Consider the following 57,671-nt stretch of genomic DNA (forward strand, 5'->3'; position numbering starts at 1 on the left):
ATTCGCCTTTTTCAACATCTTCGTCTGATGGGAAAATCACGTTGTTCTCTGTGTATTCCGCAGACAATTTTTCCTTCGCACGCTTGCTTGGTGCTGGGTAACCCAGCTCTTCGACCATTGCCGCTTGGTTTTCAGGGCGGTATAGGAAGTCGATGAACTTATGTGCAAGGTCAACCTTCTCAGCGCCTTTCGGGATGATAAAGTTATCCATCCACAGGATTGAGCCTTCGTCTGGGTAAACAAATTCGATGTTTTCCATCTCGGCTTGCGCCAGGTAGGCGTTACCGTTCCACTGTTGACCGATACCGACTTCGCCCGTCACAAATGGTACGTGCGGTGCATCTGAGTTGTAAACCACGACATTTGGACGCAGATCTTTCAGCATTTCATAAGCTTCTTTGATCTCTGCTTCGTTGGTGGTGTTGATGCTGTAGCCTTTGGCTTTCAGAGCCATCCCGAAAACATCCCGCACGTCGTCGAGCAACATGATTTGGCCTGCGAACTCGTCGTTCCAAAGATCAGCCCATTTGGTCACATTGCTGCCATCAACGATGTCACCGTTGTAACTGATAGCCGTCACGCCCCAGATGTAGGGCAGGGAGTAGTCGTTGTTTTTGTCGAATGGTTGACCCATCAGACCAGGAATAATGTCCTTAACATGTGGGATTTTCGATTTATCGATTTTCGCCAACATGCCTTCGTCGCTCATGCGCTGGATAAAGTATGTCGATGCAAATGCAAGGTCATAGCCTTTTCCATCAAGCAACTTCAGCTTGGTATACATGGATTCATTGTTTTCAAACGTTGAATAGTTAACTGAAACATCGTACTCCTTCTCAAACGCCTTAATCACACCCATTGGCATGTACTCGGCCCAGTTGTAGATATTCAGTACTTCATTGTTTGCAGAAACGTTGAAAGAAACTGTTGCGGTAAGTGCGATGCTTGCCGCTTTCACCCCTTTAAGATATTGGTTCATTTGGTTTTATCCTTAAGTGGCATACCCAAACTACCTTAAGGCACAGGCAGACTTCCTTCCTCTCGCCTACGTGTCTTACTTATAGCGTGATGGGGAGTAGAACCATTTACTCGCCTTCCACCATGCCCCTCGCAAAACCTGTCTTTTCGCTGAAAAAGCGCCTTGAGGTAGTTTGGGTAAATACCAAGCTGAAAAATGAACGCGCATCATCAAAACATTTGTCCCCTCTGTCAATGAGAATCCCCTTGAAAAGGTAACAATTTGTGCGCCGCGCACAGCATCAACGAACCCAGTAATTTTTGAGCTTAGTGAGGGGGCAAGAATCCCTTGCTTGCAATGTGGCTTAGTGCGAATATTCGCCATCTTTTTAATTAACCCTTTTATCAGGATTTAGTCGCGAAATGGCGAAAGAACACGGGTATATCGATAGCTACTATCAAGCAACGGCAAATGTTTTGCCTGAACAACCAGAGTTAACCAGCGATATTCAAGCGGACATTTGTATTATCGGCGCGGGTTTAACGGGTACGAACGCAGCGATTGAACTTCGTAAGAAGGGCATGAGCGTGGTGGTACTGGAAGGCCAACGCATCGCATTTGGTGGCTCAGGTCGTAATGGTGGTCAGGCGCTGGTGGGTTACTGTCTGGGTCTTCGCGAAGTTGACGAAGAGTACGGCCCAGAATGGGGCAAGCAGCTTTGGGATTTGTCCGTTGAATCTATCGATATCATTCGTGAACGCATCAGCGAGTTCAACATCGATTGTGACTTCCAGGAAGGTTACATCGAACTGGCGTTGAATAAAGGTCAGGAGAAAGAACTGAAGTCCTGGCATGAGCTGAAGCATGGCCGTTATAACTATCCGGTTGCCGAGTGGTGGGACACTGACAAGATTGAGCAGGTAGCGAACACCCGTCGTTATTTGGGCGGCTTATTCGACCCAAACAGTGGTCACGTTCACACCCTGAACTACACACTGGGTTTGGCGCAAGCTGCTATTTCAGTTGGCGCGGAAATCTATGAAAACAGCCCAGTGATCAAACTGGAAAAAGGCGCAGGGTTTAACACGGTAAAAACCGCAAAGGGCAGCGTGAAAGCAAAACAGGTTCTGCTTGCTTGTAACGCATACCTTGATGGCCTGCATCGCAAGGCGCAATCAAAAGTGCTGCCTGTGGCTTCTTACATTGCTGTGACTGAGCAGCTTGGCGATCGCCAGCCAATCACTAACAAGATGGCGATGTCTGATCTGAATAACTGTCTGGATTATTTCCGCCCGACTGCTGACGGACGCATTCTGTTCGGTGGTGTGAACCATCCGTTCAATGGCGAGTATTCAGACAGTCAGGAGCGTCTGCGTCAGCGCATGCTGAAAGTGTTCCCACAGTTGGGTGATGTGAAGATGGATTATCACTGGGGTGGCTTGTTTGCGGTGACCCGCAGCTATATGCCGGAAATCTCGCATTTAGGCAACGATATCTATACAGCCCATGGCTACACTGGTCATGGCGTTGGTTTGACCAATATCGCAGGCCGCGTTGTTGCTGAAGCAATGGCAGGGCAGGCAGGACGTTTCGATGTGTTCTCACGTATCGATCATGGCTGGATCCCAACGCCGAAAGTGCTGCGTAAACCTGCGCTCGCGATGGCGATCTGGAAAGCCAAAATGGAAGACGCTCTGGCGAACTAATGGCACATCCATCTCACGATTAGATTTTTAAATCCTTCTCATAAAATCTGTGATTTGAAGCAGCACTAGCACAAGGGGTAGATTCGCTACCCCTTGTATTTAGAGGTGCTGACAATGAACACAGATAAGTTATTAGACGCACTTCATACCCAAGGTTGGTACGTGTGGGATGATTTCCTGAATGCAGAAGAAGTAGAACAACTTCGTGATGCCATTCCTGAAAGCATGAAACCTGCTGGCATCGGACGACACCGGCAGCACCATACCAACAAACAAATCCGTAGTGACAAGATTTCCTGGCTGGAACGCGGAAAGCATCCTGCCTCGGACGATTTTCTCTCTCGAATGGAAGCGATAAAGAACGACGTCAACCGCCACTTCTTTTTGGGTTTGTTCGAGTATGAAGCGCACTTCGCGCGTTACGACATCGGCGATTTCTATCAAAAACACCTCGATACTTTCGAAGGTCGTTCCAACCGCCGTTTAACCACGGTGATGTACCTCAATGATGAGTGGGCGGACGAAGATGGTGGCGAGATTGTGATTTATGATATCAACGATAATCATCTCAACACCCTCTGGCCAAAAGCGGGACGTTTGCTGGTGTTCCTGTCGGAAGAGTTTCCCCATGAGGTACTTCAGACTAACCGAGAGCGTTACAGCATTGCTGGCTGGTTCCGTGTGAACGGCATGCGTGGCAACCGCGTCGATCCATCTCGATAGAAACTGTATCGTTGTACCGTTTTATCTCCCTCGATTGTTGGGAGGTAAAACGGTATCTTCATCTCACACAAGCAATAGTGGAGGTGAGATGTTTCAGGGCGATCTTTTTCAGCAAACAGGATGGATAGACATTCCAGACGGGAAACTGTTCTGGGAGCCTGAGTTTATTCCCAACAATATCGCTTCTGATATTTTTCACCATCTCTCCCAATCTCTTCCTTGGGATCAGCTTCCCATCAAAATGTTTGGCCGTGAAGTGCTGCAACCTCGAATGCAGGCATGGTTTGGCGACGCTTATTCATACTCAGGGCTCCACCTAAAGGCCGCACGTATGCCTGAATCATTGCTTTCATTGAAGTCCCAATGTGAGCAAACGTCTGGTGTGACATACAATTCTGTGCTCGCGAATCTTTATCGTGATGGACAGGATTACATGGGGTGGCATCAGGACAATGAAATAGAGTTAGGTCCTGAACCTAGCATTGCATCACTCAGTTTTGGTGAGACTCGACGCTTTGTTCTTCGACACCTTCAAACAGGAGAAAAACGGGAATTTGAATTGGGTTCTGGTTCTCTGCTGATTATGGCGGGCAAAACCCAAACTTATTGGCAGCACGCAGTGCCGAAAACCGCAAAACTGAGGGGGCCGAGAATCAACCTCACCTTCCGGAATATTAACTTCTTAGCGAAATCCTGACCAAAAAAGGCTCGATATGGTCGATTTATATCGACTTTGCCGTGAATTTGAGCGAACGAACTTTTTTTTCAAAATTAGTGTTGACTAGATCACGTGAATCCGTAGAATGCGCTCCGTACCGCAGAGGAAGGCAACTTACTGAAGCGGAACAAACGAAGGCGCGTTGGCAGAGTGGCTATGCAGCGGATTGCAAATCCGTGGACCTCGGTTCGACTCCGGGACGCGCCTCCATGATGCGACACTAGCTCAGCTGGTAGAGCGCAACCTTGCCAAGGTTGAGGTCACGAGTTCGAACCTCGTGTGTCGCTCCAATCTCTTTTTGGGGATTGAGAAATGGGAATCGCTGTCATTGTGCGAGAACAATGAGATACGGACGCGGGATGGAGCAGCCTGGTAGCTCGTCGGGCTCATAACCCGAAGGTCGTCGGTTCAAATCCGGCTCCCGCAACCAATTATTCGGACAGTTTGGGTGTTTTTGTTTTGACATAACCCTCAGGCCGTCGACGGAAGCGCCGCCCGGATAAAATCCGGCTCCGCAACCACATTCAGTTTATTCGGCTTAGCCGGGTAACATGCGACACTAGCTCAGCTGGTAGAGCGCAACCTTGCCAAGGTTGAGGTCACGAGTTCGAACCTCGTGTGTCGCTCCAAATTTTGACTTTCGATTCATCGGAAGTGTGATACGCAAGGAACCTTGCCAAGGTTGAGGTCACGCCTAAGCCTTGAAGATCGGGAACCTCGTGTGTCGCTCCACTATCTCTTAGAAGAGGTGGGAAGTTGTCATCGTACTTGAACGGTGAAATACGGACGCGGGATGGAGCAGCCTGGTAGCTCGTCGGGCTCATAACCCGAAGGTCGTCAGTTCAAATCTGGCTCCCGCAACCACATTCAGTTTATTCGGCTTAGCCGGATAACATGCGACACTAGCTCAGCTGGTAGAGCGCAACCTTGCCAAGGTTGAGGTCACGAGTTCGAACCTCGTGTGTCGCTCCACTTTCTCTTAGAAGAGGTGGGAAGTTGTCATCGTACTTGAACGGTGAAACACGGACGCGGGATGGAGCAGCCTGGTAGCTCGTCGGGCTCATAACCCGAAGGTCGTCGGTTCAAATCCGGCTCCCGCAACCACATTCGAAAGCCCAGACTTAGGTCTGGGCTTTTTTATTTTCTTTTTCCATTAATTATCTTCAAAGCTCGTTTCTTCATTCCTTCTGAAATCCCCCCCCCTCCCTCTGATGATGAAAATTCAATATTTATGAATTTAAATTCATTTCATGTTGAGCTTAATTATTGGTCATCAGGATATTTTTTAACCACTTATTGAACATTAAAATTATATTTTCCTAGTAACATCAGGCGTTGAAACTATTAATGTAAAACTTATTTATACCTCCTTTACCTGCATTTTAAGTGCATAAAATATGACTTCCTTGTCGTTTCTCAAATTGTAAAAAATCATGACATAGCAGATCTATCTGCTAACTAGGTTGTCTTTTTTGGTCCATATAACCATGTTTAAATTTTCATGCAATATAAGAAGCGATCTATACAAATCATATAAAACAGTTGGTTGCTGCTTATTGTGTATTTAGATGTGAATTTTGAAATATATTGAAACATCGATTATGACAGATTTGTTAAATATGAGATATGTGTCTAATGAAGTGTAAAGAAATGGTGATCATAAAAAGCATTATGATGTACTACTTTGACAGTACAAAAGCGTGCATTAATTCCATATATGTAATATCTAATTAGATATACAGACATTATTAAAATCAGATGCCAGGCGATCTATTTGTACTTGAAATAACAAATTCGAAACTCAGGATGTAGTTCAAGGAAGATACTTATGCAAAAGACGCAGCTTGGATGCGGGGGCATCTTTTTGTTGGCGGCCAGTATGTCGGCAACAGCATATGCGGATACTGAAGATCCTTCCGCCTTGGGAGGCAAAGCCAGCATTTTTTATAGCCAGAATGGCTACAACAAAGATGACTACCGCTCGGTCCGTTCACTTAACTGGAGTGCGACGGCAAATTATAAAATTAGCGAGAATTACTCAGGCTACTTGACCACAGGTGGTTATCGCGCGTACGAAGATAAAACAGGAGATTTTTTTACTGACAGTGTGCTTGGCGTGTCCCGATCTTCTCTCTTTTCGTTCGGAGAAACGGGCAAAGTCGGCGCATCCCTACAATTTACTATTCCAACTTCGGAAACATCCAAAAAAGAAGACCTTAACACCGCAGCAAGGCTGGGCTTGTCAGTCTCGGGTAAAACTGCGGGATTCGACCTTTCTATCGCACCGCGATATCGCAAAAACTTTCATGAATACAAGACAACGGTTAATGGAAAAGTGCTGACAGAGCATGTGGTTTCTGTCGTTTCCAGCGTTGGCTATGGCTTAGGCGACGCCTACTTATCAGGCTCAATTATTGGTGGCACTTCGTGGACTTATTCAAGCGTTCGTCGTGACTGGACATACGTTGGCCAGTTGAGCGCCAGCTACAAGTTCACTGACTCGTTATCAGGGGCATTGTCTGCATCTAACTCGGGCGTTTACTTCGATGCAGAGCAAGGCACGCTCGGCAACATTGACCTATTCGACGAGAAATCGGCGACTTACACCGCCACTTTAACTTATTCATTCTAAAAGGACTTTGGTATGAAGCTAAACAGACTTTTATTGTCTGCGTCCATCGCTGCCGTGTTGGCTGGCTGTGGGGCAGATGACCAAGAATATCAAACACTGGAAACCCGCTCTGATAAAGAAAGAGCCGTTTCTGAATTCAAAGAAGGCCGCTGGTTATACGTACCGACTACGGGCGCTGCGCCGCGTTTCGCCCTCAGTCAGTTCCCCTTTTTGCAGGGCGTACCAAAACTAGTGGAGCTTTGTTTTTCAGAAACCGGTCTTGAGTTGCGAGAGTACGATAAGAACTACCCAGACAGAGCTCTGAGTAAAGACGTAAATGGTTTTTGTAACGTTGCTGGTGAAAACGCTAATGACGACAACACTAACTTCCCTGCGGTAGTCAAGATTCCAGGTGACTTTGCGGCTTATCGTTGTAAGGAAGATACTTATGGCGACTGTACAAACAAAGAAGAAAAAATCAAAGATGGTGATTTCAACGTAAAAAACAGCACACATTTTACGCCTGAGTTTGTAGACACTAAAACCATCGATCTCAACTATGTGGAACTTTTCGGTATTGAAGACGGTTTAACAGAAGTTGGCGAGCCTGAGCTTATCCATTGGGAATTTGATCCGCAAAATGGCGTGATTAACTTTGAGCTCGAACGCACGTTCAGTGTAAACCTCGACGCTTTGAATGGCCATATTAGCTTTGATACCAAGGCAGGCTTTGATGACATCCTCCGTGATGGTGGTTTTAAATCTCGTTTCTTCTACTCGCTGGTACATGAAGACTTGGTTAAATCAAACGACTATACGCCAGTCCTTTACCCGGTGAATGATGAGAACGAAATCGGTTTCTTTACTTCGTCTACAAGGGTTATTGATCCGGTAACGAACAAATACTATCGAGATGTCGTTTATCTGAACCGATTTAATCCGAGCTTGCCAAGTATTGACTACTATCTGTCAGATAACTTCTTCGAGCCAGAGAACAAAATCTTCCTTGATGCGACGATTGAAACTGTCGAGAAGATGAACAAAACACTGAGTCTTGATAAGACTGGTGTCCCGCCGATTCGTCTTGTTAACCCTGCTTCAGGAGAGGGTGTACACCCTGGCGACCTGCGTTACAACGTCATCAATCTAGTTGATGAGCCTTTAGATAACGGACTGCTAGGTTATGGACCATCGGTTGCCCACCCTTTAACTGGTGAGATTGTCAAAGCCCATGTTAATCAATACTCGGGTGTCGCGCGAACTGGTGTGAAGATCTACTGGGATAATATGGCGCGTGTTTACAATCGCGGAGAGTTGTCACCTGGCTTTGCTTATATGGATGCAAATGGCCAAATCCAATCGCCTTCCCCAGAAGTCACGGAAAAAGTATCTAATCAAAGATTGCGTGCTACGTTTGCTGCACTTGAAAAATTTGATGTGCCGGCTTATGAGCCTTCATTCAGTGAAGAGTTTGCGCTTAGCCAAGTTGCAGAATCTGTTCCCGGCGAATTGGCTGGTCAATTTGATGACAAATTCGAGAATATCCAACTTCAGGAAGAGCGTCGCTTAGATTTTTGGGCTCGCAATAGCATGTACCCGGTAGAGGCTTCTTGGGTATCTTCGACTACAAAAGCTGAAATCGACCGTCTTCCTCTGGTTGACGATAGCTATTTTGTTGTTGATGAAGCGACAGGAACTAAGCGCCTAAAATACTGGCATGAGTTGCCAGAAGACGTGAAACCAAAGGTTGCTGACGCTATCACTGTAACAACCTACGCTAACACATTTGTACACGAAATCGGTCATAACTTAGGTCTACGCCATAACTTCAAAGCATCTAATGACAAGGCAAACTTCTTCACCGAGGCCCAGTCACGAGCTTTAGGAATGAACGCAGTACCTGCATACAGTTCCACGATGGACTATGCGCCAAGTATGCTTGATGAGACTCCGACTTGGGGTCTGTATGACTTAGCTGCATTTAAATTCGGTTATGGACGTCAAGTAGATGTAATTGCTCCAGAGGCTTTTGGCGCTTTGGATACTGAAACTGGTGCATTGGTAAATCAGGGACTGTTGGCGTGTACACAAAAAGGGCTTTCAGATGAAAGCAATCCTAGTGCGGGCTTTGTTTACACCTGTGACTTGGACCGATTGGATGCACAAGTTAATGTAGATTACTTCAAAAATGACTTTGGTAGCGCGCGTTATGGCGTTATTGAATACTTGGGTTCTTTGGGTGAAAGCACTGGTGTCGAGGTCTCAAGAAAAGACTATGCATTCTGTACAGACGGCAATGTTTCTCTGAATAGTGATTGTAACCGCTTTGATGAAGGAACAACGCGCGAGGAAATCGCAACCTATTACTGGCAGAACTACCTAGATAGCTTTGACCGCAGAAATACTGCCGTTTACCGAGATGGCCGTTTGTATAACTCTGACTATCCTTCTTACATTGTTCGTCGCTATAGCGAAATGAACGAAGTACGCGAGATGTTAGAGCATGCTGAGATGATAGATGGAATATTCCGCAATTATGGTTTTGCTGAAGCTTCTGACAAACCATTGGATTTCATCGCGCGTCTCACTCAGCAAAGCTGTACTTCTGGTAGCGCAAGTAACGCTTGGTACTGTGATTATGGCTTGGCAACAGAGCGTGCTGCTCAGTTTATGCTGGATGTGATGGCAACACCTGAACATCAGTGTTTAATCACAACAGACGGCCAGCAGAGAGTTGCATCTCTTGGTGCTGTAATTAACCTTGGCTCATTTATGTTGCCGTCAAACTATCAGGTAGGTTTTGCATCGTGTTTTGACGCCGAAATCGAACCATTGCTTGAAGATCAGTTTGGCCGATTTGGAGCTGTGCAGGTTATTGCTGAGACTGAAAATGGCCGTTTCCTAAATTCAACGCGTTCAGTGAACCCGGATGTTCCATACTCCAATGCCGTTTCCGCACTGGGTATGTGGCCAGACAAATTGATTGCTACACACGTACTTGCGAGACGTTATACTCTTCGTTGGACTGATGATGGTGAGCACTCTTCATTGATGGATTGGCCTGGAGTAAAAGCAGAGTTTGACAACATAGTTAACAATATGCTGTCTGGCGCTCCTCTAACTACACCTGTGAAGTTGGTTGATGCAAATGGCAATGATGTTACAAGTATTGCTACTGTAGACGTAAACCTGCATAAAACTCAGTTGATCGAATCACTGCCACCGAGCTGGAGTTGGACTCTTGATTTCTTTGGCGTGGATACGGGTAAACGTCAATCGCTGGCTGGCTTGATTTTAAACCGCGCGGCACAGTCCTCTTTTACTTCGGATTTGGATCTGAAAGAAAAGGCAGTAGCGCAGCGTGCTAGTTATTCAATCAATTCTGCTAGTCTGGAAGACATTGTTCCGGGTGATCCACTGAATTTCTCCATCGCTAACAGTCGTTACTTCGTGACCAAAGCTAACTCTTTAGCTTACGAGTACGCGTCTCAATTGGTTGGTAGCGACGGTTATACGACTAAGTCGACACTGGATAACTACGCGAAAGCTGATTTGAATGCTACTTATGATCAAATCACAACTGCTTACGGAGGTATGTTGGGAATTATTGCTGCATACCGCACGCCAGTAACGTTCGCTGATTCGGCATTCATCAACGATGCAGTGGCAGCTTTGCCTGCAGATTGGAGTGCAGCAAAACTGGGCGACCTAAATACCATTCTGAATGCATATCTTGATGCAGCAATTGCGGGTGGTGATGTTGTGTATGACAGTGCAAATGCGACAATGTCATTCAAGGGTGGTTCAACCCATAGTGTCGCAAAAGTAACAGACGCTATTGGTAAAACCTATGAGCTGCTGGCATTTGGCTATAGAGATACACTTTTGAGTGCAGTTGATGCTTACTCTGCGAGTTATGCGTCTGCGACTGCTGAGCAGAAGGTGCTTTGGGATCTCGATTACGCCCTACTAGGCGCCTATGTAACAGGTAACTATGATGCGGTTGCTGGTGAGTACTACAAAGTGCTTTCTCAAATGCCAGTTCTTGCAGAAAGTAACTAGTTGAGTTGATTTAATCTATAAGAGCCGACGATTGTCGGCTCTTTTTTTGGTTAAATTGTCTATTAAACGTTAACATGACTTTTACTATTAACTGTTTGATAGACTAGGTATGGCAAACACCAATGTAACCACCCTCGATCGCACAGATATCGAAATCCTCCGCATTCTCCAATCCAATGGCCGCTTGCCAGTTGTTGAGCTCGCCAAACGGGTAAACCTCACCACCACACCTTGCTCTGAAAGGGTAAAACGCCTCGAAAGGGAAGGGTACATCTCTGGGTATCATGCGGATATTTCCGCAGAGAAACTTGGTTTAGACGTGGTTGTGTTTATCCATATGCGCCTCGACCAAACCAACCTGTCTATCTTTGATAAGTTCGCTAAATCCGCGATGTTGATTCCGGAAATTGAAGAGTGCTACTCACTTTCTGGCGATTTCGACGCCATGGTGAAAGTGAGGGTGAAAAACATAAAGGCATATCAGAAGTTTATGTCGACCCGCATCATTCAACTTCCAGGTGTTATCCAAACTAGAAGTGAAATTGTGATTGCAGAATATAAGCGGAGCGCAGGAATCAACCCAGATCTCATTGCGATGTCTTAAGAGCGAAACGTTAAGACAAAGTAAAGGGCATTTTTTGTGCTGCATAGGTATATTACCTATGGGTTCTATCATTGATAGTTAATTTATTACCCCAGTCGACATATTTTCTTCGTTTTCAGGTAACTTTCCTTTGTGACCATGGCTAAACTAATCCCTATAACAACAATGTTAATAAAATGTTGAGGTGTTTAGATGGTCGCACCCATTCCGAGAGATACGATCAACTCTCAGGCCACTGTCCACGCAGCAAACGCTGTGGTGATGGTGCCACCTATTGATTTCAAATTTAACGTGGAAACTAGCGCAGACAACGAGTTCCAGAAATCCCTGACTCTTTCTGATGCAGAAATCCGTACCAAAGCCCTAAATGAGTTCTATGGAATGGTAGAGCTATTGCGGTCACACGGAGTGAATGTGACAGTAATGGACTATTCCTCAGAGCAAGGCGAAACACCGGACGCCGTATTCCCCAACAATTGGTTTTCTACCTCTATTACTGGTGATATTTACCTCTTCCCAATGGCATGTGAAAACCGCCGTCGTGAAGTTCGATCGGATACCTTAGTCAAGGCATTGCGAGAGTCCGGATTCAAAGCTCCAAAAGTACATAGCCTTGGTGATTTAAATGCACCAAAAGCCTTTTTGGAAAGCACCGGAGTTATGATCATGGATCATGTTAACTCCACCGTTTACGCAGCTCTATCAGTGCGCTGTGATCGTGATTTACTCCAGCAGTATGTAAATCGCGCGGGATTCAAAGAGGTCATTTATTTCGATACCCGAATGTCTTCTGGCTCGCCCGTCTATCACACCAATGTGATGATGGCAGTGGGTGAAGGGTTTGCGGTGATCTGCGACGAGATAATTGAAGAATTTGAGCGTCGCAGGGTACTGAACTCGTTGCAAAAGACAAAAGATGTCATTTCGATCAGCGAGGAGCAAATGGGCCAATTCTGCGGCAACATTCTTCAACTGCAGAACGAAAAAGGCGAGCGACTGATAGCGATGTCCCTCTCGGCATACAACGCTTTTACCTTAGAGCAAAAGCGTGTGCTACGTCAGCATGGCAAGTTAGTTCCGATAGATGTTTCAACCATTGAAACCATTGGTGGGGGCAGCGTGAGATGCATGCTGGGAGAGAACTTTCTGCCACGATGATTCAAATAGCTCAAAAGAAAGCCGCTGAATAGCGGCTTTTTTCTTTTCTGACAAAGCACTGCATTCAACAGGTTGCCTCAGTAAGTTGCAGATTCGGGCATTCGTCTTATTCTTAAGGTATGTGCAACATCGATTAGAAGAAAGCCATCAGAGGGTGCGCCCTCATTTATGGGAGTGAAACGAATGCCAGAAAGACGATATCGTCTTATCACACGAAGTGACTTCGACGGACTAGTGTGTGCGGTGCTGTTAAAGCACATCGACCTGATCGATGAAATCAAGTTTGTGCATCCGAAAGACATGCAGGACGGGGTCGTTGAGATCACTGAGTATGACATTACGACCAACTTACCCTACAACGCCAAAGCCCACCTTTGTATTGATCACCATGCTTCCGAAATGATTCGTAATCAGGAGCTAAGTGCCAACCATATCATCGACCCTGATGCGCCATCCGCAGCCCGTGTCGTGTGGAAGCACTTTGGCGGTGAGAACACCTTCCCAGAGTCATGGGACGAAATGATGGAAGAGGTCGACAAAGGCGACTCGGCGCAATACACCAAAGATGAAGTGCTTTATCCGGAAGGGTGGGGGTTGCTTAACTTTATCATGGATTCGAGAACTGGCCTTGGCCGCTTTCGGGACTTTCGTATCTCAAACTACGAATTGATGATGGACTTGATCGATTACTGCAAAGACAAACCCATCGCAGAAATAATGGCTCTTCCTGACGTCAAAGAGCGCGTGGATCTTTATTTTAGTCATCGTGAAAAGTTTCAAGAGCAAATCAGACGCTGTACCTCTGTGTGTGGGAACTTAGTCGTTTTGGATCTTCGCCATGAAGACACAATCTGGGCGGGTAACCGCTTTGAAATTTATGCCCTGTACCCGCAATGCAACATCTCTGTACACGTTCTATGGGGCTTTCAGAAGCAGAACACAGTGTTTGCCTGCGGAAAGTCCATCTTTGATAAATCATCGCAGACCAACATTGGTGAATTGATGTTGAAGTACGGTGGCGGTGGTCACGAAAATGCTGGTACTTGTCAGGTTCCAAACGAGATGGCCGCACAGATAGAAGACGAACTTATCGTTCAAATCAACAAAGATGGGTAAGAGCGGAACGGATAAATATATAAGCCCCTCAATTGAGGGGCTTTCTTTTAACTGTCTCTAGGCTCCTTGGGTGACAGGGGGAGCCTGTCAAAAGAAACGCCTTTCCAACCGTTATGGATGAAGTTTCGAATATTCAGGTGATCCTTACCACTTGGGTGGCCGAGAACATCATCCCTATAGTATCTGCCAAAACATGCCAGTACCGCGCGTTCATCAAGACCGTGCAACTTTCCAAACGCAAAAATCTTGCATGAACCCGTGTTTTGACCAGCTTTGTTGACTAAGTCGCCATTCATAAATTCAGCCGGCGAGTAGTGGTAAAAACGATCAATGACTGAAATGGTGTCTTCAAATTCAACGAGCTCGGGGGTGTTCGAAAGTTTAAGTAAGAAGTTACTGAGTTGCATGATAATCCTAACTGCTGATTGCTTAACAAACTGGCTTCAATCACGAACCTGAAATGAGGTAGGTATCAGATAATTCGCGCAAAAACCTCGCTAAAGCATTTCCATAACAAACTGTTTTAACAGGATGATACGGTAAAGTGAAGTATCAATTACGTTTCCTTATTATGCGTGAAAACTTATGAGGATTTGTCTTTAAAATAAGGCAAATATCGAGGCGTTTCGTGAGTGTTTCTTAAGATTGCGCTTGCTACCGCACAGAATAGGAGCAGATCGATTTCAAAAGCATCAATCGAACTTTGTGAGTGAAGAAAGGTGTTTACAGCGTTCCGAACTGCCAGTAGTATTCGCCGCACTTACGGAGAGATGGCTGAGTGGTTGAAAGCACCGGTCTTGAAAACCGGCATACGTTAATAGCGTATCTAGGGTTCAAATCCCTATCTCTCCGCCAAATTAGATTAAGCCCGCTAGAAATAGCGGGCTTTTTCGTACTTGGAATAAACCTGTGGAGATAGGGATGCAGAACCCTAGACTCTAGGTTCAGCCGAGCGAAGCGAGACAACGTTGCCCGGCGAAGCCGAGCAGGCAACGGCCCGAAGGGCAAGGGAGCTTGCGACCGAGTAAATCCCGCTATTCTTTGCTTCTGGCTCCGCCAAATTTGATTAAGCCCGCTCACTGAGCGGGCTTTTTTGCATCTATTGGGGGACGTTTCAGTGCATCAATCAGAAACGGTCAGAACTAATTTGCCGACATATCCCTTTTGCAGGAAAGATTCTTGGGCTTTGTTGATGTCTTTGAGCGGGTATGTGCCGGCGACCAATGGCTTGATAGCGCCTGATTCAATGAGTTTTACCAGGTTCCCAAACACTTCTGGTTCCAAAACAGTGCAGCCGTAAAAGCTAAGATCTTTGAGATACAAAGTTCTCACGTCAAGTTCGACGAGAGGTCCACCAATAGCCCCTGAAACCGCGTACCTGCCACCTGGGCGCAATACCGTTAGAAAATCGGGCCATGCTGTCCCGGCAACAAGGTCGATGACTACATCTATGCTGTTCTCACCCAATACTGCTACCAGATTCTGCTCCCTAAAAATGACTTCATCGGCACCAAGTTCACGTAACTGTGCTTCTTTGGAAGAACTGGTAATTGCGATGACTTTGGCTCCCCGGGCTTTAACCAGCTGAACGGCAGCAGAACCAACACCTCCAGAGGCACCCGATATGAGCACAGTGTCGTTTTCTGAAACGCGGGATCGGGTCAGCATGTTTTCTGCTGTGGAGTAGGAACAAGGGAATGAGGCAAGTTCAGCGTGCGACAAATTGCTTTGAATACCGTAGGCATGGCGTGCAGAAATCACGGTGTATTCGGCAAAACCGCCGTCGCATTCAGAGCCGAGAAACCAAGGTTGGGTGAGCGCTTCGCTATTGCCTTCTTGGATGCAGGGCTCCAACAATACGCGCTCGCCGATTCTGTCAGGAGAAACGTTTTCGCCTACGGCGACGATAGTGCCACATACATCAATGCCTTGAATGCGGGGGAACTGGAGAGCGTTGCCAGACCAGCTAGCATCTTCGCTGTCATTGTCGCCCTTGGAGTACCAGCCTACTCGGGTGTTGATATCAGTGTTGTTCACGCCTGCCGCATGTACTTTGATTAATACATCATTGGCTGATGGTGCTGGAAGCTTGACGTCTTCACGGTACTGAAGCATTTCAGGTCCGCCGTGATCCATCAAATGAACGGCTGCCATGGAAGTGGGTAGGTTCGACATTACAGTTTCTCCTGAAGCAAAGTATTGGCGGTTTTTTCTGCGTCTAGAATCGCTTGGCTTCCAATGACAGGCCAAGCGTTTGACACACCTTCGTGTAGCAAGAACAGAGGGGTAGCGAGAGATTGAATGCTGGATGCTTCTGCCAGTAACTGTCGTACATCCTCTTTGTGATCTTTCACTGCATTGCGGATCAGCGCATTATCCGGGAACGCAGAAAGTGCGTTGAGCGACATACAGCCGTGTGGGGCGTAATCGCGCATCCAAATCTCGAGTTTTTGAAATATATGGGAAACAGACCCAATCGCATCAGACGGCATATCTTCACGTAGGAAAGCGAGATAACGTCGATGGCGGTAATTCAGTGCGCCAACGATCATCGCCTCTTTAGAGGGATAGTACCTGTAGAGTGTGCGAAGACTGACACCGCTCGCTATTTTTAGCTGTGCCACGCTTGGTTCAGCAAAACCTTGCTGACTGAAAGCCTGTTCAAGTTTTTCTGCAATTTGATCTTCGAGCATATTTGGCCAAGTAGAATGACTGTTCTACCTCTATGGTAGAGCGAACGTTCTACTCATGTCAATGGTGAGTATCTAGTGCTTTTCCCATTGGAGTTAAATCAAGGGGAGAGCGTATATCGCTGGTAGAACAGGTTGAAACTTACAGGCTAAAGGGTTCGAACATATTCCTTGGGAGACAGACCAAATACTTCCTTAAAGCGATGGGAAAATCGCGCTTCAGATTGATAGCCACATGCCAGCGCTACGTTGAGCTGTGAACGGGATTTCTGCATCAGTGATAAGGCGTAGACCATTCGGACATTGGTAAGAATAGAGCGAAAGGAGGTGTCTTCCGCGGCGAGTTTCCTTTTTAACGTCGCGGGACTCATGGAAAAGTTTGCGGCAATGGCTTCAATGCTATGTGCCTCGCCGGGATTGAGGCTGAGGTAGCTGGCGAGCTTTTCTTTTAGTGAGGTTTCTGCGCCGGGATAGAGCAGGTGCAGTGCCTTGGCCTCTTTCAGCTCTGCATAGAACGCCATCAGGAACTGCTTCTGAGTGGTTTCTGACAGCGCCTTTCCTGCCATTTCATAGAGGGTTTCAAAGCAATAGGCGAGCTGCGGTGTCACTGTGAGCCGCGGTTCTTCAGTGACTGATACTTGCTGCGCTTCGTTTAGCCATTCACGTGGAGGCGGCTCCAGGAAAGTCAGTGTTCTTGAAAAGAAATCGGTTTGTGAAGGCTCATTAACGAAAGTGAGTGAATGGCTGGCTGGAACCACCAACCAATCTTGGGGCGAGTATTGACGAGAGCTGTCGTGCCACCAGAGCTGTTTGAGGCCACGGTTTACCCAGACAATCGTCGGAGCGTACACGAGCACGTTACGTAGTGGCTGTTTTGTAATGCCACGAAACTGGCCTGTTTGCACTAGCGCTCTCGTCATCTTGTTCTTACTCGCTCACATAGGTTGCAGTCAGTGTTGCTTTATCAAGTGCATTTGCATTCAACATGTAGCCAATCAAAGCATTGGATGGGTTTTCTGGCAGAGCCAACTTCTCAGAGGGCAAAGCCCAAACGGTAAATTGATAGCGATGCATACCATGACCTTTTGGCGGACAAGCGCCACCAAATCCAATTGCACCGTAATCGTTCTCCATCTCTCGTACTTGCTTCAAATGCCCCGAAGCTCCTTGTTTCACGCTGTTGGTGGAAGAGGGAATATCCAAAGCCACCCAATGCCACCATCCGCTGCCTGTGGGTGCATCCGGGTCATATGCAGTAATCGCAAAACTCTTGGTGCTTTTCGGTGCATCTTTCCAGCTAAGTTGCGGTGAGAGGTTTTCTCCAGTGCAACCAAAACCTTGAAACGCAAAGGTGTCAGCCATTCGCGAGCCTTCCTGAATATCATTGCTCGTTAAGGTGAATGCCTGGCTGTTAAATGCGGCCGCAGCAAGAACTGGAATTAAGACGGTGAATTTCATTTTGGCTCTCCTTTTCATTAAGTGAGAGCCAGAATATCCGCCGATGATAAGAGTAAGTTTACATAAAAGCTCAAAGTCAAACTAGAAACACGTGAATTTGAGCTTTTGAGTTTAATAACTGAGTGTGAACCTGATTGAGTCCAGTCACGATGGCACGAAGGGCTTTGCGAGAGAAAAGGTTCTGCACATCAATCTGCTTTCCTTTCTTCATTGTACTTTGCCGTACTCAAACCAATATCTAGTTTGAATAGGCATAGCTGAATAGTGGGGCTGTTGAGTCAATGCAGATATATCTGTGGCCTATAGGTGTTCACAATAGAAGTCAAACAAAAGGGGTGTTTGCAGAGACCTCAATGGTGGAGTCTCACAAAATAACTTTAAAGAATGTTCTGTATCTTATTTTGCATCTATGTGACAACAGTATGTTTTCTTTATATTTTCAATGAGCCTAACATTTCACATATATGCAAATAGCGGTGTGTCGCATTTGCGAGATCAAAGAGTTACTAAACGTTTTAAGTTCTCAGACACTTTGTTCGATTTTATCAACATTCGTTCGAAAACAATCAAACAATTTTAGTTGAGGACAAGTATGAAACTGCAAAGGACGCTTTTAGCAACTGCAATTGCTATATCACTAGCCGCTTGTGGCAGTGACTCTTCATCATCTTCTGACAGTGGTTCTACTACAGAGCCGACGACAACCAGTCTAAGTGGTAAAGCTGCAGACGGATATCTACAAGATGCTCTGGTATGTTTAGATATCAATTTGAACAAAGCATGTGATAGCGACGAACCATCCGCGACTACAGATGAAAATGGTGCTTTCTCACTAGAAGCTACTAAAACTCAAATAGACTCGGCTCCACTTCTCGTAGAAGTGATTGCGGGCCAGACAATTGACTCAGATAACCCGGGTGTAGCGCTCAACAAAGGCTATACGCTGACCGCTCCTGCAGCATCAGATTTTATCAGTCCAATTACCACTCTAATTCAAAATGAAATTGAAAAAGGTGCGACGTTAGAAGAGTCCGTTGTCCTCGTGAAAGCTCAATTAGGGACCGATGCAGACATTACTTCAGATTATATTGAAGGTAAGAGTTCAGATACCCAACAAGCTGAGTTTGAGCGACTCCATAAAGTTGCACAGGTTACTGCTCGAGTTATTGCCACTAAGCTGGATGAGTTGAAAAACGATGCCACAAATAATGGTGTATCAAACGCTGATCTGATCAATGTAATCAACGAAGAAGTGAGTAAAGTTGTTTCTGATATTGTCAATGATGTTTCCAATGTAGTGGGTGATTTTGACCCTGATGCAGTAGCGAATACATCCAAAGATAAAGTGGATCTGTCAGGTAGCAACATCAAAGATAAAGTTGATGACAATAACGCTGACCGTAACAAGATTTCGGCAAGCATCAAACAGCTAGTTGAAACGGAAGGTCTCGCTTGGTTTGCAGGTAACTCTCCTGAAGGTGGCACACCAACTCTCGAATATGGAGAAATCGAAGTTGATGGCCAGGGAAATGTTGTTGAAACCATGTATAAGTCTAACGATGATTTGAGCGCATTTGTGGCTCAAGTCGCTGAACAGACAACCTTGTTGATGTTGACATCTGCGGGCTGGCAGCTTGCTGATGGCACAATTGTTGATATCACATCCGTGTCTGATGGCGTTGATAAACTGGTGACACAATCTGCTGATTTATCAGAAATTGTGGCAACTAAGAAAGTTGATGTATCTGGGTTTCTCGTTAAAAACGTGATGAGTAAAACTGCGGATAACGGTGTTTGGTCAAACTTTATTGCCGAAGATACAAAATTCCCAGACGGGACATTCGCCTACGAACTGTCAGTCACTCCGGCTGTAGCAGGTTACTTTACTGTTTATCCAGGGACCTGGTGTGGAGAAAACACAGTAGGTGGTATGTGTAATTCACTTTCCCTGGAAAACGGAAATGGTCCATCTACACCGCTCGAAACTCTCGACTCATTAGTTAAGCAAGCACCTGATGGTACAGCGACAAATACGACTCTTATGGGTGGTTTGGCTATTGGTGAATATGGTGGTGGACTCGTTACAGAGGTCTTAGCCGACGGCACAGTAAATTATTACACTTGGGACTATGCGATGGCATTTTCCGATGTGATAGGGACTGGTACTTGGAAAGACACCACAATACTTGGAAAAGTTGTTAGAGAAATAACTGCACCTACTGAAGTGTTGAATCATCCAGACCTTACTTGGAGTAACTTCGACAGAGCTAAAGGCAATGCCTACCTGACAGAAGTTGATGGCTATGTACGTCTCGCTGCCTCGACATCTACTGAAGCATCAAAAGAGTATGTTTTGGGTAAAGAGTCGGTACAAATGGTAATTGAAAGCATTAACTATCAAGCTCCAGCGCCCGCTCCGGTTGAAAACTAAAATAAGTTATGCGTTTGTAAATGGGAAGCGCCTCATCTCGGGGCGCTTTTTTTAGACTTCGTTGCTCGTCTTCTTTTTAAAAAGTGCTTTCATAGTTGGTAGACGAGGTCAGCACCCTCCTAGTTCAGGCCTAGTACTCTCAAGATCTTTCTGGCAAAACATCCGAAACGCTGAATGCACAAGCAAATGTGAAAACGCATAGCGTGGTGAGGTTGTTAAAGTGATTGAGAACTAAATCTGCGTACCCAGTACATTTCTTCATAAAAGCAGTTTCTTTTTCATCTCAATCACGAGATGAACTTGGAATCGAATTCCTCATATCCTTGAGCACAAGTATGTGTTGGCGCAGCTGATTACAAATTGGCTTTGAATTAGTTACTTGGAGCAAAAAACAATGAACAAACCAAGGATTGGCGAACCAGCTCCGTGGTTTGAGTGTCAATCACCTAAGAATCCCAGGTTTCGGTTTCACACCATCGCAGGCCGTTATATCGTCCTGAGTTTTCTAGGCTCAGTGAGAATGGAAGAAACGCGAAAAACGGTGGATGCTTTCTTTACGTTTGAAGACACGTTTTCTGCGCTTTCCTACGGATTTCTCGGTGTGACGAGCGACCCCCGCGATGGTTCAGAAGCGCTTTTTGAAGACCATACATTTGCGATGTATCTCCTGCAGGATTTCGATATGTCTGTGGCTGCCAAGTTTGGTGCGCTTGATGAAGCGGGTAGAGTTAAGGCGCAAACTTTCATCTTGGATGAACGTTTGCGTGTTGTCGCTAATATTGCCATCACTTCCAAGAGCTATGGTGAAACCCACTTATCCAAAGTGCTCGAAGTCCTGTCGTCGCTACCACCCATTAAGAAGGGTAGAGTCTCAGATGTTCCAGCGCCTGTACTAATTGTTCCACGCGTATTTGAGCCTGAATTTTGTCAGACGCTTATCAAATATTATGAGGAAAGAGGCGGCAAGCAATCCGGATTTATGCAGGAGCGGGAAGGCAAAACCGTGGAGGTGCATAACCGCGCTCACAAGCATAGAAGCGATGAAACCATTCAGGATGCAGACCTCCGAGCCGCATGCCTGATGAGAATCCGATACCGCTTGCTCCCTGAAATTAAGAAGGCCTTCCAGTTTGATGTCACCCGCATCGAGCGCTACTTGGTGGCTTGTTACGACGGACAAAGCGCAGGGCATTTCAGACCTCATCGCGATAACACGACAAAAGGCACAGCACACCGAAAGTTTGCGGTTTCTATCAACCTGAATACGGGCGAATACGAAGGCGGAGAACTTTGCTTCCCAGAATTCGGTCAGCAAAAGTATGTGGCTCCTGCCGGCGGCGCCTGTGTTTTTTCATGCTCGCTTTTACATGAAGCGAAACCTGTGATTTCTGGCTCCCGATATGCCTTCCTGCCGTTTTTGTATGACGACATCTCGGCAGATATACGCCGCGAAAATCTGCAGTTTTTAGAAAACTCCGAGCCTCAGCAGTAAGCGGAAAAAGATAAAGGGTGGCTTTTCACAGCCACCCCTTCTTCTTGAAGTAAACCAAAGGCGCAACCCCGGAAGCGATCATCAAAGCGATCGCGAAAGGGAAGCCGTATTTCCACTCCAGTTCCGGCATAAAGTGAAAGTTCATCCCGTAGATGCTGGCGACCACTGTCGGGGGCAGGAAAACAACGGCGGCAATCGAGAAGATCTTGATGATCTGGTTTTGCTCGATGTTGATAAAACCCTGTGTTGAGTCCATCAGGAAGTTGATCTTGTCGAACAGAAACGTTGTGTGAGACATCAAAGCATCGATATCTCTGCCGATTTCGTGAAGGGTTTCGCGGTGCTCATTACGGCTTTGTAAATGACGTAGCAGGAAAGAAATCGCGCGCTGGTTATCCATCAAACACAAACGTACCTTTCCGTTACTGTCTTCCAACTTTGCTAGCTGCTCGATGCTTTCTTCCAAGTCAGAATCGTCGTCTTCGAGCACAGCATGGCTGACTTTTTCTAACTCGCGATGTAGGTCTTCCAGCGTATCTGCATGGTTTTCGACTTTCTGCTCAAGCAAAGTCACCAGCAGAGTTTCCACGTCTTTGCAGCGTACCTGACGGCGACGGGCGCGCAGCCTTAACAAACGGAAATCGGCAACATCGCCATCTCGTATTGTAATCAATCTTTCACTTTGCAAGATGCAGGCGACCGTAACAGTCGTATGTCTTCCTTCGCTTTTGGAGAGGAACAGGGAGTGAACATGCAAACCGCTTTTATCCGTGAAGTAACGGGCGGAGGTTTCAATCTCTTCCACATCGTCGGACTCAGGTAAATCAATTCGCAGTAGAGAACTGACTAATTCGCGTTCAGTGTCGGTGGGGTCGTGTGCGTCTATCCACTTTGCCTGCCCGACTAACTGTTTGAGATCAGCACCTTCGCCTATCGGTATTTCAGTTATCGCGCCAGATTCAATGGTAAACAAACGCAGCATAGTGACCCCTTAGCAATGCAGTGAACAGGAGAGAGAATAGCGGTGCTGTGTTTTAATTTTGTGTTCAGAACCCGCTGAGATTCAAGGTGGACTGTGGCTATTGGCGCTTACGTCACAGGAGGAAGACAGTTTAAATTGGCTTTTGTCTAGTTCTTGCTGTGTGGAGCAAAGCTGACTGAAGAGCCAGCCTTGCTTATTGGTGAGAGTTTATTGAACGGGTTTAACTTCGATAGTAGCGCCAGCTGCTTCCAGCGCTTTCTCTAGCGCTTCAGCTTCGGCCTTTGGCAGCTTTTCCCTCAGCACAGCAGGGAGGTTTTCTACTACGGATTTAGATTCAATCAGACTCAGGCCCGTTGCGTCCTTCACTGCCTGAATGATGTCGACTTTCTTTCCATCAGCGGCTGTCAGTACCACATTGAATTTTTGCTCTGCGATAAGCTGGTTTTTCTGCATGAGTTGCTTGTCGATGCCTTTGAGCTTCATTTCATCAATGGCGAAGTTGACGGCGTTCAACAGACCCTGTTCACGTTTAGGAATGAGATAGCCAAACTGACTGCGCGTGAAGGGTTCTTCACAACGTGCCGCTTCCAGTTTGTCGTTTGTGACTTCGTAGAAAAGCCCTTCAGGGGTTTCAGTCACCATGACATCCACGTCACCTGCAACGACGGCTTTTGGCACATCCAGATTGTTTTCAAACTTGGTAAAACTCGCATTAGGTAAGTTCTTATCAGCAAACTTCTCGTTAGTGCCGCCAATGTTCACGCCGACGCGAACAGAAGACAGGTTCACTTTTTCCAGCGAGTCATATTTTCCGGCATTGCCTTTCGCGACGAGGAAACACTTACCAAAAACCATGTAACCTTGAGTTTGTTCAGCGTTCAGCTGGCGTTGCATCCGGCGGGTAATACCGCCCATGGCAATGTCGTACTTGTCTTCTTTCAAGCCATCAAGTAGGCCTTTCCAGGTTGTCGATACAAACTCTACTTTTACGCCGAGTTGGTCTCCCAAATATTGTGCGACATCGATGTCATAGCCTGAGTAGTTTTGGCCATCATGGAAAGAGAAAGGTTTGTAATCGCCGGTGGTGCCTACGCGAATGACGCCAGCTTCGAGGATATCGTCCAGTTGATCTGCGACTGCAAAGCTGGAAAGGGTCAGAGCCACTGACGCGATGATGTGTGATGCTTTCATAGTGATACGTCTTTTTTGGTTATTGGACGTTCTAATCTAGCAATCCCTTCAAAACGATAGGGTCTAACTATTGAGGATGTAACGCTTTTGCTTTTTGAAATAACCAGCCCATAAACAAAGTGTCAAGAATTCAAAAGCAAAGCGTACAGCAGTAGAAATGAGCTTGAGCATCGCCATGCTCGCGCTCTGGGCTTAAAAAAGGCGGGCGGCTTTGTACTTATTGAGAGCTATTGATTGGCTTTTAGTGTTAACAACGTGGTTTAAAAATGGAACGCTGGTTAGTTGTTTTATTTGATACCTTGAATGTGAGTATTAGGAAAAGGACTTCATAAATGAAAAGTACCATTGGTTTAGTGATGATGTTGGTTGCGATGGGAGCGTTCTTTATCAGTGCCTTTTTGGCGGATTCTGTGCTGATGGGTATCTCTATTATTTTGTTTTTGTTCGGTCTGATTTTCCATTTTGTCTACAACAGATCTGCAGAGGTCGATGACTGTGATACATCAATACATATTGAAGTTCTCACTGAAAGAGCTGAATTGCATGTTGAAGATGAGTGGAAGAAACGTGACAAGATGAAAGGCTCTGATGCCTTCTCTGCGCCGGATGATTCGCATCACTAGCTTGCTATTCCTATACTCGATCAACCTTTCTTAACCGGCTGCGGCAAATTGATCGGCAACGCGGTGGTGTGCTTCACTTCATCCAGCACAAACAGGGTTTGTGCCTCTCTCACTTCCGGAAAGCTTCTCAGTGTTTTTAACACAAAATGCGAGAGCTCTTTGTTGGTTCTGGCAACAACTTTCATCAGATGGTCGTAGGGGCCGGAAAGGGAATAGCACTCCAGGATCAGCGGGTGATCTTTCACTGCTGATTTAAACAAATCAAACGCCGCCTCGCTTTTCTGGTCGATGCTGACCTGAACAAAAGCCGTCACACCAAATCCTGCTTCTTCGGCATCAAGCATTGCGCCATAGCTTTTAATCACACCAGAATCTTCGAGGCTTTTTGTGCGTCGTAGGCAAGTTGATTCTGACATGTCAGTGGCTTTGGCGAGTTCCACAATCGTCATGCGCCCGTTGTCTTGAAGCTGTGAGAGTATCTTTTTGTCTTGATTGGAGAGCATGACGATTTCCTTCACTATGATGTTGTTAATTGAATGATAACACCATAAAACATCGTCTCAAGGATGACTTTGACGGCATTCTCCACCTGTTATTGGGTAAGATTTAATGAGCCTCTAGCGCGTATTAGGAGAATACAATGTCGAACGAAAAGTTCTTTCACGTTGGCGAATTGAGCAGTGAACAGCCCGCGACCACGCAATACCAACAATCCACATTCTCGAAAGCCCGTCATCCGGAACCGTATCGCTTTGAAGTGAACTTAAGCGCTGAGGCAGGAGACATGCAGAAAAAGACGGGGGTGGTTTCCGTCAATATTCCGGGATTCAGTCCGGTAAAGCTCTATTGCGATGAACAGCCGCCTGTCGGTAATGACACGGCGCCACCACCGCTGGCATTCTTTTCAGCGGGTATCGGCTTTTGTTTGATGACTCACCTGACGGACATTCTCACTGCCCGCAAAATTCAGGTAGCTTCTTTAAAGCTTGAACAACGCATTGTGTTCAGAACTAACCTCGGTCATATGCGTGAGCATGGTTATATGACTGATGGTGGATGCGACATTGTCGAAACGCACGTGATTATCGACAGTCCTGAGCCGGAAGAGAGAATTAAAGATCTGCTGGATGAAGCTGAAAATGGCTGCATGGCGCATTTTGCCTTGAGAAATCCTATCCCTTGGTCGACCCGACTGGTCTATAACGGTAAAGAGGCAATCAGCCGTTCGGGCGAGTAGATATTGAAGCCGACATGTTTGAAGCTGTAGCTGATGCTGCGGCTTTTTTACGTTAGGTGAGTCTTTTGAAAAACTGTCTGGGCTTCTCGTCGCGATGAAGTATGCAATACGAGACAGTGAGTAATTGCAAAATAACTAAGCTTTTTAGGTACTGAGCGACTTAAAGAGCTGGTTATGTTCACACTTCAGCAGCGCGAAAATGCCCCCAATTTAGCGCACGATGGGTCTAATACATTCTCTCATCTTCCTTCGGTTTCAAGAACGATTCCTACTGCCCGTAGGCTTCAAGCCAAGCTGACTATCGGCGACAGCCATGACGCTTTCGAGCAAGAGGCTGACCGGGTCGCTGATAATGTTGTCCGTTCGTCAGCTTTCTCGAGCGGAGCTTGTTCCTGTGGGGGCTCGTGTCCGAAATGTCAGCGCGCTTCGGGTGTTTCTCCTTTGCTTCTCAGGAAAGGCGTGGGGAATGCCACTTCAAACGGCAATGTGCCAGATATTGTTCATCGTACTTTAAGCCGTTCGGGCCAGCCTTTGGATAGTCAAACCCGCGCCTATATGGAGCCGAGGTTCGGTGCGGATTTTAGCCAGGTGAGGATTCATACTGACAGTGAAGCTGCCGCTTCTGCCAAGCGTATCCAAGCGCGCGCATACACAGTGGGACATCAGGTCGTTTTTGGTGAAGGACAGTACAGACCTGACTTAGCCTCTGGTAGGCGGTTAATGGCACACGAACTGACACACGTTATCCAGCAAATGGGGTCAAACGCCCACGTTATTCAAAGGGCAGAGACGGATACAGCAACGAACTGCGCTGGGCTGACAGACTGTGAAACAGACGTTGATACGAAAGTGAATAGCTCTCTCAGAAGTGCGCGGGCGGTGTCCGGCAGACCACTTAGCGCTGCTGTCGTTGTAAGGGAGCTGGCTAACGATATCGCGGTAGATCAAGCCCCCGGGAGAACGGCGATTGAGCTATGGGCCGATACCTTACCGGCTTCAAAGCAAGCCCTCCCGGCTCAAGGTGCGACGAAATACAAGGGTGTGAGCTTTGGAATTTGGTCCAACCCTTTGTTTCCTATTCTTAACCCGACAATGAAAGTACATGGTATTTGCATAGGGAGCGATAAGTTAGGGCATTTCTTTCAACAAGGTCTGACGTACTTTCAAACGGAGACAGCAAGGAGTACGGCCGATGCCGAGGAACAGAGCGAGAGAACCGAAGGGGGAGGTTTTGGACTGGAGACAACGGGTGTGTATTCCAATGCAGACCAGGAAGCTAATCGGAAAGGAGGGCAGTTCTATAAAGATTTAGTGGCGAACCCTGCGATGACTTTTGCCATTTCAAATTACATTAACAGCAACTGGAATGAAGAAAGTAACCCTAACTTTTACGAGCAAAGTGTTGGCGAGCAGGTTTGGTCAAACTTGTTGACTGGCTCTTGGTCTGGAACCTCGACGAGCCTTCTACCCCCTTTGTCTATCTCTAATGGCACTGTATTTATGGACTTTAGCTCGGCAAGTGGGGGCAGGGTGAGTGGAACAATACAAGACGGTGTAGGCCCCATTATGAACAGCGGTTCTTTCTCTGGCACGTTGGCATTGAGTACGAAAAAAGTTCGCGGACAGTCATTGCTTGGCTTCGATACGACACCAGATGCGGTGACGGGTGTTGAAATACGCTTTAACTGGGCGCTAGGAAGTGATTCTGGCAAAGGGCTATTGGTGTCGAACGACGAACACAATCTGACGGGTACATGGGGAAATGGCTCTTCAGAAGTAGATCGAGGTCTCATCCATCTCACCAAGCCTTAGTCTGACTTTCTGGTCTTTTCCAGAGTCTGACAGAGGAATCACAACATTTCGCCCAGCCAAGACGGTAAGGTGTAAGGAGAAACTCAGCGTTCCTACTAATGAATTGTAAAGTATGATTTTTTATGCCATTTAAAACACCGAAAATTTGGTACGCCTCCGTGTTATGCAATTTGTTGTGTTTCTTGTGTGGCTATTTGGTCAGTCTGCAATGTCAATTTATTTACATAAAAATCAATTAATTAAATGTCGCATTAATCACCAAGCTTTCAATAGGTTGCCGTTTATTAGCCTGTGTCTAGATTGTTTTACTTAGTACTTTTTTCCTTTTGCACTGTCAGATTCCTGTCAATGACCTCCTGATGATTCATTAGTGAGAACTAATGGAGTGGTTCCTCTGGTTTAATTGGGTTGTCGATGCCGCTGTTTCGCATCGTCAGCAAATCATTTGGATAACTAGGACCGAGGGAAGAAACATGGCAACAATAGTGGGCACAAATGACAGTGAGACCTTAGACGGAACAGACTCTAATGACTGCATCTACGCGTATGATGGCGATGACACCATCAATACCGGAGACGGCGTAGATTATGTCTATGCAGGCAATGGTAATGATGTGGTATTCGGTGGCGCACATAGCGATATCGTTTATGGCGGCTGGGGCAATGACAACATATATGGTTACGGCGGCAACGACTATCTCTTCGGTGAAGGCGGTAATGACCGCATAAAAGGGGGCGACGGTGACGACTGCATTAATGGCGGCACGGGAGACGATATCCTCTTCGGTGACAACGGCAACGACTACATGGTCGGTGGTGATGGCAACGACAATATGTACGGTGGCGAAGGTCACGACAAGCTCTACGGCGGCGAAGGTGATGATCACATTCAAGGCGGTGGTGGCAACGACTTCATCGATGGCGGGAACGGTAACGACTACATCTGGGGCTTAGAAGACGATGATGTCATCTATGGCGGTTGTGGTGACGATATTGCCTTCGGTCAAGGCGGTAACGACTACATCAAAGGTGGTTACGGTGACGACATGCTGTTCGGGCAGGGCGGTAACGACAAGCTAATCGGCGGCTGTGGTAACGACAAACTCGAAGGTGGTGATGGCTGTGACAAGCTCTATGGCGAGCACGGCAATGACGACCTTTGGGCGGGTGCGGGTGACGATTGCCTGTTTGGCGGCAGTGGCAATGACATTCTTGCTGCTTCTGCAGGTAATGACCACCTCTGGGGTGGTAGCGGTAAAGACCTGTTTTTCTTCAATGAAAACTACGGCACCAATACAATTTGGGACTTCTGCTATTGGCAGGATACGATTCAGATTGATGATGGGCTGGCAACTTCTGTCTCTGAGATTAATGTGTCAGTGAACTCACACGGCACAACACTTGGCTTCTCTGATGGCACAGAAGTACTGCTCAAAAGCTGGTACCACGGCCTGAATCATGTTGATTTGGACTTTGTCAGCGGCCTGTATGACGTTTAACGTACTTTTAGGCACTGATTGAACTGGCTGTTCATTTAACGGCTTTTCAATCGTTAAGGCTCTGAGATTGCATCTCAGGGCCTTTTGTTTTTCAGCGTCATGTTAACCCTTCCGCAGAAACACGGCCTTTTTGTCAATCCGGGTTTCACTCACCGAGTCTTTTCTATATTAATTCTTTGGATAAGCTGGCTCACTTCAAGCGTTCTTAACTGCGCGTACGTTGCCGAAAAGAAAATGAATAAGGATATTCTTATGCTCCCTTCGTTCGAACACTTACAAGAGACGGTGCGCCGCTATGATGCGATTGATGAAGCTTCAATGCAGGCGCTCATGGCCAGCTGCAAGGTGACAAACATTGGCAGAGGAGTAACGCTTTACGATATCGCGCAAACTCCCACGCATTTTGCTTTTCTTCACCGAGGTCTGATGCGTGCATTTTTGCTGGACGAAGAGGGGAACGAATACAACAAGAATTTCTTCGATGAAGGCAGGTTTCCTGGTTGCATGAGCGCGCTGCTTCTGCGAGAGCCTAGCCGGATTGCCATTCAGGCTTTGGAGCCTTGTGAACTGGTCGAAATCGACTTTCAACAGTTTCGTGCCGCGCTGTTTACGCATCCGGATTTAATGCGCTTTCATATTCACTATTTGGAGAAGCACTGGCTATTGGAAAAGGAACCAAAGGAAATCAGTTATCTTGAGCATGAAGCTAAAGACAGATATCAGGCGTTTCTAACCGACTTCCCTGCAATCGCTCCCAGATTGCCTCAATACCACATCGCTAGTTACCTCGGCATTACTCCCACTCAGCTGAGCCGGATTAGAAAACAAATTTACTATACCCAATCGACCTGAATCCAGCATCTTCAGGTTGTGTGGGTATAAATCAACATATGTAAAGGCGTCAGCTTTCGGCATTGCGTAATCTCTCTCCATCAACGCAAGGAGAGACAGAGATGAACGTACTAGAAGCATTGAATTGGCGCTACGCCGTAAACCAGTTTTCAGAACAGACACTCAACCAGGAAGCTATCGATGGCCTTATCGAAAGTGTTCGTTTAGCCCCTTCTTCATACGGCGTTCAACCGTTTAAATTGCTGGTGATTGAAAATCCAGCGCTGAAACATGCTTGCTTAGCGCAAAGTTATGGCCAGCAGAAAGTCGCTGATAATTCTCACCTTCTGGTTCTGGCACACAAGACCGCGCTCAATGAGGCAGACATTGAAGACTTCATTGAACAGCTAGCTGCCAACCAGAACCGTCCAGCGTCAGACTTACGCGCTTATCAAGATCAAATTGCCAGCAGCTTGCTGGGACTTAGCCAACCACAACAGGCCGCGTGGGCCGCACAGCAATGCTTTATCGCATTGGGAACATTGGTCAGCCATGCTGCCGTTGAACAGATTGATGCCTGCCCGATGACGGGGTTTGATTCAGCAGGGCTCAACGAAGTGTTGGGGCTGGATAAGCAAGGGCTCAACGCTGTGATTATTTGTCCTGTTGGCGTGCGTTCGGAGACTGACCGCACAGCAAACCGCCCCAAGTTTCGTTTGTCCCGCGACCAACTGGTAGAAACGTTATGAGCAGCTTAACGCTAATGGCACTTGCCGCCGGTGGCTGCATTGCCATTCAGGCGGCGATGAATGCGCAATTGGGTCAAATGCTCGGTAACAGCTGGCTCGCAACCAGCTATGCCTTCCTGACCAGTTTTGTCCTTGTGAGCCTCGCTGTTGCGGCGCTTTACAACGCGGGTGGGATTTCGGCCTCAAACACAGGTCTGGATTGGGAAAGGCTGACCCAAATCCCTTGGTATCTCTGGTTGTCCTGTGTATTCAGTGTGATAGGTGTGGGAAGCTTGTATTTTCTTATTCCTAAAATGGGGGTAGGGGACCTGATGAGTTACTCGCTGGCAGGGCAAATCATTATTGCCATGTTGCTGAGTCACTTTGGCGCATTCGACAGCCCAATCAAATCTATCTCAGCGATCAAACTATTCGGTGCAGCATTGCTGGTGCTGGGTATTGTATTAATCAATAAGGACTTTTCATGAACGCTGCTTTGCAAGCCAACCTCGATAATTTGAATCTCTACTGGCAGGCGCTGGGTGCTAAGCAGGAAGGGGAACTGTTTGTTCATCCCAGCTGGCCCAATAAGCGCTGGAACCCCGGCTTGAGCCTTCATGGTGTGAGTTTCTCTTCGGGGCAAAGAGCATCTACGGTAGATGAGTTGGATGAAAAATGTCTTCAAGTGCTTAGCGATCAGCACGGCCTAACGTTGTCAGTGGCGATGCAATTGGTGGTAATGACTTACGAATTACCGCAAGACGCAGAGTTTGAATTCGGAAAAGAGATTGAGCGGGTATCGACGGAAGAGCAAGTCAATGACTGGACCGTTGCCTGTTCAAAGGCTTTCAACTATTTGATTGATGAAGCGGTGATTCAGCACCTTAACGCCGACAACAACAGCCATATTTTTGCGCTGTACAAAGAAGGCGAAATCGCGGGCACTGTGATTCTCTACCAAACGGGAAACACCTTGGGTATTCATCAACTGGGGACACTGAGGGAGTTCAGGAAGATGGGTGTGGCCTCTTCGCTGATGCAACACAGTCTGGCACTGGCTAAGGAACTCGGCTGCGAATATGTCACTCTTCAGGCATCCAAAGCGGGACTGCCACTTTATGAACAATTGGGTTTTCAGCAACTCGCGATGTTAACCAGCGTGCTGGCGGAGTAACCGCCAGAAAAGAAAAAGGAGCCATTCGGCTCCTTTTTGTGTTCCAGCAACAGGTATTAGCTGTTGTAAGTGGTCGATACGGTGTCGCCGCCTTTACCAGTCCAGTTGGTGTGGAAGAATTCACCACGTGGACGGTCAGTACGCTCATAAGTGTGCGCACCGAAGTAGTCGCGCTGTGCTTGCAGCATGTTCGCTGGCAGGCGAGCAGTCGTGTAACCATCAAGGAAGGTCAGTGCTGAAGACAGGCCTGGTGATGGCAGACCAATTTCGAAGGTCTTCGCCACGACTTTACGCCATGAGCCCATGCAATCTTCCAAGATGTTCTTGAAGTACTCATCAGAGCCCAGGAATTTCAGCTCTGGGTTCGCTTCGTATGCATCGCGGATGTTACCCAGGAACGCACTGCGGATGATACAGCCACCACGCCATAGCAGGGCAACGTTACCGTAGTTCAGATCCCAGTTGTATTGCTCAGACGCTTCGCGGATAAGCATGAAGCCTTGCGCGTAAGAGATGATTTTCGCAGCCAGCAGTGCTTTACGCAGTGCTTCCAGCCAAACTTCGCGGTCGCCTTCTACAGGACCAATTTTGTGTTGGAACAGAGCAGCGGCTTCTTCACGCTCTTCTTTACGTGCAGACAGAGCGCGCGCAAATACAGATTCAGTGATCAGCGTTAGTGGAATACCGAAGTCCAGCGCATTGATGCCTGTCCATTTACCGGTGCCTTTCTGGCCTGCGGTATCAAGGATTTTCTCCAGCACAATGTCGCCGTCCTCGTCGCGGTAGCCCACGATTTCAGCGCTGATTTCCATCAGGTAACTGTCCAGCTCGGTCTTGTTCCATGCAGTCATGGTCGCCTGCATTTCATCGTGGTTCATGCCCAGACCTTCTTTCATGAAGTGGTAAGCTTCACTGATCAGCTGCATGTCGCCGTATTCGATACCGTTGTGAACCATCTTCACGAAGTGGCCTGCACCTTCACGGCCAACCCAGTCACAGCACGCTTCGCCGCTGTCGGTCTTCGCTGAAATCGCTTGGAAGATAGGTTTTACTGCTGGCCAACCCGCTGGGTTACCACCTGGCATGATTGAAGGTCCAAAACGTGCACCTTCTTCGCCGCCTGAAACGCCAGCGCCGATGAATACCAGACCTTTTTCTTCCAGGTCTTTCATGCGACGTGTGCTGTCTGGGTAGTTAGAGTTACCGCCATCGATAATGATGTCGCCTTCGTCCAGCAAAGGAGTCAGAGCGTCGATGAACTGATCAACAACGTCGCCCGCACGTACCATCAGCATCACTTTGCGTGGCTTTTCCAGCTTCTCAACCAGATCTTCCAGTGAGTATGCGCCAATGATGTTGGTGCCTTTTGCTGCGCCTTCAAGGAACTCGTCAACTTTTGACGTAGTGCGGTTGTAAGCAACCACTTTGAAGCCGTTGTCGTTCATGTTCAGGATAAGGTTCTGGCCCATTACCGCCAGACCAATTACGCCGATATCGCCTTTCATTTCTATAAACTCCTTACGCCAATGCCTTCGCGGCAGCAGCATCTAAATACCATTCTGTTGTGCCATGTGTTGATTGAATATGCGCTGCCGGATAAGGCAGGTTTGCGTCGGCGTTTTCACCGTGAATCGCTTCAATCATTTCTGCTTTGCCTGCACCCAGTACCAGGTAGCTGATGCGGTCAGCATTATTCAGCAAACATGCACTTTTCGAAACACGCAGCTGTCCTGATTGCGGGTGCGCCGCAACCACAGTGAGTGCAGGTTCATCGTAGTCAGTTTGACCTGGGAAGAGGGACGCAGTGTGGCCGTCGTCGCCCATACCAAGCAAGATCCAGTCAAACGCAGGTAAGCCGTTTTTCTCTGGCACTTCTGTTTTGATTTCGTCAGCCAGTCGCTTAGCTTCCTGTTCTGCATCGTCTTCACCACGAATGCGATGAATGTTCTCAGCAGGGATCTCGATGTGGCTGAATAGCAGGGTGTTGGCTTCGCCGTAGTTGCTTTCAGCATCATCCGGTGCCACGCAGCGCTCGTCACCCCACCAGAAGTGGAGGTTTTGCCATTGAATGCTGGTCGCCCATTCTGGCTGTGCCAGCAGTTTGAACAGTAGCTTCGGTGTGCTGCCACCAGAGAGTGAGATATGAACGGGACGTCCTTGTTCACTCAGGCTTTTCATTGACGACGCAAGTTCTAACACCACGGCGTCTGCATTATCTAAAATGCGGAATTCCTTCATTTCACAGCTCGCAATATTCTGTATTGGTTAGGTTCTTACATGGATAGCGCCACTCGCGTCCATCGCGTTTTAGCAGCTCATCCGCTTTTTCTGGGCCCCAGGTGCCTGCGGCATAACCGAACAGTACATCGGGATCTTCCTTGTAGCGCAGAATTGGCTCAACAAATTCCCAACATGCTTTCACCGCGTCAGAGCGGGCGAAAAGCGTTGAGTCACCTTTTACGGCATCTAACAGCAGGCGCTCGTAGGCGGTCAGAAGCTGTGCTTCTTGCAGGTTCTGGTAGTGGAATTCCATTGAGACTTCTTTGGCCTCAAAACCAGCGCCTGGTTTTTTCAGGCCGAAGCTCATCAGTATGCCTTCATCCGGCTGAATGCGGATGATGAGTTTGTTCTCAGGAGCATTGGCGCCAAACACTGGGTGAGGGGTTTTCTTGAAGTGAATAACCACTTCGGTCACACGTGTTGGCAAGCGCTTTCCTGTGCGCACATAGAAAGGCACGCCATTCCAGCGCCAAGTGTCGACAAACATCTTCAAGCCGATGTATGTCTCGGTACGTGAGTCTTCCGCCACGCCCGGCTCTTCGCGATAGCCTAACAGCTTTTCACCACGAACGTTGGAGCCCGTATACTGACCCAGTACCAGATTGTTCTTCAGATCGTCGTCACTCAGTGGACGGAAGCTTTGCATTACCTTGGTGACTTCATCACGAATGGAGTCAGAGCGGATAGCTGCTGGTGGCTCCATCGCAACCATGCCCAGTACCTGGAGCAGGTGGTTCTGAAGCATGTCGCGTACTGCGCCTGAACCGTCGTAGTAACCGCCGCGACCTTCTACACCCAAGAACTCAGCGCCCGTGATTTCAACGTAATCAATGAAGTTACGGTTCCAAAGAGGCTCAAACATGCCGTTTGAGAAGCGGAATACCAACAGGTTCTGAACCGTCTCTTTACCCAGATAGTGGTCGATGTGGTACAGCTGCTTTTCGTTGAAATTGCGGTGGAGTTTCTTGTCCAGCTCTTCTGCAGATGCAGTGTCATAGCCGAAAGGCTTTTCAACAATCAGGCGTTTCCAGCCGTTGGATTGGTCATGCAGATTGTGGTCTGCCAAACACTCTGGAATGACACCATAAAGGCTTGGCGGCGTCGCCAGATAGTAGAGATTGTTGTTGCCGGTGTGGTGTTTATCGCTCAGTTCGTCCAGGCGGGTAACGAGTTTACTGTATTCGCTGGACTCAGCAGGATTGATAGGAAGGTAGTAAAGGTGTTGGCTAAAACGCGCGAGAACGGCTTCATCCACCTTCTCATTTTCTCTTAAAAACGCGGCGAGTTTTTCGCGGAAAGCGTCGTCAGAGTAGTCTGTGCGGCTAACGCCAAGAATCGTAAAGTTCTCTGGCATCATGCCATTTGCATAAAGATGATAGAGTGCTGGGATCAGCTTGCGCTTAGCAAGATCACCGGACGCACCAAAAATCACAATATTGTTGTTTTCTTTCGCCATTTGGATTTCCCTGCGATGGGCGATTAATCAGTCTCGAATGGAGAAACGTGCCCAAGGTCGTGAGCCCAATAAAATACCAGCATTTTCCTCAAAGAATGATTGTTTCTTCCTATCTTTTTAATAGGTAGTGCCTTCATTGCTTTATTTCTGAGCGATGCTAACAGTTTATGTATGCTTTTGCTTTCATTTGTCCGAAAAGAAAGTCACTCACTGCTCGTGTCCAGAGGCTTGCCGGCTAAATCGAAGTAGACTTGCTTATCGTCAATTTCTCCTACATACATGCCATCCTGATACTTTAGCTTTTCATAGTAAGGAGCAATAAGGATCTCGCCTGCCTTGTTCATCAGCCCTTTGGCCCCCCAGAAAAAGTCACGAGGGTTATTTTCTTCGTCTGAGACAATGAAAAAACCTGGGTGTTCTTTGACTTCATCTACCCGATAATAGCGTTGGAGGTTATCCAGAATACCCTTTGGTAAGGACGCTTCTCCTTCGATTGAAAAAGCCCTTTGGCAGTTTTGAGCAAAGGCGAGGTGTTCAATGAAGGCGTCTGGGGAATAAAAGAAAACAGTCAAATAAACCCCTCCTATATCAAGCTGACAGTAGGAATAAATATTTTCCGGAGCGTCGATGGCTCTGAGCGTTAGCGCTTGAGTATATTTAGCCTTGTCGCTTTTCCCCGCAAAAAGAACTTCCACACCGTCTTCTTGTGCAGTTTCGATGTAACTCTCAAGTAATGCTGAGGCTTCAGACAAGGAAATCGAGAACGTATTATTGAATCCAGCATAGATACTTTCGCCATTCCAGAATCGCCGAGACCCAAACGCATCGACTTCTGTCAAGGTCTTTACATTGACATGCTTATTTTTGTAATCGGTAAGAGATTCATCGAAGTCGATGGTTTGGAGATGAAAAGATTCAGTCTGGATAAGGCTTGCGGCATTTGCGATGACAAGATGTTTGAGTGCTTCCTGGTCTTGATTGTTGTTATTCACAAAACGATAGAGGATCTCATGAACAGCACCGACTGGGAGCTCGTGTTCAGAGCCAAAAAGTGCAGACTTGCCGATTAAGTGTTTTTGACCGTCATATCGATAGGCGACGATATGGGTAACATCCTGACTCTGGTAGATGTAGCTGTATGGGTCATCATGAATGACTGTGCCGCCTTGGCGTACAATTGTTTCCTTCCATTTCGGGAAACTAAAACGATTTTCATCCTTTTCACTAACGATAAAGTCGAGAGGTTGTTCCGAGAATACATAGATGGTGTCTTCATCTAAATTCAGATTCAGCGCCCCCAGTTCCCAGATATAGAATCCACCCAACCACTGCTTGGTAGTCTCTGAAATAGGCACTAACACAGCCATATCTTCGTGAATGATTTTCTTTGTGACGTAGACTTTTTCTGTGGTATCGGGTTGTTCTGAAGCATTTAGGTGTGGCGCAACAAGCATTACACAGACTAGGGCAATTGTGCGATATAAACTTATCATCCTTGATTTCCAACTGACTTCATTATTGGCTTGTGTTGTTTTAAACCACTCTAAAGGCTATCGAAATGAGTTGTTGGTTCGAATCAGAGACTCAGTGGATAAAGCGCTGCTTCAACAAGTATCTGCAAAGAGCACATCAAATTTTCGTTGTTTGATTTAGTTGCAAACCCTCCTAGCGATGTCACTGCCATTGTTATGTTGGAATTCTTACTATCTCTCTCACTCACTATCTTAATTTGTCGCATTTTATGGTGGTTTTTGATTCAACCAGAGTTATGCAAAATCGTTTGTTTTAACTGCATGTTGTTTGAGTTAGCGTGATGAAATTAGAGAGGAGATGATATGGAAATCTGGCTCATAGGAACTGTTCTTGTATTGTTCACAATGTTGCTCGTTCAAGGAGGCAGGCGGCGAAAGGCACAGCGAGTATTTATTGGCACATACCGCTTCAATAAAGCGATCAAAACAAAGGTGCACCAGCATTACCCCCACCTGACGGATGAAAACCTATCTTTAGTCATTGATGGTTTGAAAGAATATTTCTTTCTTTGTCATGAGGGTAATAAACGTATGGTCGCGATGCCTTCACAGGTTGTGGATGTCGCTTGGCATGAGTTCATTTTGTTCACTAGAGAATACAAAGGATTTTGTGACAAAGCATTTGATCGGTTTCTGCACCATACGCCCACCGAAGCGATGGTGACACCAACGATGGCTTTGGACGGTATTAAGCGGGCATGGCGGTTATCTTGCGCTCGTGAAGGTATAAATCCGACGAATCCGTCAAAACTTCCGCTTCTTTTCGACATTGACTCAAGGCTAAATATTGACGATGGCTTTAAGTACTCGCTCGACTGCCAGAAAAGCAACTCAAATACCTACTGTGCCAGTCACATTGGCTGCTCTTCAGGCTGTGGGGGAGGAATTGGTTGCTCAGGTGATGGGGGCGGTTGTGGCGGCGGAGACTGATACCTGATCTTAGCGTTCACCTCTGCAATATACTTTTACAGACCTTTGTCTCGATAACGCGCTTCACATTTCACTCCTGACGATTGACTAACGCTTTGAGGGTCATGGTGCAAAGCGCTGCATCTATCCGAATCCTATTTTCGTCTTCAAAGAACAGGCAAAAAGAAGCCTGATTATTTAGGACAAAAGAGGATTGTAGGATGAAAAAGCTAGTGGTGTTGATGGCAGTGTTTCTGTTGTCAGCGTGTGGATTCGAGGCCACACAAACGTATCATTTAACCTTGAGTGGCAGTCAGGCAGTGCCGCTCAATGATTCAGAGCTTTCGACAAAAGCGCGTGTCCAGCTTGATGAAAAACGCAAAAAGCTTCGGGCTAGACTGTATATCGATGGTATCGAAGACTTCAAGTTTGCCCATATTCACAGCGGTGGAATAGGGGACACCGGTGGTGTGGAATACGCCTTTGAAACGCCGAAAAAGCACAAATGGAAACACGGTGAAAAGCGCTATTTAGTGGTTCGTGAGAACGGCTTAAGCTATGCCGAAGTGGAAGCGCTGAAGAGCGGTGACTGGTACATCAATGTTCACACCGACGAGGTGCCTTCCGGCGAAGTGCGCGCGCAAATTGTGCCGAAGACTATCACTATTCTCTCCTTCAAAGCGGATGGCAGCCAACAGGTGCCGTCGGTAGCGACTGATGCCAGTGGACAAGGGTATCTGGCTTATAACAGCGTCGAAGAAACGCTAAATCTAAGGGTGAATTCGCAGGGCATTGAAGATGCAGTCGCAGCCCATATCCACACTGGTCGCGTTGGCAGCAATGGCGGCGTGCTGGTGGTTCTGGATCAAAACGCGGAGGATCCCAATGTGTGGACGGCGCCTGAGGACACATCATTAAGCGCAGAAATGTTTGAAGACATGCTTTCAGGCGCCTTTTACACTAACTTCCACACACTAGCGAACCCGCCCGGTGAAATCCGTGGGCAGATTTTCTCGCCTGACTATTCCATTTACTCTTTCCCATTGTCGGGCGATCAGGAAGTCCCACCTGTTACGACCGACGCGAGCGGTGATGGTTACGCTTTACTAAATGATGTAAACGGTAACCTGGATTTAAGAGTGGTTACCCAAGGTGTTGAGGATGCAGTGGCGGCACATATCCACCAAGGTGTCGCTGGCACCAACGGCGGCGTTGTGGTTGGTTTGGAACAAAGCGCGGATGACGTTAACGTATGGCAAACGCCAGTAGATACAACATTGACCGACGAACAAAAAGCGATGTTCCAGTCAGGCGGGCATTACGTGAATGTGCATACACCTGCGGTTGGAAGTGGTGAAATTCGAGGGCAGATTGAGCCATAGCTTATAGCCCAAATCGATGTAGAAACAAAAACAGCGCCAATCAGCGCTGTTTTCAGAACGATAATGTGAAACATCAAGATAGATAGAAGAAATCAAAATCATCAGCGCTGATGTCTTCAGCGTTAATGCTTTTCAGCAGCACATTCACGTTGTCATCAATGTACTCAGTCTCCCCGCCGAAGTCGAATTTACGGATCATCTGAATCAAGGTGTCATCACCTTGCTGTGTGATGATGAAATCGTCAAAATTCATGGAGAGATAGGAGTAGTCATTGAATGCTATCTTATCGATACCAATTTCGAAGTCGGTGATGGTGTCTGTTTCTACGTTACTGCTATAGGTCTGTCGCGCATCGCTTAGAACAAAAGTGTCTGCACCTTGTCCGCCAGTGAGGGTATCGTAACCTTCGTCTCCTTGCAGCCAGTCATCTCCGTCGCCTCCTTCCAATATATCGTTGCCCGCTCGCCCAAACAGGGAGTCATCACTGGTGCCACCGACGATGTGGTTGGCGGAGTTTCTGCCAATCAAAGTGAAGGAAACTTGCTCATCTGAGAAGTCATCGAGCTGAACATTTTGAAGGGTGGAGCTGGCAGTAGAGGAACCTTGTATTACAACGTCGTCACCTACTTGCTTAATCAAATCACTTGCTCTAAATATGTTGTCTTCGTTAGCGAGGAACCGGATAGTGTTGTCATCCAGCAAGTGGGTAATATTCAGCGAGTCAGCGGCTACTTCAAAGTCGGTGATGGTATCTTCATATCGGTAGTTATTGAACGAGTTCCAATTATAGCTGCTGTAGCCAGCCAACTCAGTGCTGAAATGGCCAATCACAAAGGTGTCAGCGCCTTCACCTCCTGAAAGCTGGTTTTCTCCCTCTCCAGCATGGAGCCTGTCGTTCCCTTCACCACCGTCAAGGCTATCGTTACCACCATCGCCAGACAGCTCATCATTGCCCTCACCGCCGAGGAGTGTGTCTCGACCTCCGCCTCCAATCAGGGTGTCATTGCCGCCACGACCTTCGAGAGTATCGCTGCCGGAGTTGCCATCAAGAGAGTCATCGCGGTTACCACCGATAAGCGTATTCCCAATGCCGTCGGAAGCAGCTCGGAGGCGCAGTGTGATGTCATCTAAAGCTATTGAATCCGGATCAACGCCTTCTAAATAGATTTCAAAGCCTAGGTCTGCTTTGAGGACAGTGCCATTTTCGTAAGCGGTAGGTGTTAAGCTTGATGGTGAGAAAGTCAGACTAGGTCTCTCTGAATAGTCAAAACCGTAGTAACTGATAGTAGCCTTAAATATCAATTGATCTTCGTTAACGTCAAAGTCCTTGATTGTTGTGATACCACTCGACCCAAACTGGAGTTCGAACGTATCAGCGCCTTCACCACCCACAAGAATCTCTTTAGTACCGCGACTGATTAGCGTGTCATTTCCTGCTCCACCATCCGCATAGTGGGTCGCGGTGATGACGTCGTTACGTTTGTCACCGAAAACCCAATGGTTTGATTGAATGCTACCGCCATAGTGCCAAGACTCTTCAATGTGTGCCCCCCAAATACCCAGGGAACTATTAAAGGTCGATGTGTTCGTAAACGAAAAATCGTCTGCGGTTAATAAGGAAGCGTTGGTATTGTTTAGGGTAATGGTGGAGCCATTCGAGAGAGTAATAACAGCTTTTGAACCCACTTGCTCGATAACCAAATCATCAAAGTCTGAAGTTATCGCTGTGTCGATGGCGATGGTATCAATACCGATTTCGAAGTCGGCTATTTTGTCATGCCCAGTGAAATAGGAGGGTATCGAATTTGCACTTTTGGCGAAGTCAAAACATAAGGAAGTGCCAAAATGGAACGTGTCTGAGCCGGCACCGCCATGAAACCATTGATTATTAGCATTGCCGGACAGGATGTCATCACCAGATCCAGCAAACAGAGCAGCTCCATTTCCTAGACTGCCAACAACGTGGAGAACGTCATTTCCTGAACCACCCAATAGTGTATCTTTGTTGCCAAGGCTCGTGAGTACGTCATTGCCACTACCGCCCCTTGCGACATCATTTCCATAGCCTTCCACCCAGTCATCACCCGAACCCCCTATAAGCGTATCGGATGAGCTTGAATCTCCATGAATTCTGTCATTTCCGCTGCTACCAATCGCCAGCTCGGACTCAAAAATAATATCGTTGCCAGTACCACCCAAAGCGAGGTCCTGCCCGTCGCCGCCATTTAGGTAGTCGTTCCCATCGCTGCCATACAAGGTATCGTCGCCGTCACCGCCATAAAGCCTATCGCCACCGGCATCTCCACTCAGTAAGTCATCACCTTCATTGCCATAGAGGGTGTCACTGCCATCGCCCCCATAGAGCTCATCGGTGCTCTCGTGACCATAAAGGGTGTCTTTTCCACCGAGTCCGTAAATACGGTTATTACCTTCGACACCATAGAGGATGTCGTCGTTCTCTGTACCGGTTATCTCGTTATAGGTATTAGTGGTTGTATAAACGAAATCGGCGAGTTCAAGAGTGGCTGAACTGAGCGTGATTGAATACATTCCTTCGTTCGATAGACTTGGTTCCTGAACAGACATACCTTTCTCCATTGAATGCTTTCCGTTGGCGGGTTTGTTAACGCACAAGACGGAATGAGAAGCTTTGAAATCGTGATTGATAATTATTTTTGGCCATCAAAACTGATTACAAATCAAAGAGCGTCGGCAAGTCTGTATTAGCTATTAGACAGCTGGGGATTGTATGGCGCACCTTCACAAATCAGTGCAAAAAGGAGCATAGAAAAAGAGTGTTCAACAGTGTGGGTTAACTTTGAATAATGAAGAGGGAAGAAGTTAGAAAGAGTACAATTCATCCCCCACTAGAATTACCAAAACCAAAAAATTGCCGGATAGCCCGGCAAAAAGCTTTGGTTAGAACTTTAAATTATGTCTGGCGCTTTGCATGTTACTGCCCGTAAGAAAAGTTGGGCTCTCTTTGTTCATTGCTTTAATTTTTGGCAGCTCTCCCATCTGCGCATTGAGTACGTCGGCAGCATGATTGAGTGCAACCCATTGTTGGTCTATCGCCGTTTCTGTTTGCACATAGATATGATGCCCGGCGTCACCAAACTTTTTCAGGTAATAGGTGACATCATCAGTGTTGCTCTCATCTCCAATATCATTCATTCCCAACGAGTTGTTGCCGAGAATGCAGTTTGTACCTGCCTCTTCAATACATTTTTGCATTAACTCTTTTGTAAACTGCGGCTTTGTTGTCCAAATCAATTCGTCATTAACAACCTCGTAGTCGTTCCACATGTTATATGCCATGGCTATGGGGGTTTTGTGCCATTTCTTAGCGGCAACCTTTATTTGCCAGCGAAGGCATGACTTGTCACTTTCCAGTGTCATGCCTCCATTCAACAAGGCTTGCACATTGTGTTTTCCGTCTGGTCGGTTGTAATCGCCTTTGTTTCGCCACATCGTTTCTGCGTGGTGTGTCATACACCCTGAAACAGCGAGTTCTCTGATCACTGAAACACTGTCGTATTTATCTGCGAGCTTCTCTTGCAAGTCTCTCCAGTGTGTTCTGAAAGATGGCTTCCAATGGGAAGGAATGATGCCTTGCTTGTTATTTTTGAAATAGGCTCTTACACCGCACATTTCTTTTGCAGTAGCGTTCTGCCCCTTTTCACAATTCTTCAGCTTGTATTTCCCATTATGCTCATGATAGGTGAGCCATTTTGGAGAAAAAACACCTGAAAAAACGCGTAATTTGATACCAAGAGTGTTAGTTGTTTCAGGATCATTGTTCCACTCATTCACGCGTGCAATAGCCTGATCAATGACATTGTTTTCGGTGATTGGCCCTGCTTTTTCTTTCTGAAGGTGACGCCACTCAACCTGAACGACGAGTCCATCGATAAACTCACCAATAGGCTTTTGCTCTATTTGCCCTTCACTTGTTTCAACAGAAACGAGTTGATAGGGGTCGTCGTAGCCATTTCGGTCAGAGGTAAAGTTGTTGACTGAGCCATCAACATCGCCACGTAATACGAAGCCTGTAATACGCTCTTTAGACTCTGCAAAGGCGATGTTTGTGTTCAAGATAAGTAACGCTGCTAAGGCAGACTTTATGAAGCTTTTCATTGGTTCCTCCTTGAATCAGAAAGAATGCCAGGGAAGTGTTGAACCCCAGCATCCAAATAGTGAATTAAACGAAATCAAACATATCGCTGGTCACTTTGTTGGCGTTGAAGTCTTCCAAAGTCACTGTTGTGTGGTTGCCCAGGTCAAGCACGGTATCGGCACCAACTTGGGTAATACTGACTTGATTGAATTTCGTCAGCAGAGAGCTGTCGATTTGTATTTTGTCGCCCTGACCTTTGCTGAAATCAGCGATGGTGTCGTTATGGTCGCGATATTCGAAGAAGAAGGTATCTGCACCGAAACCACCCACCAAATAGTCGTCTCCGTTGCCGCCCACGAGGAGGTCATCACCGTTTTCACCGTAAAGACAATCGTCCTCACCACCGCCATACAGTTTGTCACTGTTGGCGCCGCCTTTTAGGATGTCATTACCCATATGGCCTTCAAGAATATCAGCGTGGTAACCGCCATCCAGGTAGTCATTGCCTTTGCCGCCATTCAGGTAATCTTCACCGGCTTCACCATATAAGGTGTCATGGCCTTCGGAACCGCGAAGTTCATCATTGTTGTTGCCGCCATACAGGGTGTCATTGCCTGTACCACCATGCATGTAATCCAACATATTGCCGCCGTACATGGTGTCGTGTCCTGCACCACCCAGCATGCGGTCATCATTGCCTTCGCCGTGCATGATGTCGTCACCGTCGCCACCGACGAGGTAATCGTTACCACCACCACCGTAAAGTTGATCGTTACCTTCGTCACCGTAGAGCTCATCGCCGCCGCTTCCGCCGTAAAGCTTGTCGTTACCCAGGCCACCCCCTAGTTTATCTGCACCGTCTTCACCTCTGAGCTGATCGTCGTCAGCACCACCATAGAGTTGGTCTGCTTCGGTACCGCCCCAGAGCGAATCTTCACCGGCACCGCCACGCAGGAAATCTTCGCCTTCGTTACCCCAAAGAACGTCATTGCCTTCGTCGCCGTTGATTTCATCATTGCCTTCATTGCCAAAAAGAACATCGTTACCTAAACCACCGCTAACAAAGTCATTTCCTTCGTTACCGCGAGCTTTATCGTCGCCGTCGCCGCCATAAAGCTTATCTTGCCCTTGACCGCCATACAGTGTATCGGAGCCTGTTCCGCCATAGAGGTTGTCGTCACCATCAAAGCCCTCAATTCGGTCATCGCCAGAATCACCATAAAGGTTGTCGTTCAACAACCCACCGCGCACCCAGTCATTTCCGGCATCACCATGCACTTCATCTGTGCCATCACCGCCGATAACAGTGTCATCACCATCACCGCCATAGATAAAGTCTGTGCCGTCCCAGCCTTCGATGTAGTCGTTTCCGCCGTTGCCATAGATAAAATCGACGCCATTTGTGCCGATGATGTGGTCATCATTTTCTGATCCATTAATGATGTTGGCCATTTGATGCTCCGTTTGTCTGATTGAGAAAAATCGATCGCGATGTAAGCGCTTTCTTGCCAGCGGAATCTGACGTATCAGCTGATGAGTTTCCATATTGGAGGGTCTTGAGAGTGAGACGGATGTTGTCGAGTTATTTGCCGCACTGTTTAAAGGGGGAATGTGGTGGGAAAAACGCGATATTTTTTAGTTTTCGCTAAAGAAAATAAGTAACTCTATAAAAATCAGAGGGATGAATTGCTTGGTTGTTTATAATTTTGGTGCTGTCACTAAGAAGATTCTAAAAATAATCGACATGAGAAAATAAGAAAGTATGGAATTTGAATGAAATGTTGTTGGAAGAGAAAAAAAATGGGAATTTTTACCATTTTTCTGGGTATTTCGTGTTACTCATTCGAATTAGTTGTTGATATGGAGCGTTTGAATATATATGTAAATCTATTGATTACTCTTTCGGATTGGAGTTTATCTTTTTGATATATATAAAATAAGAGGCTGGTAAGCCTCTTATTTCAGAATATTTCAATGCTCTTAACTTCAACAATATAATTGAACGATCTTAGGCATTACTCTCTCGCTACTTAAGAAGTTTCACATGTGCTTCCATCTCTTCGCCGATTTGCTTACGCATGTTCATCAGGCGAATAGCAGATTGCTCAAGCTCTTTGTCTTCGTCAGTTTCCGGCACCCATTTCGGGATAGGCGTTGGCTTACCGTTTTCGTCCACGGCCACCATAATGACGATACAGTGGGTGGTGAGACGATTTTTCATCTCTTTTGGGTCACTTGCCTGCACATCAATGGCGATATGCATGGAAGAAGTACCTGTGTAGATGACTTTGGCACTGACTTCGACAAGGTTGCCAACGTGAATTGGTTGTACGAAGCGAATACCGCCAGCGTACGCTGTAATGCAATACTTGCCACTCCATGCTGCTGCATTTGCGTAGGCTGCAAGGTCAATCCACTTCATCACGGCACCACCGTGCACCTTTCCGCCAAAGTTAACGTCTCCGGGCTCTGCCAGAAAACGTAATGTCATTTCCCTTTGTCCTGCACTCATTCTTTGTCCTTACTGCATGAGGTTTATTTTATTTATAACAAACGCAATAGCAGCTGTAGAGCTTTATCGAAATTTCTTATGGTTAGCGATTAACGTTAGCCATTGAAGTGCACACTGGCAGCAATTTTCATTAACTGGCTGATGGCTTCTTCTTCGGTAAAAGCTTCGTCATTGAAGTAGTGATTAATCAGTTCAAGCATGGCTTCCTGGAGTTGGGGAGCGACAGCCATGGAATCGGACATGCTGGGGAGTAGGGTGTTGTTTGCTTTGGCATCAACAAATGCCTGTTTGGAGGCTTTGGCGCAGAGATCAAATGGCGTCATGTCGACATCTTTGAGAATGGGAATTGAACCTTTCTTCTGGTTAAAACGAGACTGAAAATCAGAGGAAACTAAGGTGTTTGCCAGTTGATTCGCCATGTTTTCAGACGCTTCTGTTCTCAGCCGGAATAACACAAAACTATCGACATTGTAGATAAAGGTATTGGCGGTTCCCGGAGCTGGCAGGCAGTCATAATCTTGATTGGGGGTGAGATTCATATAACTGAGTTCACCTTTAACCCAGTCTCCCTGAAGCTGCATGGCGGCTTTCCCCTCCGCCATATTCAAAGTCGCCTTGTCCCATGAAACGGGTACAGATGGGTCAGTCATATAGGGTTTGAGGCGGCGGAATGTCTTGAACAGCTCAACGGTTTTTTGATTCGTTACCAAATCATCATCAAATTCAATCAGGAGTTGGCGATAGTAATCGCTGCCGTAAAGGCCTAATGCCAGCACTTCAAACAGTATCGCCAGTTGCCAAGGCTCATTGCCGATTGATAGGGCAGGGATGCCCTGCGTTTTTAGCGATTCAGCGACGGTGAAAAACTCGTCCCAGTTTGTCGGCGGGGCCAGACTGTGCTTCTCGAAAATAGCTTTGTTCACCCAGAGCCAGTTCACACGGTGAATATTCACTGGTGCAGCGACAAAATGATTTTTATATGTGTTGATGCTGGTGGCGATGTCAGGAAGACGTTGACTCCAATTCTGTGCCGTAGCGACCGAGTGTAGGTCAGACACAAATCCCAAGGTTGCCCAAGATTGGATACCAGGCCCTTCAATCAGCGCCATTTCAGGTGGATTTCCCGCAATCGCGCGGGCTTGTAATACCGTCATTGCAGTATCACCGCCGCCACCATGAACGGGTGAACTTCTCAACGTTATGCCTTGTTGATCCAACGCAGATTCCAGCTCTGCCAATGCTTCACGTTCGCCATTCGACGTCCACCAGTGTAGGAGTTCGACGGAGTCACTCTGAGAGGGGAAACTTGCTGCCAGCAAAGCAGCGGCGAGAAGGGTTCTTTTCATTATTATTCCTCTCTTGGAAGTGACAGGGTGACAACAAGGCCACCTTCCGCATGATTCTGCAAAACCAACTTGCCGGCATGACCACGCACGATGTTTCGGACAATACTCAGGCCAAGGCCGGTACCCTCTTCTTTCTCTTGATGGATGCGGAAATAAGGTTCGAAGACACGTTCGCGAAGTTCGTCAGGAATGCCGGGGCCATGGTCGCGGATCTTAATCACCAGATTTCGCGGGGTATCCAACACACTGATATCGACGTAATGGCCATATTTCACGCCGTTCTCTATAAGGTTGTGCAACAACCGCTTAATGGCGACTGGCTTGCACAGAAATGGCTTTGAAGCTTTGCCTGCCAATCCAACTTTTTGCTCGTCTTTGCCATAGAAGGCTGAGATTTCATGGAGTACAGCGTTAATGTCGATCCATTCAACCTGTTCTTGAATATCCGTATCTTTGATGTAGTGAAGTGCGCCTTGAACCATGAATTCGAGTTCATTGAGTGAGCGTTCAAAGCGGTGTTTTGTTTCCTCGTCATCCAACATTTCTGTGCGAAGCTTCAAGCAAGCAATGGGCGTTTTTAAATCGTGGGATATGGCGCCGAACAATAAGTCGCGGTCACGAATGTAAGCCCTAATGCGTCGGTTCATGGTGTTAAAAGCATGAACGGCAGAAATCAACTCTCCGCTGCCTTCTTCCTTGATGATGGGGGCGTCCATTTTGCTCCCCATCAGCTTTGCAGCTTGTGCAAGATTCTTAATCGGTTTGATTTCGCGACGCACAATCAGCCAGGTACAAAGCAAAACAAACACCGAAGTGAGCAGGATGAAATTAAGCTGGCGTGCATCAAGAAAGCGGGATTCCAGCGAGACATAAGGAGCGGGTAGATTGGTGGCGAGATATAGCCACTGCTCTGACACGCGTTTTTTCCCAGAGGCACTTTGTTCGTTCGGAAGTTGAAACTGCATCACCAATACCGGTGGGTCATCTTTAACTTTTTCTATGGTGTAGCGGGCAAAGGCGCGGGGAATATCATCGAGAGGTACTTCGGCATCATAGACCCGAAGGTCATCCCTCTGGCTGAAATTAATGTCGATAGATATCTGGTGACCCAGTGTACGTTTCAGCACCGTATCGACGGTTTGTTGTAATTCTTGCTTTCTTTCTGACTGAGGTAGTCCTTTTGCTTCAATCCGTTTGCTGTTGAGTGAGATAAAAAAGCGGGTGCCGCCCATGCTTCGATTTTGCTCTAGCACCAAATGGCGGCTCGATTTAGGGAGTTTACGATAGTAGGAAACCGTGAACGCAGCGTTAGAGGCGATGCTTTCCAATGCCGTTTCCAACCCTTCTTTTTCCTGCAAATAGCTGTAGCGATACCAGACCGCACTGGTGAGTGCCTGTGAGGTAAGAATGACCAGCGAGAGCATCAGAATAAAGCGGCTTGCCAGCCCCAAAGGCCAAAAGCGGGAGACCAATCGGGTAAACCTGCTAGCTTCGTCTTGTTGCTCAGGCTTCATGAATGACATCTGCACTGAGCATATAGCCCTCATTACGAAGGGTGCGGATCAGCGAATGGTCTTGATCTTCCAGTTTGGCGCGTAAGCGACTGACCTGAATATCTATACCTCGTTCCAAGGGCATGGCTTCACGGCCGCGAATGGTTTCAGAAATGATGTTTCGGCTTAGCGGTTTGTTGGGGTGTCGGAGGAAAAGGCTCAGCAGCGAAAAGTCCGCACCGGAAAGCGTGGTTTCATCACCACTCGGCGTAACCAGAACCCGTGCCAGCGTATCGAGCTTCCAATCCAGAAAACAAATATAACGCGCGCCTTCTAAACCCTGGTTGAATTGGGAACGGCGCAGCAGTGCTTTGATTCGTGCCAGCAATTCGCGTGGGCTGAAAGTTTTGGTGATGTAATCGTCAGCGCCTAGCTCTAGGCCGGTAACTCGGTCGATTTCGTCGGTCACGGCAGTGAGCATGATGATAGGAACATTGGAGGTTTTACGGATTTGGCTGCAGAGCGTGAAACCATCGTCTCCCGGTAGCATCACATCGAGGATGATCAAGCTTGGCTCGCCTTGAGCCAACACTTTATGCATTTCCTCACCATCGGCAGCTGTTAAGACTTCAAAGCCCGATTTGGTCAAGTATGCGCTAAGTGCATCTCTCAATTCCTCGCTGTCATCGACAATCAAAATCCTTTTCTGAAATGCCATGCTTACCTCCTTATTTTCCAGAAAACAATCATGGCATTGGGCGAATTTTGAACGGATAAACGGAGGTGTTTCTGCGAACCAATTCACAGCTTTTTCTGGGTGAAAACGCCTATGTAACCAAGCTGATACAAAGCGATTTCCAAATGATACCTACGGCGGATCTCAGCGAAATAAGATGAAAGCATCCCGACACATTGAGGCCGGGAAACACACACTTTCATTTAAGAGGGATCTGTTATGTTCAGCTCATTCTTTGGACAAGCACAAAAAGTCGGGCGTTCGCTGATGCTGCCTGTCGCTGTGTTGCCAGCTGCGGGTTTAATGCTCGGTGTCGGTAACTTTGGTTTAACGCAACAACTGTTCTTCCCAGATGCATTCTGGTCAATCATGATGCAATCTGCAGACATGATTTTCGGCAACATCACGCTGCTATTTGTCATTGGTGTCGCGATTGGCCTGGCGAAAAACAATGATGGTACTGCGGCGTTGGCTGCTGTGGCGGGCTGGGTGGTTTTCAATGCGGCGATGGGACAAACCGTTGTACTTCGTGGTATTGAGGCGCATCAGGGCTATCTCACCCAGATGATGGGGATAAACAGCCTGAACACCGGGATATTCGGTTCGCTCCTGATTGGTTCGTTTGCAGCTTACTTCTTTAACCGATTCCACACTATCAAGCTGCCAGACTATCTTGCCTTCTTTGCCGGCAAGCGTTTTGTGCCGATCATTACTGCCTTTGTGTCACTGTTCCTGGGTATCGCCTGTGCCTTTGTCTGGCCGCTGGTGAGTGCCGGTATTTACGGTGGTATTGATGCAGTGAGTGGGCTTGGTCAACCAGCTGCATTCGGCATTTATGGCTTTGTTGAGCGTGCGCTGATCCCACTGGGCTTACACCACGTTTGGAATGCGGTGTGGTTCTTCGAAGTAGGCAGCTTCGTCAACGAAAACGGCGATGTGGTGCGCGGTGAGCTGCAACGTTTCTTCGCCGGTGACAAAACAGCAACCGGTCTTGGTGGTGGCTTTATGTACACCATGTGGGCTTTGCCAGCGGCTGCATTGGCGATGTATCACTGCGCGGCACCAGAGAAAAAAGTCATGGTAGGTGGCTTGATGGCATCCGCTGCGTTCACCTCTTGGTTAACCGGTATTACGGAGCCTGTCGAATTCACCTTCCTGTTCGTCGCACCGGTTCTGTACTTTGTACACTGTGTGCTGACTGGCATTGGCTTTGCCATCACGAACTACTTTGAAATCCTCCACAGCACTGATTTCGCCCACGGTGCGCTGCAGTTCTTCCTCTACTGGGGGCTGTCAGAAAATGCAGCACTTTACGCCATCATTGGCCCTCTTTGGGCGGCGCTTTACTACTTCCTGTTCCGATTCGCGATTACCACGTTCGATTTGAAAACGCCGGGTCGTGAAAGTGAAACCGAAGCAGAAGTGGCAACATCCAACGTTGTTGGTGAAGAACTGGCTCACAACTTGGTGTTTGCTATGGGCGGCAAGAGCAATATCCAAAATGTGGATGCCTGTATCACCCGACTACGTGTGAACCTGAAGGACATCAAGCAAGCCAATATCGACTCAATTAAAGCGCTGGGTGCTGTCGATGTAATGGTGGTTGGTGACAATTTGCAGGCTATCTTTGGTACTCAATCTGACAACATAAAAACGGATATGACTGCGGTACTTGGTTCCTCCTAATTCCCCCAGGAGGGCGGAGTGTCGCTCATATACGGAGCTGGCGAGCTCCTTCTGACTCTTGCGGTGCTTCGGCACCGCTTTTTTTGTTATTTCTCGCAATTTCAATGTTCAGCGCTGAAACGGAGTGGGATAATACTCTCCGCTTTGTTCTTTTCATTTTTGGTGTGAAATGTTGTCTGAAAGACGCGCTTCTTTGATTTTGTTGTTTGCTACTGTACTGGCAGCTTGGGGCTGGATTTTCTCTAAAGAGGCGATTCAAGGATTGCCACCATTTGGTTTTGTTGGCCTTCGCTTTATTGCTGCATCCCTATTTTTACTTCCTTTCTGTCTAAAGGCATTCAGACGTTCGGAAAAGGCTGATCTCATCCGCGCGGGTGGGGTTGGAAGCATTCTTTCCTGCGCACTGCTTTCATGGATATATGCCATGTCCGTCAGTACTTCGATTGGTGAGGGTGCATTCATCATGAGCCTTTCCATGCTGTTTGTACCACCGATTGCTTGGTTGCTGTTTAAGCAAGCACCTGCGCGCATCTTCTGGGTGTCGATGCCAATCGCAGTGTGTGGTCTGGCACTGCTGTCACTTGGTGGTGTGGGTTGGCAGTTATCTGCAAGCCAAATCTGGTTCCTTCTGGCGGCAGTGTGTCTGGCGATTCATTTCAACGCGAATAGCCGCTATGCCCAGCGTATTCCTGCGTTAGTACTGACCTGCGTGCAACTGTTTGTGACAGGTGTAGTGGCAACGATTGCCTCACTGCTCACGGAAACCTGGCCAGAACATGTGCCATCAAATATCTGGGTGTGGTTTGGGCTCAGTGTGCTTGTCGCGACCAGTCTCCGTTATCTCATGCAAACCTTGGGGCAGAAGGGTGCGAGTGCAGCAAACGCTGCAATCATTATGATTTTAGAGCCAGTTTGGACCGTGATTCTGAGTGTGGTGTGGTATCACGAAGCCATGCCTGCCCACAAGATTGCGGGCTGTTCGCTGATTTTGGCGTCTCTGCTGATTTACCGTGGTGCGCAACCGCTTCGTAACCTTATCCGTAGGAACACAAAAGGCGGCTGCTAGCCATTAACGCGAGTGAGCAAAGGCGACACAATGTCGCCTTTTCCTTAACCATTATCCGGCGTGCAGTAAATCAATACCCGCTTGTCACTATTTCCGCGCTTTTCGCAGTTATCAAAGACATTCACTTCTTTGGTGGAGTGAACAATAAAGGCGGGTTGGTTTAACCCTTCAATGGTGGCGTCGAGTTCTCCCTGCGCTTTGCGTGCTTTTCCATCCGAATAATACTGAGCAGAAAAAGGTCTGTGGCCGACGTAATACAGGTCTGAAAATTGCGCTTCAGGCTGCTTTTGCCAAAGCGACATCAGTGAATTCTCTCCAGTTTTCCCGGTTACGCCGAGTGATATTGCTGTGACTGCTCCGATGATGAGTGCTGGCGTGATAAAGCCGGTTAGATAGATCTTCGACGTCAGCGGCTTTTCGCTCTGATAGGCGGCAATCAGAAGCGCAAAGGCAGGAATGCCTGGCATGACATAGCTTGAAAGTATGTTCCCCGCGAAAGTGAACAGTAGCAATGGGGCGAGCATCCAGCACCACAGGAACTTGATATAGTTGTTAGAGATACTTTCCGAGCCAGCGCGGAAGCGACGGAAAAGCTGGTAGAAGAAAACGGGTGTCCAGGGAAGCGCGGCAAGAATGGCGAACAGCCAGATAGTGCCACGAGCTTCGTTGTGGGCAGTGCCATAGAGATCGCCTTCCCAACCGGAAACCACAAACCGCATAAAATGCTCGCCAATCAGGAAATAATTCAAGAAGCCCGGCGTTTGCCATTCGGCAAGCAGGTACCAAGGCAGCGCAATGGCTAACATTAGCAGGAGTCCGCTTTTCCAAGGTAGCACTCGAAATGGTTGCAGCCAACGACCGCCAATACATATCCAAAGCCCCAGACTGATACCAACCAAAACCAGCGTCAGTGGACCTTTTGCCAGTAAGCCAATGGCCAAACCAACAAAGAACAGGTAACCGGCAGTTTTGGATTGACGTTCCAGCGCTAACCAATAACTGGCCATGGTGATGGTAATACCTAATGTTAAGGCCGTATCTGTCATGACAGCGCCAGAAATGACGATGAATATTGCACAGCTCGCTAAAACAGCGGCCGCCAGCGCAGCTTCAGAGCGGGATTTTCCCGCGTTGACGGCGAAAAGGTAAACCAACCCAATAATCCCCATACCGACGAATAGATGAGGGAGTCTCACTGCAAATTCGTTGTTGCCAAAAAGGGCAATACCGCCTGCACTAAGCCATGTGAATAGTGGCGGCTTACCCCAAAAAGGCACGTCGTAGTCGAACATCGGGGTCACCCAGTTTTGGGTTTCGAACATGATGCGCGCCATTTCACCATATCTTGCTTCTGTGGTGTCCATCAGAGGGTACATAGCAAGGGAAGCGAAACGGACAATCAAAGAAATAGCGATCATGGCGATTGCCAATTGCCAAAGGCTCAAAGAAGAAAGTTTGTTGAAGAGGGTTTTCATTGTGTTTTCTCAGTAACAGCTTTTGAGGGATGTGTTGCGGGTGCGGTGAAATGGGTATCAACCAAATACAGCGGGCGCTGTTTGGATTCGATAAACAGACGTCCGATGTATTCACCCATTAGGCCAATGGAGAGCAGTTGAATGCTGCCAAGAATGAGCACGACTAAAATCATGCTTGGATACCCTGCAACAGGGTCACCCCAGATCATGGTTTTCAGGAAAATCACAGCTGCCATGGCCGCTGCACCCAAGGCAGTGGCAACGCCTGCAAAAGTCGCAAGGCGCAGAGGTTTGGTGCTGAAAGAGGTAATGCCTTCCACGGCGAGATTGACCAGCTTGGAGGTATTCCATTTGGTTTGGCCTGCAAGACGCGGGTCGCGGTCAAACTGCAACACAGTGCGACGGAAACCTGGCCAGGCAAAAAGTCCTTTCATAAAGCGGGTACGCTCTGGCAGATCGTTGATGGTGTCGACGACACGGCGATCCAGTAGTCTGAAATCACCGACATTTTCGGGGATTGGCACATCACAAAGGCGGTTCAGCACCTTGTAGAAAATGGCCGCGGTGTAACGCTTAAATACGCTTTCTCCCAACCTTTCACGGCGCTGCATATCGACAACGTCATAGCCTTGTTGCCATTGTTCGACCATCTCTGGAATGAGTTCCGGTGGGTCTTGTAAATCAGCATCCAGCAGCACAACGGCTTCACCCCGCGTGGCTTTGATGCCAGCGGACATGGCGGCTTCTTTGCCAAAATTGCGGCTAAGACGTATTAAGCTGATGTCGTGCAATTCAGATGACAGTTCCGACACCATTTGCGCGCTGTCATCACTGCTTCCGTCATCGATATAAATGATTTCGCAATGAGAACCTAGGTTATCGAGGGCGGTAACCACGCGTTCGTGGCATGCCTGAATTACCGTTTCTTCGTTATAAAACGGGATGACGACTGAAATCAGTGGTGTTGTCCGTTTGTCCGAAGTCGGTGAGATGTAGTGAATTACTGTCATCGTCGTCACTCCTTGCTATGTTGAAAGCAAGGTAAACTGCGAGCAGTGAAAAAAGCGTTATCGACTTTTTTTCTACATTTTTTGTGTGAGAATGACGGTGTAAATCAGCGACTTGATGGTGAAGAATGAAAATTTTACTCGTTGAAGATCATGCAGATATTGCGGGTGTGATTTTTGATTACTTTGAGATTCTGGGCCATACCATGGATCATGCTTTGACAGGTTCTCAGGGATTGTCGCTGAGTTGTGAGCAGCATTACGACATCATCATCCTTGATGTGATGTTGCCAAAAATGGATGGCATGACGGTATGCAAAAAGCTGCGAGAAGCGGGGATTGATACGCCAGTGCTGATGCTTACTGCCATGGGTGAGAACGATGATATTGTGTCAGGCTTTGATCATGGGGCAGACGATTACCTGGTTAAACCCTTTGATTTGAAAGTGCTAGAAGCGCGCGTAAATGCGCTGCATCGCCGACAATCCGGGGACGTTTCCGCCAAACGCTTAACCTTTGATGAGCTGTCACTGGATTTATCTTCTTACACGGCGAGTCGTCGTGGCTGCCAATTTGTACTCAACCCCTCTATGTTCACACTACTGCGCCTTCTGATGAGTCGCGCGCCTAAAGTAGTGACGAAAGAAGAACTCAGCACTGCACTTTGGGGCGATGACGAACCAGAAGGAAATGTGCTTCGCAGCCATGTATACCAGCTTCGAAACCTTATCGATAAACCGTTTGAGTTTGGTTATATCCGCACCGTGCCGAAAGTGGGGTATCAAATGGTAAAAAGTGGAGGGGATGCAGCGTGAGTAAGATAAAGTCTGCCAAGCAACTAACCTTCACCTATTTCTCCGTTGTCGCCTTTGCCATCATCACCATCCATTTCACTGTCTTTGAAACCACCGTCGAGAACCTAGAGCATTTCACAGCTCAATATCGCATGGACCAGATAGCGCAAGGGATCGACCCAGACACGCTCACCAGAGATATAGTCCCACTCAATGCGTTTACCACTGCTTATGTTGGATTCGATAACATTCCAGAGAGTTTAACGGTTACGCCTGATTTGCCACTGAATGTGGCGACAGAAATCTATAAACGTGGCTTAGCGCAAGCGACGGATTTCTTCATCATGAAGGTCAACATAGAACATCAGGGGATTCTGAAGGATGTGTATATCGTCAATTCAGATCCTATCTTTGAGCTCAGTGAAGATAAGGCGATGAAGTCGCAAACGAATCAGTTGCTGCTTTCTTTTGGGTTGCTCATTCTGAGCCTGCTGGTGGTGCTCCGGATCTCTGAACGACTGACGTCGCCATTGTCTTCCCTCGTACAGCAGTTGAGAGAGAAATCCAAAGGCGATGTTTCGCCGTTATCGCTGCCAGAAACGGGAAAAACCGTGGAGCTGGTGACCTTGACGGACAGCATTAACACTTATCAGGCACAGATTTCTGAAATGCTGGAACGCGAGCGGGCTTTTAACCGATTCGCAAGCCATGAATTGCGAACCCCTTTGATGGTGATGCAAGGCAGTCTGACATTGCTTGAGCATTCCAACGACCCCGATTTTGTTGCCAAACAGCGAGTTCGTATGTTGAACGCTGTTGAGGCTATGCAGGAATATGTAGAGACGCTGCTTTCGTTGACGCGTGACAGTCATGATGAGGTGGAACCATGGGAACTCACCAAAGCTGAAATTGAAAAGTTGGCTGAACACTTCACGACCTTGCTTGAAGGGAACAAGGTGATTGTGGAGGTTATTGAAGAAAAAGCACCTACGCTTGTCGTGTCGCGTAAGTTGGTCGGCATCCTCATCGGCAATCTCATAAAAAATGCTTTCACTTACACCACAGAAGGGAACGTCACTATTACATTGACTGAAGACGGCGTTCAGGTGGCAGATAGTGGGATTGGTTTGCAAAGTTCTGGTCAGGTGCCAAAAGGCTATGGCCTTGGGCTTGTCATTGCCAACGAGATTGCGCGCAAACATGACTGGCAGGTTTCCCTGAACGATAACGAAGCTGGAGGCTGCACGGCGGAAGTATCGGGATTTTTACGAACCACGTCATTGCCTTGACATAAAGTTCACAAGCCTCTGGTTTAATGGGTTGTCATTGAATGAGAGGCTACACCATGAAAAAGGGGTTCATCTTCTTATTTTCCGCGTTGTTGCTGACAGCCTTTGGTTTTATTGGGCTTGGGATATACGAGCGGGCGCATTTCAGCCAACCTAATCTGGCAAATGGCAAAGCGTTATACGAGAGAAATTGCCTTGTCTGTCATGGGGATTATGGGCAAGGTAATGGTACAGCAGCCAATGCATTAGCGACCAAGCCCGAGAATATCTATCAGGCATTAGATACACCTTTGGGTTACAAATCCCGCTTGATTGCGCAGGTGATGTATGGTGACAGTGATTCTATGCCTGCATTCCGCAATGGTCTAACGAAAGAAGATGTGAATGACATTTTCGAGTACGTCATCGATATCAATGAAGAAAAACGAACCCAGTGACAACGCGTGAAGCTGCCTTCACGCGTTGTATGTATTGGTTATTACATGTTCGAAGGGAAGGTGTCGAACACTGGAATGGTGGTCGGTAACACTGCCCACTTGGGTGCCGACGCGGTGAAAATGGCCATTTTGGGTTCTAGACTCTCGGCATCATCGAATGATGGCCCTGCAATGGTGTAGAACTGGCCAATCGTGATATCCGCACAGACAGTGACACCACATTCAGGGCAGTAATGCTGGTGAACGTCGTGACCGGAACTTCCTTTGCGGGTGAAGGTTTTGGTTTCCACTTCCCCTGTGAATTTAAAGTTGTCATGGTGATACCAGATACCAAACCACTTGTCGCCAC

At 47.4% G+C, this 57,671-nt stretch carries 49 protein-coding genes, 8 tRNA genes, 1 other RNA gene and 1 pseudogene (2 of these 59 only partly in view); 34 read left to right on the forward strand and 25 right to left on the reverse strand.

Features of this window, described 5'->3' with window-relative positions; genetic code table 11:
- A protein-coding gene (locus GCE9029_RS02900) for an ABC transporter substrate-binding protein (RefSeq protein WP_062660949.1) crosses the window boundary here: on the reverse strand, positions 1-979 show its 5' portion. The gene continues 65 nt to the left of window position 1, outside the view; only the first 979 of its 1,044 coding nucleotides appear in the window; the start codon lies at positions 977-979; its stop codon lies off the left edge, out of view.
- Between the two features lie 75 nt (positions 980-1,054).
- On the reverse strand, positions 1,055-1,342 hold the full coding sequence (locus tag GCE9029_RS26270; RefSeq protein ID WP_157487759.1) for a hypothetical protein: 288 nt from the start codon (positions 1,340-1,342) through the stop codon (positions 1,055-1,057).
- Positions 1,343-1,380: 38 nt separating this feature from the next.
- Between GCE9029_RS26270 and GCE9029_RS02905 the strand changes: the two genes are divergently transcribed.
- The 15 genes from GCE9029_RS02905 (at position 1,381) to GCE9029_RS02975 (ending at position 13,656) form a co-directional block, all read left to right on the forward strand.
- On the forward strand, positions 1,381-2,664 hold the full coding sequence (locus GCE9029_RS02905) for an NAD(P)/FAD-dependent oxidoreductase (protein WP_062660950.1): 1,284 nt from the start codon (positions 1,381-1,383) through the stop codon (positions 2,662-2,664).
- A 114-nt stretch (positions 2,665-2,778) separates the two neighbouring features.
- The gene (locus GCE9029_RS02910) at positions 2,779-3,387 is read left to right on the forward strand and encodes a 2OG-Fe(II) oxygenase (protein WP_062660951.1); all 609 of its coding nucleotides are present in this window, start codon (positions 2,779-2,781) and stop codon (positions 3,385-3,387) included.
- 88 nt (positions 3,388-3,475) lie between these two features.
- Positions 3,476-4,084, forward strand: a complete 609-nt coding sequence (locus GCE9029_RS02915; protein WP_062660952.1) for an alpha-ketoglutarate-dependent dioxygenase AlkB family protein — start codon at positions 3,476-3,478, stop codon at positions 4,082-4,084.
- A 157-nt stretch (positions 4,085-4,241) separates the two neighbouring features.
- Positions 4,242-4,315 (forward strand) — tRNA-Cys (locus GCE9029_RS02920).
- A gap of 4 nt (positions 4,316-4,319) precedes the next feature.
- Positions 4,320-4,395 (forward strand) — tRNA-Gly (locus GCE9029_RS02925).
- A 63-nt stretch (positions 4,396-4,458) separates the two neighbouring features.
- A tRNA-Met gene (locus tag GCE9029_RS02930) sits at positions 4,459-4,535 on the forward strand.
- A gap of 123 nt (positions 4,536-4,658) precedes the next feature.
- Positions 4,659-4,734 (forward strand) — tRNA-Gly (locus tag GCE9029_RS02935).
- Between the two features lie 158 nt (positions 4,735-4,892).
- Positions 4,893-4,969, forward strand: a tRNA-Met gene (locus GCE9029_RS02940).
- 32 nt (positions 4,970-5,001) lie between these two features.
- Positions 5,002-5,077 (forward strand) — tRNA-Gly (locus GCE9029_RS02945).
- A gap of 55 nt (positions 5,078-5,132) precedes the next feature.
- Positions 5,133-5,209: transfer RNA gene (locus GCE9029_RS02950), tRNA-Met, on the forward strand.
- Between the two features lie 724 nt (positions 5,210-5,933).
- On the forward strand, positions 5,934-6,737 hold the full coding sequence (locus GCE9029_RS02955; protein WP_062660953.1) for a hypothetical protein: 804 nt from the start codon (positions 5,934-5,936) through the stop codon (positions 6,735-6,737).
- Positions 6,738-6,749: 12 nt separating this feature from the next.
- Positions 6,750-10,778 carry a zinc-dependent metalloprotease gene (locus tag GCE9029_RS02960; RefSeq protein ID WP_062660954.1) on the forward strand — a complete coding sequence of 1,343 codons (4,029 nt, stop codon included), beginning with the start codon at positions 6,750-6,752 and terminating at the stop codon, positions 10,776-10,778.
- A gap of 109 nt (positions 10,779-10,887) precedes the next feature.
- Positions 10,888-11,382, forward strand: a complete 495-nt coding sequence (locus GCE9029_RS02965) for an Lrp/AsnC family transcriptional regulator (protein WP_062660955.1) — start codon at positions 10,888-10,890, stop codon at positions 11,380-11,382.
- Positions 11,383-11,574: 192 nt separating this feature from the next.
- Complete coding sequence (locus GCE9029_RS02970; protein ID WP_062660956.1) at positions 11,575-12,540, forward strand: arginine deiminase-related protein; 966 nt, start codon at positions 11,575-11,577, stop codon at positions 12,538-12,540.
- Between the two features lie 183 nt (positions 12,541-12,723).
- Positions 12,724-13,656 carry a DHH family phosphoesterase gene (locus GCE9029_RS02975; RefSeq protein ID WP_062660957.1) on the forward strand — a complete coding sequence of 311 codons (933 nt, stop codon included), beginning with the start codon at positions 12,724-12,726 and terminating at the stop codon, positions 13,654-13,656.
- A gap of 47 nt (positions 13,657-13,703) precedes the next feature.
- Here GCE9029_RS02975 and GCE9029_RS02980 read toward each other — a convergent pair whose 3' ends face one another.
- The gene (locus tag GCE9029_RS02980; RefSeq protein ID WP_062660958.1) at positions 13,704-14,063 is read right to left on the reverse strand and encodes a HopJ type III effector protein; all 360 of its coding nucleotides are present in this window, start codon (positions 14,061-14,063) and stop codon (positions 13,704-13,706) included.
- 357 nt (positions 14,064-14,420) lie between these two features.
- Here GCE9029_RS02980 and GCE9029_RS02985 point away from each other — a divergent pair.
- Together GCE9029_RS02985 and GCE9029_RS02990 are read left to right on the forward strand one after the other, a co-directional pair.
- Positions 14,421-14,511, forward strand: a tRNA-Ser gene (locus GCE9029_RS02985).
- Between the two features lie 46 nt (positions 14,512-14,557).
- Positions 14,558-14,703: non-coding RNA, RtT sRNA (locus GCE9029_RS02990), on the forward strand.
- A 75-nt stretch (positions 14,704-14,778) separates the two neighbouring features.
- On the opposite strand, the gene GCE9029_RS02995 is transcribed toward GCE9029_RS02990, so the two are convergent.
- The 4 genes from GCE9029_RS02995 to GCE9029_RS03010 all read right to left on the reverse strand — a co-directional run bounded on the left by GCE9029_RS02995 (position 14,779) and on the right by GCE9029_RS03010 (position 17,804).
- Positions 14,779-15,831 (reverse strand): alcohol dehydrogenase family protein, encoded by a 1,053-nt coding sequence (locus GCE9029_RS02995; protein WP_062660959.1) that lies wholly within the window; start codon positions 15,829-15,831, stop codon positions 14,779-14,781.
- On the reverse strand, positions 15,831-16,349 hold the full coding sequence (locus tag GCE9029_RS03000; protein ID WP_062660960.1) for a TetR/AcrR family transcriptional regulator: 519 nt from the start codon (positions 16,347-16,349) through the stop codon (positions 15,831-15,833). The genes GCE9029_RS02995 and GCE9029_RS03000 overlap by 1 nt, the downstream gene beginning before the upstream one ends.
- A gap of 146 nt (positions 16,350-16,495) precedes the next feature.
- Positions 16,496-17,266, reverse strand: coding sequence for a helix-turn-helix transcriptional regulator (locus GCE9029_RS03005; protein ID WP_062660961.1), 771 nt, complete (start codon positions 17,264-17,266; stop codon positions 16,496-16,498).
- Between the two features lie 7 nt (positions 17,267-17,273).
- Positions 17,274-17,804 carry a YbhB/YbcL family Raf kinase inhibitor-like protein gene (locus tag GCE9029_RS03010; protein ID WP_062660962.1) on the reverse strand — a complete coding sequence of 177 codons (531 nt, stop codon included), beginning with the start codon at positions 17,802-17,804 and terminating at the stop codon, positions 17,274-17,276.
- 592 nt (positions 17,805-18,396) lie between these two features.
- On the opposite strand from GCE9029_RS03010, the gene GCE9029_RS03015 reads away from it, so the two are divergent.
- Together GCE9029_RS03015 and GCE9029_RS03020 are read left to right on the forward strand one after the other, a co-directional pair.
- Positions 18,397-20,235, forward strand: a complete 1,839-nt coding sequence (locus GCE9029_RS03015) for a hypothetical protein (protein ID WP_062660963.1) — start codon at positions 18,397-18,399, stop codon at positions 20,233-20,235.
- Positions 20,236-20,629: 394 nt separating this feature from the next.
- The gene (locus GCE9029_RS03020; protein WP_062660964.1) at positions 20,630-21,727 is read left to right on the forward strand and encodes a 2OG-Fe(II) oxygenase; all 1,098 of its coding nucleotides are present in this window, start codon (positions 20,630-20,632) and stop codon (positions 21,725-21,727) included.
- 25 nt (positions 21,728-21,752) lie between these two features.
- Here GCE9029_RS03020 and corA read toward each other — a convergent pair whose 3' ends face one another.
- From corA to GCE9029_RS03030, 3 genes and pseudogenes are all read right to left on the reverse strand, one after another.
- Positions 21,753-22,709, reverse strand: coding sequence for a magnesium/cobalt transporter CorA (corA, locus tag GCE9029_RS03025; RefSeq protein ID WP_062660965.1), 957 nt, complete (start codon positions 22,707-22,709; stop codon positions 21,753-21,755).
- A 207-nt stretch (positions 22,710-22,916) separates the two neighbouring features.
- The gene (locus tag GCE9029_RS26715; protein WP_231870072.1) at positions 22,917-23,162 is read right to left on the reverse strand and encodes a ribosomal protein L7/L12; all 246 of its coding nucleotides are present in this window, start codon (positions 23,160-23,162) and stop codon (positions 22,917-22,919) included.
- Positions 23,145-23,900, reverse strand: a pseudogene (locus GCE9029_RS03030) (transporter substrate-binding domain-containing protein); the annotation flags it as partial. The gene GCE9029_RS26715 and the pseudogene GCE9029_RS03030, both read right to left, overlap by 18 nt.
- Before the next feature lie 332 nt (positions 23,901-24,232).
- On the opposite strand from GCE9029_RS03030, the gene GCE9029_RS03035 reads away from it, so the two are divergent.
- Positions 24,233-24,523 (forward strand): hypothetical protein, encoded by a 291-nt coding sequence (locus GCE9029_RS03035; protein ID WP_062660967.1) that lies wholly within the window; start codon positions 24,233-24,235, stop codon positions 24,521-24,523.
- A 20-nt stretch (positions 24,524-24,543) separates the two neighbouring features.
- Here GCE9029_RS03035 and GCE9029_RS03040 read toward each other — a convergent pair whose 3' ends face one another.
- Positions 24,544-25,026, reverse strand: coding sequence for an Lrp/AsnC family transcriptional regulator (locus tag GCE9029_RS03040; protein ID WP_062660968.1), 483 nt, complete (start codon positions 25,024-25,026; stop codon positions 24,544-24,546).
- A gap of 137 nt (positions 25,027-25,163) precedes the next feature.
- On the opposite strand from GCE9029_RS03040, the gene GCE9029_RS03045 reads away from it, so the two are divergent.
- From GCE9029_RS03045 to GCE9029_RS03075, 7 genes are all read left to right on the forward strand, one after another.
- A complete protein-coding gene (locus tag GCE9029_RS03045; RefSeq protein WP_062660969.1) occupies positions 25,164-25,760 on the forward strand; it encodes an OsmC family protein in 597 nt (198 codons plus the stop codon).
- A 174-nt stretch (positions 25,761-25,934) separates the two neighbouring features.
- Entirely contained in the window at positions 25,935-27,572 is a 1,638-nt protein-coding gene (locus GCE9029_RS03050; RefSeq protein ID WP_062660970.1) for an eCIS core domain-containing protein, read from the forward strand.
- A gap of 473 nt (positions 27,573-28,045) precedes the next feature.
- Positions 28,046-29,071, forward strand: a complete 1,026-nt coding sequence (locus tag GCE9029_RS03055; RefSeq protein WP_062660971.1) for a calcium-binding protein — start codon at positions 28,046-28,048, stop codon at positions 29,069-29,071.
- A gap of 234 nt (positions 29,072-29,305) precedes the next feature.
- Positions 29,306-29,923 (forward strand): Crp/Fnr family transcriptional regulator, encoded by a 618-nt coding sequence (locus tag GCE9029_RS03060; protein WP_231870023.1) that lies wholly within the window; start codon positions 29,306-29,308, stop codon positions 29,921-29,923.
- Between the two features lie 101 nt (positions 29,924-30,024).
- Entirely contained in the window at positions 30,025-30,651 is a 627-nt protein-coding gene (locus tag GCE9029_RS03065; protein WP_062660973.1) for a nitroreductase family protein, read from the forward strand.
- Positions 30,648-31,118, forward strand: a complete 471-nt coding sequence (locus GCE9029_RS03070) for a DMT family transporter (protein WP_062660974.1) — start codon at positions 30,648-30,650, stop codon at positions 31,116-31,118. The genes GCE9029_RS03065 and GCE9029_RS03070 overlap by 4 nt, the downstream gene beginning before the upstream one ends.
- Entirely contained in the window at positions 31,115-31,804 is a 690-nt protein-coding gene (locus GCE9029_RS03075) for a GNAT family N-acetyltransferase (RefSeq protein ID WP_062660975.1), read from the forward strand. Before GCE9029_RS03070 ends, GCE9029_RS03075 begins: the two co-directional genes overlap by 4 nt.
- 56 nt (positions 31,805-31,860) lie before the next feature.
- On the opposite strand, the gene gnd is transcribed toward GCE9029_RS03075, so the two are convergent.
- The 4 genes from gnd to GCE9029_RS03095 form a co-directional block, all read right to left on the reverse strand.
- The gene (gnd, locus tag GCE9029_RS03080) at positions 31,861-33,309 is read right to left on the reverse strand and encodes a decarboxylating NADP(+)-dependent phosphogluconate dehydrogenase (RefSeq protein ID WP_002541637.1); all 1,449 of its coding nucleotides are present in this window, start codon (positions 33,307-33,309) and stop codon (positions 31,861-31,863) included.
- Positions 33,310-33,322: 13 nt separating this feature from the next.
- Positions 33,323-34,042 (reverse strand): 6-phosphogluconolactonase, encoded by a 720-nt coding sequence (gene pgl / locus GCE9029_RS03085; RefSeq protein WP_062660976.1) that lies wholly within the window; start codon positions 34,040-34,042, stop codon positions 33,323-33,325.
- A gap of 1 nt (position 34,043) precedes the next feature.
- Positions 34,044-35,540, reverse strand: coding sequence for a glucose-6-phosphate dehydrogenase (gene zwf / locus GCE9029_RS03090; protein WP_062660977.1), 1,497 nt, complete (start codon positions 35,538-35,540; stop codon positions 34,044-34,046).
- Positions 35,541-35,743: 203 nt separating this feature from the next.
- Entirely contained in the window at positions 35,744-36,994 is a 1,251-nt protein-coding gene (locus tag GCE9029_RS03095; RefSeq protein ID WP_062660978.1) for a hypothetical protein, read from the reverse strand.
- A 381-nt stretch (positions 36,995-37,375) separates the two neighbouring features.
- On the opposite strand from GCE9029_RS03095, the gene GCE9029_RS03100 reads away from it, so the two are divergent.
- Together GCE9029_RS03100 and GCE9029_RS03105 are read left to right on the forward strand one after the other, a co-directional pair.
- Positions 37,376-38,002 (forward strand): glycine-rich domain-containing protein, encoded by a 627-nt coding sequence (locus tag GCE9029_RS03100; protein WP_062660979.1) that lies wholly within the window; start codon positions 37,376-37,378, stop codon positions 38,000-38,002.
- Between the two features lie 200 nt (positions 38,003-38,202).
- Entirely contained in the window at positions 38,203-39,363 is a 1,161-nt protein-coding gene (locus GCE9029_RS03105; protein WP_062660980.1) for a CHRD domain-containing protein, read from the forward strand.
- 73 nt (positions 39,364-39,436) lie between these two features.
- On the opposite strand, the gene GCE9029_RS26275 is transcribed toward GCE9029_RS03105, so the two are convergent.
- The 7 genes from GCE9029_RS26275 to GCE9029_RS03140 form a co-directional block, all read right to left on the reverse strand.
- The gene (locus GCE9029_RS26275; protein ID WP_197475315.1) at positions 39,437-41,950 is read right to left on the reverse strand and encodes a calcium-binding protein; all 2,514 of its coding nucleotides are present in this window, start codon (positions 41,948-41,950) and stop codon (positions 39,437-39,439) included.
- Positions 41,951-42,283: 333 nt separating this feature from the next.
- Positions 42,284-43,501 carry a hypothetical protein gene (locus GCE9029_RS03115; RefSeq protein ID WP_062660982.1) on the reverse strand — a complete coding sequence of 406 codons (1,218 nt, stop codon included), beginning with the start codon at positions 43,499-43,501 and terminating at the stop codon, positions 42,284-42,286.
- A gap of 64 nt (positions 43,502-43,565) precedes the next feature.
- Positions 43,566-44,933 (reverse strand): calcium-binding protein, encoded by a 1,368-nt coding sequence (locus GCE9029_RS03120; protein WP_062660983.1) that lies wholly within the window; start codon positions 44,931-44,933, stop codon positions 43,566-43,568.
- Between the two features lie 574 nt (positions 44,934-45,507).
- Positions 45,508-45,993: an acyl-CoA thioesterase gene (locus GCE9029_RS03125; protein WP_002541650.1), complete on the reverse strand. Its 486-nt coding sequence runs from the start codon at positions 45,991-45,993 to the stop codon at positions 45,508-45,510.
- Between the two features lie 95 nt (positions 45,994-46,088).
- Positions 46,089-47,339, reverse strand: coding sequence for an ABC transporter substrate-binding protein (locus GCE9029_RS03130; RefSeq protein WP_062660984.1), 1,251 nt, complete (start codon positions 47,337-47,339; stop codon positions 46,089-46,091).
- Between the two features lie 2 nt (positions 47,340-47,341).
- Entirely contained in the window at positions 47,342-48,862 is a 1,521-nt protein-coding gene (locus tag GCE9029_RS03135; RefSeq protein WP_197475316.1) for an ATP-binding protein, read from the reverse strand.
- The gene (locus GCE9029_RS03140) at positions 48,843-49,550 is read right to left on the reverse strand and encodes a response regulator (RefSeq protein ID WP_062660986.1); all 708 of its coding nucleotides are present in this window, start codon (positions 49,548-49,550) and stop codon (positions 48,843-48,845) included. The genes GCE9029_RS03135 and GCE9029_RS03140 overlap by 20 nt, the downstream gene beginning before the upstream one ends.
- A gap of 237 nt (positions 49,551-49,787) precedes the next feature.
- Here GCE9029_RS03140 and ptsG point away from each other — a divergent pair, with 237 nt between their 5' ends.
- Positions 49,788-51,254: a glucose-specific PTS transporter subunit IIBC gene (ptsG, locus tag GCE9029_RS03145; RefSeq protein WP_062660987.1), complete on the forward strand. Its 1,467-nt coding sequence runs from the start codon at positions 49,788-49,790 to the stop codon at positions 51,252-51,254.
- Positions 51,255-51,423: 169 nt separating this feature from the next.
- Entirely contained in the window at positions 51,424-52,320 is an 897-nt protein-coding gene (locus GCE9029_RS03150; protein WP_062660988.1) for a DMT family transporter, read from the forward strand.
- Between the two features lie 44 nt (positions 52,321-52,364).
- Here GCE9029_RS03150 and GCE9029_RS03155 read toward each other — a convergent pair whose 3' ends face one another.
- Positions 52,365-53,795 (reverse strand): ArnT family glycosyltransferase, encoded by a 1,431-nt coding sequence (locus GCE9029_RS03155; protein WP_062660989.1) that lies wholly within the window; start codon positions 53,793-53,795, stop codon positions 52,365-52,367.
- Positions 53,792-54,805, reverse strand: coding sequence for a glycosyltransferase family 2 protein (locus GCE9029_RS03160; protein ID WP_062660990.1), 1,014 nt, complete (start codon positions 54,803-54,805; stop codon positions 53,792-53,794). The genes GCE9029_RS03155 and GCE9029_RS03160 overlap by 4 nt, the downstream gene beginning before the upstream one ends.
- Positions 54,806-54,930: 125 nt before the next feature.
- Here GCE9029_RS03160 and GCE9029_RS03165 point away from each other — a divergent pair, with 125 nt between their 5' ends.
- From GCE9029_RS03165 to GCE9029_RS03175, 3 genes are read left to right on the forward strand one after another with little or no spacing between them, the layout of a single operon-like run.
- Positions 54,931-55,617: a response regulator transcription factor gene (locus GCE9029_RS03165; RefSeq protein WP_062660991.1), complete on the forward strand. Its 687-nt coding sequence runs from the start codon at positions 54,931-54,933 to the stop codon at positions 55,615-55,617.
- Complete coding sequence (locus tag GCE9029_RS03170) at positions 55,614-56,885, forward strand: sensor histidine kinase (RefSeq protein ID WP_062660992.1); 1,272 nt, start codon at positions 55,614-55,616, stop codon at positions 56,883-56,885. The genes GCE9029_RS03165 and GCE9029_RS03170 overlap by 4 nt, the downstream gene beginning before the upstream one ends.
- Before the next feature lie 56 nt (positions 56,886-56,941).
- Positions 56,942-57,322, forward strand: a complete 381-nt coding sequence (locus GCE9029_RS03175) for a c-type cytochrome (protein WP_062660993.1) — start codon at positions 56,942-56,944, stop codon at positions 57,320-57,322.
- A 41-nt stretch (positions 57,323-57,363) separates the two neighbouring features.
- On the opposite strand, the gene GCE9029_RS03180 is transcribed toward GCE9029_RS03175, so the two are convergent.
- Positions 57,364-57,671, reverse strand: partial view of a GFA family protein gene (locus tag GCE9029_RS03180; protein ID WP_062660994.1) — the 3' portion only. It continues 106 nt past the right edge of the window; only the last 308 of its 414 coding nucleotides appear in the window; the start codon falls outside the window, past its right edge; the stop codon is at positions 57,364-57,366.

The sequence above is a fragment of the Grimontia celer genome (genome assembly GCF_900055185.1).
GTDB lineage: Bacteria > Pseudomonadota > Gammaproteobacteria > Enterobacterales > Vibrionaceae > Enterovibrio > Enterovibrio celer.

Bases quoted from the DNA above. Each gene is read 5' to 3' on its own strand.
- GCE9029_RS03035 (WP_062660967.1), top strand. From the start codon at position 24,233: ATGAAAAGTACCATTGGTTTAGTGATGATGTTGGTTGCGATGGGAGCG.
- GCE9029_RS03065 (WP_062660973.1), top strand. From the start codon at position 30,025: ATGAACGTACTAGAAGCATTGAATTGGCGCTACGCCGTAAACCAGTTT.
- GCE9029_RS02975 (WP_062660957.1), top strand. From the start codon at position 12,724: ATGCCAGAAAGACGATATCGTCTTATCACACGAAGTGACTTCGACGGA.
- GCE9029_RS02970 (WP_062660956.1), top strand. From the start codon at position 11,575: ATGGTCGCACCCATTCCGAGAGATACGATCAACTCTCAGGCCACTGTC.
- GCE9029_RS02955 (WP_062660953.1), top strand. From the start codon at position 5,934: ATGCAAAAGACGCAGCTTGGATGCGGGGGCATCTTTTTGTTGGCGGCC.
- GCE9029_RS03055 (WP_062660971.1), top strand. From the start codon at position 28,046: ATGGCAACAATAGTGGGCACAAATGACAGTGAGACCTTAGACGGAACA.
- GCE9029_RS03020 (WP_062660964.1), top strand. From the start codon at position 20,630: ATGAACAAACCAAGGATTGGCGAACCAGCTCCGTGGTTTGAGTGTCAA.
- GCE9029_RS02995 (WP_062660959.1), bottom strand. From the start codon at position 15,831: ATGTCGAACCTACCCACTTCCATGGCAGCCGTTCATTTGATGGATCAC.
- GCE9029_RS03135 (WP_197475316.1), bottom strand. From the start codon at position 48,862: ATGTCATTCATGAAGCCTGAGCAACAAGACGAAGCTAGCAGGTTTACC.
- GCE9029_RS03130 (WP_062660984.1), bottom strand. From the start codon at position 47,339: ATGAAAAGAACCCTTCTCGCCGCTGCTTTGCTGGCAGCAAGTTTCCCC.
- pgl (WP_062660976.1), bottom strand. From the start codon at position 34,042: ATGAAGGAATTCCGCATTTTAGATAATGCAGACGCCGTGGTGTTAGAA.
- GCE9029_RS02905 (WP_062660950.1), top strand. From the start codon at position 1,381: ATGGCGAAAGAACACGGGTATATCGATAGCTACTATCAAGCAACGGCA.
- GCE9029_RS03160 (WP_062660990.1), bottom strand. From the start codon at position 54,805: ATGACAGTAATTCACTACATCTCACCGACTTCGGACAAACGGACAACA.
- GCE9029_RS03150 (WP_062660988.1), top strand. From the start codon at position 51,424: ATGTTGTCTGAAAGACGCGCTTCTTTGATTTTGTTGTTTGCTACTGTA.
- GCE9029_RS02980 (WP_062660958.1), bottom strand. From the start codon at position 14,063: ATGCAACTCAGTAACTTCTTACTTAAACTTTCGAACACCCCCGAGCTC.
- GCE9029_RS03155 (WP_062660989.1), bottom strand. From the start codon at position 53,795: ATGAAAACCCTCTTCAACAAACTTTCTTCTTTGAGCCTTTGGCAATTG.
- GCE9029_RS03115 (WP_062660982.1), bottom strand. From the start codon at position 43,501: ATGAAAAGCTTCATAAAGTCTGCCTTAGCAGCGTTACTTATCTTGAAC.
- zwf (WP_062660977.1), bottom strand. From the start codon at position 35,540: ATGGCGAAAGAAAACAACAATATTGTGATTTTTGGTGCGTCCGGTGAT.
- GCE9029_RS03140 (WP_062660986.1), bottom strand. From the start codon at position 49,550: ATGGCATTTCAGAAAAGGATTTTGATTGTCGATGACAGCGAGGAATTG.
- GCE9029_RS03175 (WP_062660993.1), top strand. From the start codon at position 56,942: ATGAAAAAGGGGTTCATCTTCTTATTTTCCGCGTTGTTGCTGACAGCC.
- GCE9029_RS03000 (WP_062660960.1), bottom strand. From the start codon at position 16,349: ATGCTCGAAGATCAAATTGCAGAAAAACTTGAACAGGCTTTCAGTCAG.
- GCE9029_RS03100 (WP_062660979.1), top strand. From the start codon at position 37,376: ATGGAAATCTGGCTCATAGGAACTGTTCTTGTATTGTTCACAATGTTG.
- GCE9029_RS03060 (WP_231870023.1), top strand. From the start codon at position 29,306: ATGAATAAGGATATTCTTATGCTCCCTTCGTTCGAACACTTACAAGAG.
- GCE9029_RS02960 (WP_062660954.1), top strand. From the start codon at position 6,750: ATGAAGCTAAACAGACTTTTATTGTCTGCGTCCATCGCTGCCGTGTTG.
- GCE9029_RS03165 (WP_062660991.1), top strand. From the start codon at position 54,931: ATGAAAATTTTACTCGTTGAAGATCATGCAGATATTGCGGGTGTGATT.
- GCE9029_RS03050 (WP_062660970.1), top strand. From the start codon at position 25,935: ATGTTCACACTTCAGCAGCGCGAAAATGCCCCCAATTTAGCGCACGAT.
- GCE9029_RS03015 (WP_062660963.1), top strand. From the start codon at position 18,397: ATGAAACTGCAAAGGACGCTTTTAGCAACTGCAATTGCTATATCACTA.
- GCE9029_RS03075 (WP_062660975.1), top strand. From the start codon at position 31,115: ATGAACGCTGCTTTGCAAGCCAACCTCGATAATTTGAATCTCTACTGG.
- GCE9029_RS03095 (WP_062660978.1), bottom strand. From the start codon at position 36,994: ATGCTTGTTGCGCCACACCTAAATGCTTCAGAACAACCCGATACCACA.
- GCE9029_RS03070 (WP_062660974.1), top strand. From the start codon at position 30,648: ATGAGCAGCTTAACGCTAATGGCACTTGCCGCCGGTGGCTGCATTGCC.
- GCE9029_RS03040 (WP_062660968.1), bottom strand. From the start codon at position 25,026: ATGCTCTCCAATCAAGACAAAAAGATACTCTCACAGCTTCAAGACAAC.
- GCE9029_RS02915 (WP_062660952.1), top strand. From the start codon at position 3,476: ATGTTTCAGGGCGATCTTTTTCAGCAAACAGGATGGATAGACATTCCA.
- GCE9029_RS03125 (WP_002541650.1), bottom strand. From the start codon at position 45,993: ATGAGTGCAGGACAAAGGGAAATGACATTACGTTTTCTGGCAGAGCCC.
- GCE9029_RS03005 (WP_062660961.1), bottom strand. From the start codon at position 17,266: ATGACGAGAGCGCTAGTGCAAACAGGCCAGTTTCGTGGCATTACAAAA.
- GCE9029_RS02910 (WP_062660951.1), top strand. From the start codon at position 2,779: ATGAACACAGATAAGTTATTAGACGCACTTCATACCCAAGGTTGGTAC.
- ptsG (WP_062660987.1), top strand. From the start codon at position 49,788: ATGTTCAGCTCATTCTTTGGACAAGCACAAAAAGTCGGGCGTTCGCTG.
- GCE9029_RS26715 (WP_231870072.1), bottom strand. From the start codon at position 23,162: ATGCAGAAAAACCAGCTTATCGCAGAGCAAAAATTCAATGTGGTACTG.
- corA (WP_062660965.1), bottom strand. From the start codon at position 22,709: ATGCTGCGTTTGTTTACCATTGAATCTGGCGCGATAACTGAAATACCG.
- GCE9029_RS03010 (WP_062660962.1), bottom strand. From the start codon at position 17,804: ATGAAATTCACCGTCTTAATTCCAGTTCTTGCTGCGGCCGCATTTAAC.
- GCE9029_RS02965 (WP_062660955.1), top strand. From the start codon at position 10,888: ATGGCAAACACCAATGTAACCACCCTCGATCGCACAGATATCGAAATC.
- GCE9029_RS26275 (WP_197475315.1), bottom strand. From the start codon at position 41,950: ATGTCTGTTCAGGAACCAAGTCTATCGAACGAAGGAATGTATTCAATC.
- gnd (WP_002541637.1), bottom strand. From the start codon at position 33,309: ATGAAAGGCGATATCGGCGTAATTGGTCTGGCGGTAATGGGCCAGAAC.
- GCE9029_RS26270 (WP_157487759.1), bottom strand. From the start codon at position 1,342: ATGGCGAATATTCGCACTAAGCCACATTGCAAGCAAGGGATTCTTGCC.
- GCE9029_RS03120 (WP_062660983.1), bottom strand. From the start codon at position 44,933: ATGGCCAACATCATTAATGGATCAGAAAATGATGACCACATCATCGGC.
- GCE9029_RS03105 (WP_062660980.1), top strand. From the start codon at position 38,203: ATGAAAAAGCTAGTGGTGTTGATGGCAGTGTTTCTGTTGTCAGCGTGT.
- GCE9029_RS03045 (WP_062660969.1), top strand. From the start codon at position 25,164: ATGTCGAACGAAAAGTTCTTTCACGTTGGCGAATTGAGCAGTGAACAG.